Raw genomic sequence first — 48,002 nt, forward strand, 5'->3', positions numbered from 1 at the left:
CCGCCGCTCTTAGCGAGTGGCGTCAACTTTGTTCCGGATAGGTTCGCGGTTTCCGCGGCTAACTGAGACTGGTTCGAATTCGTCTGACAGCACCTTCCTAGATACTCCGGGTTCGCACAGTCACAAACAAAGCCGCCCACAAAGTGGACGGCCTTGAAATATCGACACAGGTCAGTTGGTCAGAGAAGCATTGCACTCACGCGCCGCTTCAATTGCCTTCTTGGTGCCAGCAAGGCTTAATTCGAAGGCAAAATTAGACTCTGGCATTACAATCATGGTTTCGCGCTCCATCACGTCTGTGACGAAGTCGGGATTGTTGGCAAGGAGATAACCTCCCTTGTACTCGTCCGCCAAATTAGGTGGCGCCGCTGTTGTATCGCCATAGTATAATTTGTTGTCCATGAGCAGCTCGACTTTATCATCCTTAAATTCGATGTCTGCCTTTGTAAAAACACCCATGTAGCCAAAATCTTTGTCTGGGGTCAGACCCATTTGAACAACGTTAGTATTCTCATCCACCCGTTCGATCAGGCAAGTATTTCGGCTCTTATCCACAAATATATTCCAGCCGGATTCCTCGCCATAGTTTACGAACTCTGCGTTGTCTTTTGGCAGAATATTTTTGTCCTTGGTATGTCCTACGGTTGCTCCGCATGCAAGAACGGCTGCGGCAACAAGGGTCTTAGTTGTCGTTTTCATAGAAACACTCCCATTATAATATTGAAGAATGAAGATATAAGAATAAACCGTAAACGCGAATCTTCAAACTAAAATGAATGGCTGCGTCCTTTCGAATGGTTTGAAAAGCAGGTGGTAATGAGGCCAACACGTGCACCATCGACCAAACCAGAAGTAGAAGGTCCGGTTGGTCGCTCTGCAAAATGGAAACTCATTATATCCCAATCCCCAAAAAAACCAGCATCGTTCGGAGGGAAACCAATGGAACAACGCGGGCGGTAGTTTTGGGGTGTTGGTGTTACGGTACTGATCGAAAGATGGATCAAAGTTCCCCGCGTCACCTCTATCTGGGATGATGGGCAACGCGGGGATTTAGTCTGACCATGGGACTAGCCAGACTAAGTCGAATTTGCGGTTGGCCGCAGATAGTCAGCTAAGTTAGCATGAACGCTAGTTCTGTGCGGCATCGTCCAAGTTCGTAGCCTACCAATTGCACAGTGCGGCCACGTTTTCTGACGCGGTCGTGTAAGCTGGAATAAACAAGAAATTCTCAAACACGCGAGAGCAAACTTTTTGGCGCGCGTAAAATTACTTGAAATGTTGTATTTTAGATTCAAGTATTCGAATGCGTGGCAAATTAGTATTACCTCTGTTGCTCGCACATTCGCCAGACTTGTCTGGTTGCCTCCTGGAGACGCAAGTGAGTGGTGTCACCAGGAGGCCTTTATTTTCGGCTTAATGGGTCTAATAGAGAAAGCTCTAAATTCGACGTGCACAGCAAATCTATGACCCCTCCGTGCAAATCTCAATTTCGTTCGCAAAACCGTGGTTCTGCCAAAATGAGCGGTTCTCTATATCGAAAGCGACCCTAAGATCTGTGGTTTTCATCACAGGGAAATATTCAAACATAAACATAATTCTAGATTTGTTGCGTCTGTGTGTGCTCTCTTCGACCGTTAAAGAAGTAGGGGACAGACAGATGAGACGAGCACTGAGAACGTTGACGATTTGGTCATTCATTTGGTTCACGGCATTAGCGAGTGTTTTTCCTGCCGGCGCGCAAGAGACTGAGGCCGACCAAGAGGCTTTGGAAGTCGAGAATGACGATCTCATAAATGCAGTCGCAGATGAGATGATTGCGGCCGACGATCTCGAGATCCTACTTGTTCCCTTAACTGCGGATGAGCTTTCCCAGGTTGCTGGTACTTGGCAGAGTTATGTGCGCTCCAGGCTCGAAGAAGTCGCGCAAGTAAACTTGCAACTTCGTTCGGCGAGCGGAACTCGGGAAGACAGCTTGCGGTCTCAGTTGTCCTCCTTGAACGATTCTGGATCAGACATTCTCGACAAGTATCGCCTGGTGCTCGAAGCATGGACCCTGAAAGGCGCAAAGGCGGAAGATCTAGAACCGCATACTGACTATATTCTCGCGTTGAAAACGGGAGCCCTAAAAACGACCGATCTTCAAACACTTTTTCAGAACGCTTGGGCGTGGTTGTTCTCGTGGGATGGGGGCGTCGGTCTGCTGATGGCCGGTCTGGGTGTTTTGTTGGCAGTTTGGGCCATGATGTTCATTGCTCGGATGGTGCGCCGGGTCACTGAACGGGGTCTGAACAAAATTCCAACTATCTCCAGAATGCTGAAACGCTTCATTGCCACCGCCGTATACTGGGCCGTTTTCGTCCTTGGCATACTCGTCGTTTTAGCTTTGTTCGGAGTTAACGTTACACCGCTTTTTGCCGTGCTCGGTGGTTTGTCGTTCATCCTAGGTTTTGCCTTGCAGGAAACGCTGGGAAACCTCGCAAGCGGTCTGATGATCATGGTCCTCAAGCCATTCGACACTGGCGACTATATCCAAGTGGGCGGTTCATCTGGGTTTGTGGATGAGATGTCGGTGGTTTCAACCAAGATCAGAACATTCGACAACCAGATTATTATAGTTCCCAACAGCAAAATTTGGGGGGATGTCATTACCAATGTAAGTGCATCCGAAGAACGTCGGGTCGATCTGGTCTTTGGTATCGCCTATTCGGACAACGCTGCCCAAGCAATTGAAGCGCTCAAAGACTTGGTTGCGCGTCACCAGCTTTGTCTGAAGACACCAGAACCAGAAATTTTCGTGGGTGAGTTGGGAGACAACTCCGTCAACATCTTTTGCCGTCCATGGTCCAAGTCTGATGACTATTGGACCGTTTATTGGGACCTGACCGGTCAAGCAAAAGAGCGGTTTGATAAAGAAGGCATATCAATACCGTTCCCGCAACGCGATGTGCATATTATTCCCGCAGAAGGAGCAAAATCATGAGGGCTCTTACGCTATGGTTACTGCCTCTTCTATTTTCCTGCACTGTTGCGCTTGCTCAGTCTAAAGAAATCCTCGCACCGGCTGAAGAGAGAGAGGATCCCGAGTTTATTGCGCCGGTGATAGTGGATGGCGAAGAATTGTTCGTGGTTCGCGGTTCAAGTGCGCTGCCCGCAACCGAACGAGCGAGAAAAATTGAGGAGCGGATCGCTCAAGTCGCCGATGCATCTGCGAAAGCTTCAGTTCAGCTTGAGATATCGGACGCCGAATTTGGGAAAATGATACGCGTTGACGGGCAGATGGTTACGATAACCACCCAAGCTGATGCTGAGCACGAACAAATGGCTATTGAAGTTCTAGCTGGGCTTCAGTCCGAAGCTATTGAGGCTGCAATCCTTCAATACCGAGATGCTCGGTCCAATGAGGGCAGAGTAGATAGTGCGATGGCTGCCTTTGCTTGGACAGCAGTCTTTGCCCTCACTTCTTATGCGTTTTTTGCGAAACGGCGAATGTTATTAGACTACTTTAGAAACATCTTGGAAAAGAGAGCTGAAGGTGTTGAGGAAGCCACGAAATCGCTCTTGAGAAGCAGGGCAATCGCGTCGATTATCGTCTATTCAATACACTTATTGATGTGGGTCCTGTTTCTATTCTTTTTCTACTACTACCTTTCATTGGTGCTGCTCTCCTTTGCCGAAACCCAGGGCATAGCCCAGATCCTCTTGAAGTATGTCAGCGAGCCGCTCATAACCGTCGTTTTGGCAATTGTTGAATATATCCCCAACTTGATCATGCTCGCAATCATCGCAGCTGTGACACGGTTGGGAATTCGAGGCCTCGATCTTTTTTTCGACAACGTCGAGAGCGGCGCTTTCCAACTGAAAGATTTTGAAGATCATTGGATTGCACCAACAAAAATGCTGTGCAGGGCTTTGCTGATTGTTATCGCGCTGGTGTTTGCCTACCCTTATATTCCCGGATCTGACTCTCGAGCCTTCCAAGGCCTGACTATCCTTGCCGGTATCATGGTATCGTTAGGGTCGAACACGGTCGTCTCGAACATGATGGCCGGTCTGTTTGTCATCTATAGACGCAGTACCAATGTCGGTGATCGAATTCAGGTTGGCGACAAGATTGGGGATGTAACCGAGATCAAACTGATGGAAACACTCATCAAGTCGATAAAGAACGAGATGATTAGCATTCCAAATGCACAGCTGCTCAACTCCGAAGTCGTAAACTATTCGCGCAAAGTGGATGGTCGAGGGCTGTTGGTTCACACGACAGTAGGGATCGGATACGAGGAGCCACCAAAGAAAATCAAAGCGATGCTGATAGAGGCAGCTCATCGTACTCAAGGGTTAAGAAAGAACCCTGAACCTTTTGTGCTTTGGACGCAGCTGGCTGACTACGCAATCAATTATGAGATCAACGCATACACTTCGCGCGGATCGAGCTTGCCTAAGATTTTGTCCGATTTGCGCGAAAACATTGTCGATGTGTTTAATGAAAACGGAACACAGATAATGACACCGTCGTACATTGCGGACCCGCCGGAACCCAAAGTTTCGACAGAAGAATGGGACGGCAAGCTTGCTCATCACGCTGAATAAACTGCATTCAGCTATAGGTTATCAGTGTCAGTGCTTAAGCTTCGTATTGTATAAATATGTCATTGAGTAGCCATGTCTCCGCAATCCACTGAGCAGACCATTAGGGGCTTGAAACGTTCGTTCAGGAATGGCAACCCAAAAGGAATCAGCGTCACGTGGGAAATGCCAAATGAAAAACCTTTTTCTAACGTGCTGCTTTGGAGCTATTTCTCTAGGATTTGCAGCATTACCTTCAGCCGCGCAGCCCCGGCTAGGTTGGGCGTATCAGGTTGATGGGCTTGCTGCGTTTCAAGGGGACGCGGATTTGAGTGACGGTGGCGAATTTTCTGCAAGCCGAGCATTTCTACGTGCTACCGCACTTTACAATCTGGAAGGAGGAAACTCCATTGGGCTTTCAACCAGCTTTGGCAAACTGGATTATAGCTTTAGTCAATCGAACAATCAGCCATGGGAGAACATCCGTGACTTGCGCGTTGCTGTTCCCATGCGATTTCGTGCGAGCGATACAGCAACAGTTTTTGTGTCACCACAGATCAGGTGGGATTATCAAAGTGGAGCTTCCGCATCTGATGGTAGGACCTACGGTGTTTTCGCGGGTATTGCTTGGCAACTTAGCGAGCGCCTGACGATAGGACCGGCCTTTGGCGCGTTCTCTCAATTTGACGATGGTGGTACAGATTTTTTTCCGGCCCTGCTGATCGATTGGGACCTGAATGATCGCTGGAACTTGAACACTGGCTCAGGGATTGGAGCGACACAAGGCCCCGGGTTGACGCTGAGCTACACGTTGACTGAGACCATAGATCTTTCCTTAACTGCACGATCGGAGAGAATTCGATTCAGGTTGGATGGGGAAGGTCTCGCGCCGGACGGGGTGGGCGAAGACAAGAGTGTCCCCGTCGTAATTTCCGTTGGATACAACCCAAATCCTGGAGTTTCATTGAGCGTATTTGCAGGCGCAGAATTTGACGGCCGCCTGACGCTAGATGATACGAATGGAGCAGAAATAAGTCGCCAGAGCTACGATACTGCACCATTGGTTGGACTGGCGTTCAGGGTCAGGTTCTGATCACATCATTGAGCCAGTTTGCCAATTGTGCGCGGAGTTATTATTGCGTCTGAGTTCGAACGTCCGCTTTGTCCGCATAGCAGCCGTTCGTCAGATCGGTCATTAGTTTGCTGCGTTCTCTTGCCTTGGGGTGAATTAGTGAGCTCAAACTCGAATGATCTCTTAGCGAGGTTTGGTAAATGGCTGGTCGTTCTCCGGCAGTCACGTCACTTGGTGTAATACGGAATGTTCTTCAACTACCGTTCACGGGCCGCACACAAAACTATTCGTTTAACCCTTCGCGTGCCAGCCGTTATCAACATAGGTAGCAGTTCCATTGATGAAACTTGCGTCATCTGAAGCAAGAAAGACCACGGTCCTGGCTACTTCTTCCGGGTAGCAAATTCGCCCTTGCGTTGCAGCCATTCCGCTCTCCTCCCATGCCTGCCCAGCGGCGTCGAGTTCGGCAATTTCCTTCAGCCCATGGGCTGTTTCAACAAATCCAGGACAGATCGCGTTGCAGCGTATTCCGGCGTCTCGATACTCGGTGGAGATCGTGCGGGATAATTGCAGGACGGCGGCTTTGGACATGCAGTAAACGGACTCCAGCGCGTAACCTAACTCGGCCGCGATCGACGAAGTGATGATTATCGAACCACCGCCATTGCCTGCCATCTCTTTGACGGCGCGTCTGCACACAAGAAAGGCTGATTTCACATTCAGGTCCATCAACCAGTCGTATTCTTCTTCCGATGTCTCATGCAGTGATTTTACAATGATCGAGCCTGCATGGTTGAACAGCACGTTATAAGGGCCAAACTCGGCCACGCAGGCTTCAAAGGCGGCATCGATCTCATCGGCTTTGGTGACGTCGCAGTGGAAGTGACCGGCTTTGCCGCCCTGATCGCGGATCACCTGAACCGTTTTCTGTCCTTCTTCATCGTTGATGTCAAAGATCGAAACAGTTGCCCCTTCTTGTGCGAACAATAGCGCAGTTGCGCGCCCCATGCCCAATGCTCCGCCGGTGATAACGGCGGTCTTTCCTTCCAATCTGGCGTGCTTAGCCATCAAACCCTACCTCCTTGTCAGATACACTCGCCACCGTCGATCACAAGCGCATGACCGGTCATGAAGGTTGACATGTCCGAGGCCAAAAACACGACCGCATCGGCGATTTCGCCGGATTGCGCCCACCGCCCCATGGGAATGCTATTGGCGATATAGCTTTCCAGCGCGGTCCGACCGCCCATCTGGATTTCAAAGCCAGCATTGAAGGGCGTGTCGACCCAACCGGGGCAAAGTGCATTGAACCGGACATTGTCCTTGGCATAGTCCGCAGCCATCTGGCGTACCATAGCCACAACTGCGTGCTTCGTGGTGGCATAAGCAATCATTTCGCGGTCGTACTGCACACCTGAATTGGACGACGTGATGATGACGCTGCCGCCGCCCTGGGAACGCATTTGCCCAACCACCGTCCGCGCCGCCACGAAATGCGACCGTACGTTCAACCGCCAGCTTTCATCCATGCCTTCGGGGCTCACCTGTTCCAGCGTACCCTCAACCTGAATGCCCGCGTGTGAATGCAGTATATCCAGTCGGCCAAACTTCTTGATTGTTTTACCAAGTGCGTCGACCACGGCGGTGTCATCCGTCATGTCCAGAGCAATACTTTCGGCGCTCCCACCGTTCTCTGCTATTGCTTGAGCGGTGGCCTCGGCCAGTTCACCGACAAGATCGGTTGCAACAACATGCGCTCCGCAGTCGGCCATGGACATGGCGCTTGCTTTTCCGATACCAGAACCCGCCCCGGTCACAAAGGCTATGCGCCCCGCAAGCGAGATCTTGTCAGTTTGTTTTTTCCTAAGCTTTACAGCTGTCATTTTTTCTTATCTCCCCTCCGTAGAAGGATTTGGGCTGTGACCAAAAGGACCAATGACGCCGCCAATACCATTGTGCCGATGGCGTTGATCTCTGGCGTGACCCCACGGCGGATTGACGAAAACACGTATATTGGAAGCGTTGTTTCGGACCCTGCGACAAAGAACGCGATAATGAAGTCGTCAAAGCTGAACGTAAAACTCAACAGGAATCCGGCCAAAATCGCGGGAAAAATCATAGGTAAAGTGACCTGTCTGAAAGTGCCGAATGGCGTGGCATAAAGGTCCGAAGATGCCTCGGTCAGGGTGGCGTCCATGCCGGAAAGCCTTGCGCGAACAATAATCACGACAAGGGCCATCGTGAACATGGTGTGCGCAGCAATCAGGGATCCCATACCCATGTTGAGCTTTGGTGGTTCGACCTCTTCGGGCCATATGGCCGCGATACCCGGGTTCACGAAGTCGAAAATAGTGACAAGGGCAATCAGCGTCGCGATGCCAATGACGATGCCGGGGATCATGATCGCCACGTAGATCAACCCGTCAAAGGCCGCGCGCATCGGCCCGCGGATACCCTGCAAACCTACGGCCGCCATTGTCCCGAACAATGAGGCAAGTGTAGCAGAAACAAGTGCAACGATAAGGCTTGTTTCCAGCGCGTCCATAACAAAAGGGTTGTTCAGCGCCTTGCCATACCATTGTGTGGATAAACCTTGCAACTGGCTGGCATGGCGCCCTGCATTGAAGCTGAACAGCGCAATGACCCCGATCGGGATATAGAGGAAGAGATAAACGCATAGAGCATAAAGTCGCATCCTACCCCCCTACATCAACGATACGTCTTCACGTTGGGTATTCAGCCGCGATATCAGCCGCATGTAGATCGTCACCGAGATCAACATGATGAATACCAACGTGGCCGCCACCGCCGAGCCATAAGCCCAGTTGCGTGATTGCAGGAACAGATCGACCAGTGCATTGCCCACGAAGAACACTTTACCGCCACCCAGCAGTGCAGGGATCAGGAACTCTCCCATCAAGAGTATGAACACCAGCAAACACCCCGTGGCAACGCCCGGTACCGACAGGGGCAGAGTGACCTGCAGGAAGGTTCGTGCCGGTGTTGCGCCGAGGTCCGAGGACGCTTCGAGCAGGCGCTTGTCCAGCCGGTCGAGGCTGACAAAGATCGGAAAGACCATAAGCGGCAGGTAGCCATAGATAATGCCGATCAGGACGGCAAAAGGAGTGTTAATGAGGCGCGGCTTCCCTATCCCAAAAAGGTCGATCAATTCCGGAATGCCGCGGCCACCTAAAAGAAAGATCCACGCGTAACTACGGATCAGGATCGAGGTCCAGAACGGAACGATCACCAGAACCAGAAGGATGGTTTTCCATTTCGGGTCCGCTTTGACAGCCAGGAAATAGGCAAGCGGATAGGCTATGAGCAAGGCGGCGATTGTGCCGACCGGAGCCAGCACCATTGTGTTTTTGAACGCGGTCCAGCGAGCCGGAAGATTGGCGTATTGCTCCAGCGTCAGGGCCGGAACATAGCCCCCTGCCGGTCCACGTTCACCGAAGCTGAAGATGAGAACAACCGTCAGCGGCACCACCAACATCACCAAGAACCATGTCCCGGCCGGGGCCAGCAAAAGCCAGTTGCGTGTTCTCGCAGTCATGTCGTTCTCGTCTCCGGCAGTCGATTTTTAGGCAGATTTGAACCGGGCCATCAGTTCGGCGCGATTGGGATCTGTCAGCGTCACGGCCGCGCCGAACTCAAGCGCGTCCAGAAGTTCCTGAGCTGGATAAAGGATTGGATCGTTCTGCAACTCCTCAGGCAGCATGGAAGTCGATTTCGCATCTGCCGTCGGATACCCGTGTGCCAGCACTTCCCTAACGTTCACTTCGGGATCCAACAGGTAGTTGATCAGAGCGTACGCTGCATCCATGTGAGGTGCGCCTTTCGGGATGGCGTAGTAGTCGCTCCACAACTCGCCACCTTCCTTGCCGAGTATATACATGATCTCAGGCATGTCGGTGTTCAGCTGTTTCCCATCCCCAGACCAAGCCATGGCAAGCGTCGCGTCGCCGCTGCGCATAGACGGTTGAATATCCGACGAAATCGCAAACAGGTGCGGCTTAGCTTCGATCAATAGCTTTTCGGCATCGGCCAGTTCTTTCTCGTCGACCGAATTGAAGGAATAGCCAAAGTACTTCAGCGCGTTGCCAATCGTCGTCAGCTGATAATCGTGCACGATCGTACCGCCCGACAGATCGCCCATTGTCAAATCAAAAAACTCTTTCCAAGTCGACGGCGTCGGCGCACCGTTGAGTTGATCGGTATTGGCGACAAACCCAGTCGAGCCCCAGTTTTTTGGGACAGCATAGAGCTTGCCATCGACCGAGCCTGCCTCGGCATAACGCGGGTCATAGGCCGACGGGTCGTAGTTAGGCAACCGCGACGTATCAAGCGGTTCGATAAGGTCTTCGCTGACATAGGTGGTGATGGTGTAATTGGTCGGCACGTACACGTCCCAGCCTGTCGCTCCAGCTTGAAGCTTGGCCAACATCTCTTCGTTCGAACCAAAAACGTTAACCTGAACATTGGCACCCGTGGCTTCGGTAAAGGCATCAAAGTTCGCGGTATCGTGGTAGTTCGGCCAGGTGGCCAGAACCACACGATCCCCAATGTCACCGGCAGCCCAGGCCGGAACTGGTCGCAGGCCGGGCACAGCCGAACCAAGCACAGCCGTCGCCGCCCCCAATCCCGTCACACCGAGAAAGTGTCGACGTGTAACCGAACCGCGCTTGTAGCGGTACAGCTCTTCCATGAATTTCTTCTTCGAGATGTGATCCGGTGATTTTGTCATGAGTATTCCCCTGTTGGCTGGATCCGTTAGGTTAGTCTCCTGAAAGGATGAGCGCTCCGCTGGCGTTCCATGACGCGTAAAGCTGTTCATCCACTTTGAACGATCCCTCGTTCAACTCTGACTGGCGAGGCGACAGCACCAGGAACTCTCCCAACGTGTCATGCCTGACCAGGTATTCGGTATGCTCTCCCAGAAAGATGCGGTTGAGGACTTTGACGGCGAGGTCCGTTTCCGCCTGAAAAGATCTGCTGAGGTGAATTTGTTCGGGCCTGACGCTAAGGCCGATAGCTTGCCCAACGTTCAGATCGAACGGGTTCTGCCCTGCAACGGTCTGGCCGGTCATTAACTGAACACCGGCTTGCTGGTTGCTTACGGCAGTAACAGTGGCTTCGAAAATGTTGGTTGTTCCAACAAACCCGGCCACATACCTGTTTGCCGGACGATCATAGAGATCCTGCGGGCTGCCTACCTGCTCGATCCGGCCATCGCGCATTATGCAGATCCTGTCGCTCATCGACAGCGCTTCTTCCTGATCGTGGGTGACCAGAACAAACGTAATGCCAAGACGGCGCTGGATATTCTGCAGTTCGATCTGCATTTCCTTGCGCAACTTTCTGTCCAGCGCTGCAAGAGGCTCATCAAGCAACAAAAGCTTGGGTTCGTTCACAATCGCACGGGCTAGGGCGACACGTTGCTGCTGACCACCGGACATTTCCCAGATCCGGCGCGCCTCGTACCCTTCGAGTCGTACAATTTCCAATGCTTTGCTGACCTTCTGCGCGATCGTAGCCTTGGGTAGCCTCGGGCGTCTTTGTTTCAGGCCATACCCGATGTTCTGGGCGACGGTCAGGTGCGGAAACAGAGCGTAATGCTGAAACACCATGTTGACCGGACGCAGATGAGCATCAAGCGAGTTTACGACCTCTCCGTCCAGCAAGACTTCGCCTTCGGACGGGCTTTCGAACCCCGCCAGCATTCGCAACGCTGTTGTCTTGCCACATCCGGACGGCCCCAGAAAGGACAGAAACTCTCCTTCTGCGATCTTCAGGTTGAGATCATTGGCCGCCAACACGTCCCCAAACCTTTTGGACACGCTGCGAAGTTCAGCGACAGTGCCTGTTGCCGGTTTGTCCGTTTGCTGGCTATATTCACCAATCGCCATTTTTTCGGGACATATCCTCATTTTTGAAATACCACTTGATTCACCCAAACGGTAAAAAGATTGTCGATTCTTGTATATATCACGAATGTGGTACTCTATTTTTAATAGGAGGCAGCCGTGACAGATTGGTTGACCGAAGCTGGCGCAATCATTGCTGCTATTGGAACAGAGGATTTTTCCCAAACCCTTTCAGATTCCCTTCAGGAAATCAGTGGGTTCGACTATACTGTCATTTTCGGTTATCTCGGATCAGCCCGCCCGATCGACCTATTTGACGATTTCCCAAAATCGAAACGGAAGATCATGGTCGAGGACTATCAGGAAGGTCCCTATCTTCTGGATCCGTTTTACCTTGCAAGTGCAAACTCGATTGATCCGGGTTTGTACCGGTTACGTGATCTGGCGCCTGATCGGTTCTATCAGGGTGAGTATTTTCGAAACTACTATGTTCAGACCGGCTTGGCTGAGGAAATTTGCTATGTTGTTGACCTTCCTGACGAGGCAACAGTCTGTGTTTCCTTGATGCGGGCAGATAAAGCATTTAGCGCCAAAGACTTCCGGGAGCTGGGAAAAGCATGGCCGGTGGTCAGTGAAGCCTGCAGGCACCACTGGAACAGTTTGGCTGGTGAGTTCGGACAGAACCCGGCAAACACGCGTCGCAAGGGGAGGGTGCTGAATGTGGAAGAGGCATTTGAAAAGTTTGATGAAGGTCTTCTGACGCCTCGCGAAAAGGAGGTTGTCGAATTTACCCTCAAGGGTCATTCTGCAGACGCTGTAGGCCGAATACTCAGTATTACTCCGGGAACGGTTCGTATCCACCGTCGGAACATATATTCCAAGCTTAGGATAAGGTCTCAGGGGGAATTGTTCTCAAGATTCATCGATGCCCTATTGGGACCGGAGCAAACTTAAAACTATGAGAAATCAGAATTTTGGCAATACTTAGAAACCGATCCGCCTTTACTAGGTGAACAGTTGGCTCTGCTCAGCTGCGAATGACAGGTTTGTCCGCATTGCAGACATTGGGCGTAATTAACTGAATGTCTGCACCGAGCCCAAGGCGACTGAAACGGTAAGCGATGCATTGGTCGCTGAGGGCCGGACAGCTGACCTTCGCTGCGCGGCGCACATACGACCGCTTTGCGGACAGCCTACTTCCCACGTCCACTATATCCCCGCCAAGGATTCGTTGAGTTCCGCACTACAGCCCAAGTTCTGCCAGGCGTTTTTCCTGACGCACGGTAAGGACTTCGATTTCGGTTATCGCCGCAGCGGTCAGACCTGCCCCCGGTTTGCGCAGCGTCGGATGGGCGATAATCCCCTGGCGAGCCAGAGAATACTTCCTGATAGCAAGCCCCATGCCGGGCTGTGATTCATACCGGATCATCGGCATGTAGGCATCAAAGATATCACGTGCGCGGTCAAGCTTGTCTGCGAGGAAGGCGTCAAGTACCTGGCGCATCATTTCGGGGTATCCAAATCCCGTCATCGCGCCATCCGCGCCGCGGATCATTTCTTCCAGCAGAAACATCCCGCCGTTCCCACACAGGATAGAAATGCGGCGCTCGCAAGCGTCGGACGCTTTTCGAAGCGCGCTAATCTTTTCCAAGCCGGGCCAATCTTCGTGTTTGAGCATAACGCAAGTCGGGCAATCTTCAACGATCCGAAGGATCACCGAAGGCGAAATTTGAACACCGGTCGCCAATGGAAAATCCTGCAGGACAAACGGGATATCGCCCAGCGCATCCGCGGCACTGTGGAAATAATTTGTAATTTGCGCATCTGTCTGGAGCCCCATTGGCGGGGCGACCATCACCCCGTCTGCACCGGCCTCCATTGCCTCGTTGCTCAGTGCCGTTATCGCCGCAAAGCCGGACGCCGACACCCCAACGATCACCGGCACCTGGCAACGTGAGGTGACGCGTCGAACGACCGCCACGGATTCCTCGGCGGACAGCTTGCCTGCCTCGCCCATCATGCCCAGGATTGTCAGGCCGTCGGCGCCCTTTTCGATATAGGCGTCGACCATCCGGTCGATACTGTCGAAATCCAGCGTGCCGTCCGGCAGAAACGGGGTGGCGGCGATGGTAAAGACGCCTTTTGCGGTTTCATCAAGCATGGTCGGTACTTTGTGGTTTGTGTGAAAGGTCCAATTGGATTTGTCCCAACGCCATGCTAACGGCGGCCTGGGTGGGTTCGACAACGGGCAGGCCGGTCGCCTCCTGTAGTGGTTCGCGATAGCTGGCCATTCCCGCGCATCCCATGATCAGGACGTTCGCGCCATCATCGTCGCGCAGTCGTCTACCAGTGGCAATCATCGCATCAAGGCTTGTGTGGGGGTTGGCAAGGTCCGCCACCCCAAGACCCAGGGCACGATCCCCTGCCAGCCGATCCAGCACGCCCATTGCGCCAAAGGCCCTGAGGTGGCGTGGTATAGAGTGCGGTAGAATGGCGATCACACCAAACCGTTGTCCGAGGGTCAGCGCCGTCACGACCGCCGCTTCCTGAATGCCGATTACCGGAAGGTCTGTCTGATCGCGGAGAGCATGTAACCCAGGATCGCCGAAACAGGCAATCACATATCCGGCGGCATCGGTTTGCGCGGCGGCAAGTTCCAGCATCGGCGCGATGGTTAAATCCGCCTGACGCTGGCTTTCGATGCCCGATGGACCCTCGGCCAGGGTCAGACAACGAATGGGGATGCCAAAGCTGCGCAGAGGGTTGATGGCCACGTCGATCCCGCCAGTGACCGTATGGGAGGAATTAGGGTTTATGACGATGAGTGTGCTCATGCGCCTTGCCGGATAGCTGACTGGATCTCGATTTGATAGCCCTCGGGGTCGTTGAACACGAACGCGCGAATGCCGATATCATCATTGACGAATAGCTTTGACAGTTTGTCCAGCCTCTTGGCGAGGGCGTAGTCATACCAGCCGTCCACATCCGGCACCCGAATGCATAGCTGCACGGGCTTGACTGCGGCCCACTTGTTCATGCCCTCGGCCTCATCCACCAGTCCGACATGGGCGCCGGGACAGATTTGATAGATCTTGCACCAACCTTGATCAATCGCCAGCGTCAAGCCTAAGACGTCCTCGTAAAACCGCATCGCGGCGGGCAAATCACGGTAGTAAAAGAATGTGATAGCCAGTTGATTGGCGGCGTCTGGTCTGCTCATGCGGGTGCGCCTTCTTGTTTGGTCGGTTGAGTAGCAAGGACAGGCCGGTCGATCCATTGCCCACTTCCTGGGATGCCGAAGAACTCACCGCTTTTCACAAGTGTTCGCCCGCGCAGGATGACCTGATCCGGCCAGCCGTTCACGCTGAAACCTTTCCAAGGGTTGTAACCAACATTGTCATGCAGATCATTCTCGCCATAAGTAACGGTCTTATCCGGGTCCCATATCACGATATCGGCATCCATGCCCTCTGCGATGCGGCCTTTTCTTTGCAGACCATAAAGCCGGGCAGGAGCGTGCGAGGTGAGTTCGGCAAAACCTTCAGGCCCGCCGCGCCCCTTGGACACCATAGCGTCGAACATCAGTGGGAGCCGCGTTTCCAGCCCTGGCAATCCGTTGGCGATCTGATGGAACCCTGCTTCAGGTCCAGCGGCCAGCTTGCCCGTTTCGTCAAAACGGTAGGGGGCGTGATCCGAAGACACCAAGGCCAGCGTCCCGTCCTGCAGGGAATGCCAAAGTGCCTCTTGATCCGTGACATTACGTTGTGGTGGCGAGCACATCCACTTGGCGCCGTCCAATCCGGGACGATCCAACACTTCTTCTGTCATGAATAGATAATGCGGGCAGGTTTCGGCCCATACGGGCGCACCCCGGTCCTTCGCGACGCGCACCGCCTTCGCGCCTTCGCTCGTCGAAATGTGAAACAGCATCACCGGTTGATCAAGGTATTCGGAAAAACGGCAAATCCGTTCAACCGCCTCGATTTCGGCCATTCTGGGACGGGACCGGGCGTGATCGCGCGGGGTGGTGTGACCAGCACTTATCAGCGCCTCTTTGGCCTGCGTTATGATCGCGTCATTTTCGGCATGAACGCAGACCAGCGCGCCTGCCTCGCGCGCCTGACGGAAGATTTTCAAGAGCTCGGCGTCATGCAGTTGGATATTGTACGTGGTGAACACTTTCAGCGACCGGTGGCCCGCACCGATCAGATCGGCGAAATCACGCTCGAACTTGGGAACCGAGATATCGGTCAGAGTGATATGAAAGGCATAGTCAATCATCGCGCCCCGCGCGGCGCGCGCCGCATAATCCGCGACCGTGTCGGCCAATACCTGACCGCTTGCTTGGGCGGCGAAGGAAATGACGCTGGTCGTTCCCCCTATTGCCGCTGACCTGGTCGCGGTTTCGAAAGTGTCCGCGTTCCATTGACCCATGCCAGACATCTGCTCGATATGCGCGTGCGGGTCGACACCGCCGGGCATCACCAGTTTGCCTTTGGCCGAGATGTGGGTCTTCGCGTCCAAAACTGGCTTTCCGACTGATACAATCTCACCATCCGCCACGGCCAAATCGCCCTCGATCACCCCGTCAGGAGTAACCAGTCGACCATCATGAATCACAAAGTCTATGCCGTGGGACATCTGTTCCTGCCATTTTACCAACGCCTAAGGGGTAGCATGCACCAAATCTCCAGGGCTACAAAGCGCCACAGACACTGCCAAAGCGCTTCCATAGGTGGCGGACGCGTGAGGCGGGCACGCCTGCGCGTGCCTATTTCTCACCAACCAGTTTGGCGCTACACAAAAGTTTTGCACATTGCGTGGTGGCATGAACTACGGGTGCCCTTTTGTGTTAGGGTTGCGGGAGTATCTCGTGTACAGGACATTCATAGCAAACCAGATTGAACCATCGCAGTGAACGGCAGCTATGACGGGCCGCGCTGCGGTGACGTTCACTCCAGTCCGATGGCAGCTAAGAGCCGGAGGCGCCAACTGGCCTTAATGTCGCAAAGGTCGGGAAAGTCCACACAGCAGACGTTCGCCCAAACTCTACGAGCGTCCTCCTCCAGTCCGAAGCCGACGTTCAACTGACCTTTGGTCGTTTACGTATTCTCCGTATAGCGAACTCGGCCAGAGCAATTAGCAAGGTGGTAAACACAATCGTCGAAGAGATAGACTTGCTCACCGACGCCAAACTTGCCGCTGTAACCAGTGCTTCGGGAACGCCAAGACCGGCATTTAGCATCCAGACAATCAACCCATTCTCAGCATAGTCCGCGATTGCGGCAAGATAAGCTACAGCGGCAACGGCTCGATACCATTGAGCAGTCGAGCCAAAGGATTGCGACAACCAATAAAGCGAGCTGGCGCTCGAAATCGCCAATAGAGCCGGGTACACCGTGTCCAGCGGAATTTGCATGGTAAGATAAACTCGTCGCCCTTCTTCTCCGAGCGCGGAAATGAGTGCCAAGGCATCAGCGTAGGAATAGCCGTTTGGTCGCATGTCGAATGCCCTAACCCCGGTGATCCGTTCAATATCTGCAAGCGAACCGAAGACCATAAGAAAGTAGACGAGCATTGCGGCGCACCAGAACAGCAGGATTCGTGAACCATGATGTGGGTAGGGAAGTGAGTTATTCATAGATTTTCTCCAACATTGACGATGCTGGACTATCAGTGCGCGGCCGGTTCAAGCATTATCATTTGATAACGTGAGTTAGGGGCGCATGGAGTGGAAATTCATCTGAAAACCATCGAAGAATTCATGATGGAACTCCCGGACAAAGATCGGGAGACACTGGTAAATGCATTCGAAATACGTAACTGGCCAATCGGAACTTATATATCGAGCCAAGGTGAGCGAGACGAGAATGAGTATTTCCTACTCAGAGGACGTGCGCGAAGCGTAGTCATCGATGCCGAGGGTACGGAGGTAACCTTGAACCTGTACGCCGCTCCAATGGTGATAACGCCCAACATGGCCAGAACGTCAGTTGGATGTTCGTTGGTGGATATTGAGATTTTGGATGACGCCGTTGCTGCGACAATGCCAGCTGCGTAGTTGATGGACCTAATGGTGAATTTCGAAGGCATACGCGAATGGGGTAACAACTTAATGCGCGAGGAGTTGACCCGCAAAGTCGGACGCGAGTGGTGCCTTGCAGCATTGAGCGCGCGGCAACGTTTAGAGTGGTTTCGAAAGGTACACCCGGGGTATGAAGCACTGTTTGCCCATTTCCACATTGCTTCATACCTGGGAATGACGCCCGTCACATTGAGCAGAGCTGGTAACAGGTGATTTCAGTCAAATATTCTTAGGCGAAGGCGGTCGTAGTTCGGAACCATTCACTTGCTAGGCAATGGAGGTTTTGTCCGCAAAGCGGTTGCTCATGCCGAGTACAGCGAATGAGCGCTGGGAGCTCTTAGTCGCCGTTCCGCCTTGCCGAGAATTTAAACCGAGGCAATACGTCGTGAAACGATCAAAAAATTCGAACTCTGCTTTGAAAGCCTATTGTGCTTTTGATCTGATCTTACGGTCACTGCGTATCAAAAATGTACATGTCGAGTTATTGCTGGGATGGCATTTTGATTGGCAGCAAGCGAAGCTTTGGTAGCAAAATGGGGGAAAAGTTAATCGCCCTTATTCTTGGCAGCGCTCCAGACGCAATGCGAGCGGTTACTTGGCCGAAACAAGACGAGTGCAAAATTGTCAGCATAAACAATGCATGGAGAATTCGGGATGACTGGGACTACAGTGTGTATCCTGATGACTTTCCCACACAGTATCGACCTGACCGGAAGAGTCACGCCCAGAGGCTGATTGACTCATCAATTTATGTCCCGGCAAACAATCAGTTTGGCGGCGTTGTATATGCTGGTGCGACAATGGCATTCACGGCTGGATATTGGGCTCTCAGCGCCCTGAAACCTACAGTCCTAGCCTACTTGGGCTGTGACATGGTCTACACGGGACGAAACACGCATTTCTATGGGCAAGGCAAACCTGATCCTCTTCGTGAAGACATTACTTTGCTGTCTTTGGAAGCCAAATCGGCAAGGCTTATGACGATCGCTGCCCAACAGCACTGCGCGTGCGTCAATCTCTCGGAAGAATTGGAAAGTCGTCTGCTTTTCCCAAGAGTTAGCCACACGGCGCTAAGCGGTGATTTACCGCTAACCAACTATAGCGCGGAACTTTCCCGCAAAGCCCTGAGCCTGGAAAACGAGGCTGGTTACTTGATCCAAGATGGTAAGTATTGGGAGCACTACGCCTCCATTAATCAAGACGTACTGGCGGAAATAGATCGACTGTGGCTGTCTGCTGTGGGAGTGTAATCGAGTCGTCAGTTGCCCTTTTGGCGAAGTGAATTTTGATTTTTCGATGTTAGCTTACGGAATGGGCAACTAGGCAGCCAGTCGGCGTCGCGCCCGCATTGGGCAGTTGTGTCCGCAATGCAGTCACTCACGAAATTTCGGCGAACGACCGTACCTAGCCCATTTTGACGGATGCTACGTTCCTCTGTAATGTCCGCTTCAGGTAACTGGAGCGCTCAGACATGTCGCAATTGCACCAGCCCCAAAAAGAAATTGAAGAGCTTTTTGGCAAATATCTGATTGCTTGGAATGGGCGTGATTTCCAAGGTGTCGCTCATTGCTTCTCCAAACCTGCGTTCTATGCACTACCGGATATGGACATAGCCATTTCAGACCATGATGCCTTTGTGGAACTGCTTCAAAAGGTTTTTGCTGGTTTGGAGGCGGATGGATTTAGCCACACGGTAGTAGGTGAGGTAACTGCCAGAGCGTGTGCTGAAAAAATGGCAATAGTCGATGTAAAATCATTGGCTCGTCTTAGAAAAGACGGATCGATAATCGAAGTGATAGATGGGCACTACGTTGCAAGACGATCCGGTGAAAACTGGAAGTTTACAGCTGCTGTTGTCTGCGCTCCTGGGTGGGAAGCCTAACTGGCAAGTTCGGTCAATTTGAAAAAGCGAATCTCGCAGGTGATTTTGTTTGCAGCCGCAAAGTCCGTTTACCTGTCGAAGTTTCCATTGAGCCAGACAATTGGACCTCGGAAATACGTTGTTCGTTAAGGATGCAGCGAATGTCTGCTTCGAGCCCAAAAAAGTCATTCAGCTAGGACGCGGCGAAGGTCCACTTTGAGCCCGGTCTTGTCAGAAGAACTTTGCTTGAGCGGGGCAGGGGGCTTTCGTAGCTTTTGCCCATGACCAATCCTGCCTCTTTCAAGTATTTCAAAACCAGTCCTGAGATCATCCGCCTTGCGGTTATGCTGTACATCCGCTTCCCGCTCTCGCTCCGGAATGTCGAAGATTTGTTGCACGAGCGAGGCATCGACGTGAGCCACGAAACCGTCCGATATTGGTGGAATAGGTTTGGCCCGATGCTTGCTGCCGAGATCAGACGTAAGCGTGTTCAGCAGTTACGCGCATTCTCCAAATGGAAGTGGCACTACCTCTGGCGGGCCGTTGGTCATGAAGGCGAGGTGCTGGAAGCCATTGTCACCAAACGCCGAAACAAAGCTGTAGCACTGAAATTCCTCAAGAAATTGATGAAGCGATACGGTAAAGCGGAAACCGTCGTCACGGATCGCTTCGCATCGTACCGGGCCGCTCTCAGAGAGCTTGGCGCGACCGAAAAACAACAGACGGGCAGGTGGCTCAACAACCGCGTCGAGAATTTGCACCTGCCATTTCGACGACGCGAACGCTCGATGCAGCGTTTCAGGCGCATGCGAAGTCTACAGAAGTTCGCCTCCGTCCATTCCTCTGTCTACAACCACTTCAACCAGGAAAGATCGCTAGTCAGTAGAGACACCTTCAAGCTGACCCGCGCCGCCGCTCTTAGCGAGTGGCGTCAGCTTTGTTCCGGATAGGTTCACGGTTTCTGCGGCAAACTGAGACTGGTTCGAATTAGTCTGACAGCACCGAGCCCAAAGTGCGGTTTGTCGCGACCCGCTTGAACGCCCAATTCGCACAACTTCGGTCAATCAGGAAAACTCCTTAAAAAAGTTGGACGCAACCGCATCTGGAGCGTTTTTTTTGATCCAAGGCCAAGTTTTCGACGTAACGAAGACAGACGAAGGAAGGTTAAAGTGCGCCAGAAGTTACTGTTAAGCTCAGCGTTTGCTTTAGGCGTCGGTATGATTGCTGGCGTTTTGTATCTGTCTTCCGAAGGCCCAGAGCAATCAGCGGAAACAGTTTCCTTTTCTGTACCGGGAATGCCCGGGATGACGATCCCAGTTGCGCGCGAGTTGGTGGGTGAGCTAACGCCAGCGTTGTTGCTGGTCGTTTACGACGCCTTCGGCAAAACCCAAGAAGACGCGATTTACGACTCTCTTGCGCAAGTGACCCACGGAGGCGCACTGGAATACCTTTACCTTGAGAGGGTCGGAGCGATGGCTGGCGGCGGGTTGGACGAGGCTGATCAGACAATTCACGAAATCAGCTTGCTGGAAAGCCGGGTTGAAAGCAGCTCGGCGACGCTTTCTGTTGATGCGACGTGGCAGGTCATCGGAACTGTTGGTCACACCGAGCACATGCATGTGCGCGGAAATACATACAGCGCGGACCTTTCAATTGAACCAATCAACGGAGCTTGGCGGATAACAGAATTTGAGTTGCGTGATGTCAATCGGGACACCGCCGGTGAAACGTTTTATGCCCAAGAAGGTGGTTGATGATCAGCATTAGAAATTTGGCCTTCGGATACCATTCGGGCGGGTTTCGACTAAAGGTTCCCGAATTGTCTTTGAGGGATGGGGAGCGTCTCTCGGTCATCGGTCCGAGCGGTAGCGGCAAGACAACACTTCTGAAATTGATTGCCGGGATTCTTTCCCCTGACAGCGGCCAGGTTGAGGTCTCAGGTATCGATATCAAAGGTATGAAAGACGCTGACCGCCGCCAGTTTCGAGCCAGTCACATCGGTTTTGTTTTTCAGGACTTTGCATTGCTCGAATATCTGTCTGCGCGGCAAAACATTTTGTACCCTTACCGAATAACGCCGGCATTGAGATTGGACGCCAAAGTTCGCACTCGAGTTGAAAGCCTGGCTGAAGCCTGCAATATTGGCGACAAACTGGACAGGCATCCCGCCGAGCTAAGCCAGGGCGAACAGCAACGCGTTGCGATTTGCCGTGCCTTGATCGCGCGACCAAAGCTGATCCTCTCGGATGAAGCGACGGGTAATCTTGACCCAGAAAGCAAAGGGCGAATCCTGAATCTATTGTTCGACCAAGCCGCCGAGGCGGGCGCAACAGTGCTTGCCGTTACGCATGATCACGAGCTATTGCCGCGTTTCGAACGAGTGATTGATTTTGCACAATTCCGCGAAGCGGCCGAAGTATGAATACCCTCTACCTCGCTTTCGCTTACATGCGCTTTTTTTGGGCTCGAAGTCTCATCCTTGTGGTGGCTGCTGCGCTGATCTTCTTTGTTCCTGTTGCGACACAGATACTGCTTGCGACGAGCCAAACGGCTCTCACATCGCGAGGAGAAGCGACCCCCTTGCTTCTCGGTAGCCGGGGGTCGCAATTGGATTTAACCATGGCCGCGATCTACTTTTCTGAGGAGCGACCTGATCCTATTGCGAACCGCGAAGTGGATAGTGTTTGGGACAGCGGTCTGGCATTACCGATCCCGATACACACGGTATTCTCTTCTGACGGGTTTAGGATCGTCGGTACGACGCTAGATTACTTTGATTTCCGCGATCTGAACTATGCGCAAGGGCGCGGTCTTTCACTATTGGGGGATGCCGTGATTGGTGCTGGCGTCGCCGCCACACTGGAGAAGGGCGTGGGCGATAGCTTGGTTTCGTCTCCGGAGAACCTGTTCGATCTGGACGGTGTTTATCCGTTGGAGATGCCGATCGTCGGTGTGCTCGAGCCTACAAGCACACCAGATGATCAGGTAATTTTTGTCGACATTAAAACGGCTTGGGTGATTGAGGGGATAGGGCATGGACATGAAGATGTCGTATCCGCAGCTGAAATTGCTGCCGGTACGGATGCTCTTGCCAATGCAGCAGTTGTACAATTTCAAAAAATAACACCCGAGAATATTGAGAGCTTTCATTTCCACGGATCGCAGGATGACTTTCCAGTAACAGCCGCGATCGTCGTTCCCAACGAGACACGCGCGGCGACGATCCTGAAAGGTCGCTATCTGGATGCCAAAGGTCCAACGCAGTTGGTCGAACCTGCTGATGTTGTCCAAGGGCTGGTTGAACGCATCTTTCGGGTCAAATCGCTTATGGACGTCGTGACTTTGATCGTCGCTATGGCTGCGCTTGCAGCCGTCGGCTTAGCAGTTTTTCTAAGTTTCCGACTTCGCGCGAAAGAAATCGCGACGGCCGTCCAACTTGGAGCACGTCGGGGCATGGTTTTGCGTCTTCTGACTGCTGAAACAGTGACACTGCTGGTCATTTCCGGGTGTATCGCGGCCGCCGGTGCCGCATTGGTGGCAAAAAATGCCGAGGCTTGGGTGGGTTGGCTGCTTGCGCTGGGCGTATGAGGAAGGGAGAACAATGAAGCAAATTCTTATGGCTGCCGTGTTGGTCGGTGTCGTGATCACACCGGCATCTGCGCATTACGGCATGATTGTCCCAAATGATCCAATGATCAGTCAGGAAGATGGGCGCACCGTTTCGTTGACGATGTCTTTCTCGCATCCATTCGAGATGGACGGCATGATGTTGGAAAAACCTGTGGCCTTTACGGTTACGCACGATGGTGAGGCAGCTGACCTACTTGGCGACCTGCAAGATGCCACAGTAATGGACAATCTGGGCTATAAGCTCGACTATCTCTTGGAACGCCCGGGAACCTATGTCTTCGCGATGGAGCCCAAACCGTATTGGGAGCCAGCCGAGGACGCCTTCATCATTCACTACACAAAAACTTACGTAACGGCTTACGGCGATGACGAAGGCTGGGATACCGAGCTTGGGCTTAAGACAGAGATTATTCCTTTGTCTAAACCGTTTGGACTTTGGGAGCGGAATGTCTTTCAGGGAATAGTGAAATTGGATGGTGAACCGGTGCCTTATGCCGAAGTTGAAGTGGAATTCTTCAACAATGCCGCCGGCGCAGCAGCGCCGGATGAACTGATGATCACCCAAACAATTAAGGCCGATGCTGACGGTGTGTTTACCTATGCAACACCATCCAACGGTTGGTGGGGATTTGCTGCGCTGAACACTGCTGATTACACGTTGCCCCAAGACGGCGTCGAAAAGGCCGTGGAACTGGGCGCTGTTATCTGGGTTCATTTTGAAAAGTGGACGGGCCAGTGAAACGGGCTTTTGGTGTGATTGCGCTGGTGGCTGGTATGCCTCTATCTGCCATCGCGCACCAACTTGTTGTGTTCGCATCAGTCGATTGCGAAACCATTACCGTTGAAGCCAAATTTTCGAACGGGAAGGTCGCACAAAAAGGCGATGTACGCATTTTTGATGGAGAAAACCTATTATTGATCACGCTGCCCCTTACTAGCGAGGGTACGGCACGCGTTTTTTTGAACAGCCTCAACCACTCCACAGGTTTGGTTGTTGAGGTCGATACAGGCGGCCACGACAATTATTGGATTATCACGCCAGAAGATATCTCACGAAGATGCGGGAGCTAGTGATGCAACTACTATTTAGACAATTCGCCTTTATCCTGCTTACTACGCTGATGGCTACCGCGATTGTGGCTCAAGAGCGGCCCAAGGTGGTCGCTGTGAATTACCCGCTTCAATACTTGGCACAGCGGCTTATGGGAGACTATGCAGATGTGGTATTTCCTGTGCCCGCAGATGTTGATCCGTCCTACTGGCGGCCTTCGATCAGTGATATCAGCATGATCCAGTCATCAGACCTGATCCTTCTGAACGGCGCAGGCTTTGCAACTTGGGCCGATCGAGTCACGTTACGCCGGTCCAGATTGGTAAACACATCTGCCGATATCGAAGATCAGTACATTGTCACCGAATCCGTTACCCACAGTCATGGTGAAGGAGGCGAGCACTCTCACGAAGCACTTGCCTCGTATCTTTGGCTTGACCCGTCCTTAGCACTTGCACAAGCTGAAGCGATCGCAAATGCCGTCATCCAGCGTGACCTCTTGCCCGCGTCAGAGGTCAAAGGCCGGCTCGAAGATTTGCGGGCAGAGCTCAGCAACTTAGACCAAAAAACCCGTTCCGCACTCCCTGACGCCTCGAATACAGGAATTATCGCAACCCACCCAAGGTACCAGTACCTTGGCCGCGCCTATGATCTTTCGATCGTATCGCTGGAGTGGGAGGCTGGCGCTGACCCAAGTGCTGCACAGCTTGTCGAGCTTCGCACACTCAAAGAGCAGACCAATGCGGACGTTATCATTTGGGAGGCTGAACCTCCGGCCTCCGCAATCGAAGCCGCGAACGCGATTGGATTAAAAAGCGTTGTTTTTCCCACGCTTGTTCAGCGGCCTAAAGATGAGTCGTTTGCAGATGCATATGAAAATGCGATTCTGATGCTGTCCAAAGCGATTCAAAATACCAGTAACTAACAAAAGCTTTGCGCGTTGAGTCACGGGAGATTGACCGAGAAGACCTCTCTACTTTGTTCTGGCCTGAGTGAGCGAGACAATACTGGCAAGAATTTTTTGGCGTGATTTTGACTCACGAATGACTTCACTGTGGGGCATCGACAAATGAAACAGCTGTTTGTTCCGAAGATGCGTGTCCAGAACGTCACCTGGGGTCAAAGACGGGTTGCCAGGTGTTAGAAACACGTGCGTGGTGACGTCAATCCGAGGGACACGAAACTCATTGATGGCCAGGTCGTAGACTAATGACACCGCGTCAATTTGGTCTTCACGGCTGTGTTTTGGGTCGGCCAAAGCATCTTTGAAATGAGGTAGTTGATGTTTTGCTCTTCTGCGATGTTTCAGAGTGCGAAATTGGTACCGCCACCTTTTATAAGTCTTGAAAAACAGAGGCTGGAGATCGGGATTCGACCCGAGCATTTTGTAGGGAGGGTCAAGAGCGATGAACCCGGCAACTCTGGCAGGGCCAAGTTGCCTGATGATTTCCATCGTTAACGCGCTTCCAGCGGAAAAACCACAGAAAACGATTGGGCGGTTTGGCAACTTATCGATGAAGGATGTGATCGCTTCTTTGGCCAATTCTTCCATCGATTGGTCAAAAGGAACCTTTCGACCTGGCAGGCGATGGCTCGGTACCAGGGCGACGGTGTGATCTGATGAGAGGCCTTGAACCACTTCACGATAAAAAGCCATGGGGCAGTGAATGAGAACAACAGGGGTTTCGGCTCCACCCTGATTCGAAAGCTGCACCGTTTTGATCTTCGGCTCTTCCAGTGTGTCTTTCTTCAACTCTTGAACACGCGCCGCAAGCTGCCGTACGGTTGGAAATGTGAATAAATCCGTCGGCTGGAATTCAATACCGCTCTCCTTCGCCTTGGCATAGATGGCGAGCGTCATGAGACTGTCGCCTCCCATATCAAAGAAATTCGCATCTCGATCGTCGCACGGCGTACCTATGACGTCAGAAAACAATTCAGAAATTTGTTTTTCTAGATCCCCGATCGGTTGGTTTAGCGTGTCGGAAGAGCGGTTGCCGCCAAGTTGCACGAGCAGTCTATTTGTATCAATCTTGCCATTTGGAAGGCGTGGAAATGTTTCTACAGCTTGAATGACCTTGGGTTGAAACGGAACTGGAAGAGAAGACGCCAGGTGGTCCTTCACCTTGGCAATCGAGAGGTTTTCGGGATCACATTCCAAAGCGAGGATGATCGCCGGGCCCCCTGGTTGATCCTGTACCAAAGCGGCAACCCGTGTCCGTCCGGTGACAGTGCGCGCCACGGCTTCGATCTCGGTCAATTCGATCCGATGTCCTCGAATTTTGACTTGCTTGTCCTTTCGACCAAGAAAGGTCAGGTTTCCGGACGCGTCAGAGATGCCAAGATCACCAGTGCGATATGCTCTTGGGCCTTCAGAACCGAGACGGAAGAAGCGCTCATTGGTTTGTTTTGCGTCGTTTAGGTAGCCTCGGGCGACGGTCGTTCCGGCAATCACGATTTCGCCAGCCGCACCAGGCTCAAGTTCACAATCGTCAATGTCAACGACACCGACCCAGCATCCTGGGATTGTGCGACCGATGGGGACCTTGCCAGACCCCTTGTATTCGGCGGTATCAAAAGACGTACACCAAACCGTACTTTCGGTGGGACCATATTCGTTGACCAAGCGACATTGAGGAAGTTGGGCAGAACACAGTTCGATCAAGTCAGGTGTCAGTGGTTCACCTGCGGCGATCAGCATATTCAAACTTAGTAAGTCGCGGCCGGGAACGACCGTCAATAAACCTTGTGCAAGGCTTGGCAAACACAGCGTATGGGTGATCTCGTGGCGCGTTATCAATGCGCCCAGTTTGGCTGGCTCTTGTTCGATGCGGGTTGGCGCAATCACAAGGTGCCCACCTGTCGTAAGTGTCCAATATATACCTGCAACCGAACTGTCGAAAGCCAACGACGATAAAAGTAGGTATGCTTTGGGCGGATTGCCATGCACGTCATCGCGGGCCGCCGTTGAATGCGCTAGCCCCTCATGCGTGATCTCGACGCCCTTGGGTATGTTCTGAGACCCCGATGTGAACATGACATAAGCGATTTCCCCGACCTCAACCTCTTTGGTGGTGATCGACGGGTTGTCTGCCTCCAAAAGGATCAAGTGTCCTGACGATTTCGGTAAGCGATCACTGAATTCAGCGGTGGTAACGACAAACTTGGGTTGAGCCGCGTCAAACACCTGAGCAATGCGTTTGGACGGGTAATTCAAGTCCAATGGAATATAGGCCGCACCGGACATCATAACGCCCAAAAACGCCGCGATGGCGTCTGCTCCTCTGGCCGTTGCCACAGGGATGATGTCGTTTTTTGACACTCCTTGTGCTTTGAGTGCACCCGCGATTGTCCGAGCTATGTCAGACAGTTCGGCATAGCTCAGAGATCGGTTGCCATCTGATACAGCGTGCGCATCTGGCGTTTTGTGAGCTTGATGCAGAAACCTCTGGACAACATCTTTTTGGCTGTAGGCAGTTTGAGGATCGATTTGAGGCCTCGCGGGGCGACGAATGCTTCTAATTGTTCCTTCGGGATTTTCAACCATTGAAGCCAGAATACCCCGATAGGAAGCAACATAGTCCTCTACCGTCTTCTGAGACATTCGCGCCGGATCATAGTAGACTTGCGCGTTGAATTGACCGTGCGGCGTCACCAATAGGGCCAAAGGGTAGTTGCTGTACTGAATGGTTGTAAGACCGGTGAGATGGATTTCCCCAAACTCCATACTCTCTATGGAGACACCCTCATTGACAAAGAGGCAATCGAATAAGGGTGTGCCAGCCGGTAGTGGTGCACATGCTTGGACCTCTGCGAGTGACGCAAACTCGTTTTTTCGATGTTCGATCTGATCCCGAGCGTGATTTTGCAAAAACGCCTCAATACTCAGCGAGGGATCTATCTTCACGCGCGTAGGCAGCGTGTTTACGAAGGAGCCAACCGCATTGGCAATCGACGGGATTTCAGGTGGGCGTCCAGCCATCGTTGTTCCAAAAACAACATCGTCACGCTGTAGGATTCGTCGAAGGGTCAAGGCCCAAGCAGACGACAGAACGGTGTTTGTCGTTACCTTCAGACCTTTTGCCAGATCTTCGACTTGTTCCAGCAGGTCGGTGCCCAGAGTCTGAGAATATGAATGCTGTTCTTCGAGGCCATCCGTGTCCCTTCCTGCTGGCAAGAGGCCCGGTTCATCCAATTCAGCTAAGTACTCTGTCCAAAAGTCTTGGTTCGTGAGGTGTTTCTGTTTTCGCAACCAAACTAGGTAGGATTTGAAGCTGGGCGGCTTCTCCGCTGTGCGTGTTTCATTTTGATAGTGGTCAAATACCTCACTAAACATCGGTTTAGTGGACCAACCGTCGCTTACCAGGTGATGGATCGTCCAAACCAAACGCCAAGAATTCTCAGCAGTTCTAATCAAAGTCGCTGCCATTAATGGCGGAGCAGTCAGGTTGAATTCCCTGACCTGTTCCGAGTCAACCAGTTCTGACAAACGTGTTTTGATATCTGAAGCGTCGCGCCAATCCAATTCTGTCCAAGGTAAGGAAACGGCGTCTTGAATGACCTGGACAGGCTGTTTGACCCCTTCCCACACAAAGCCAGCCCGCAGGGCGTCGCGTGTATCAATGACCGATTGCATCGCGCGCCTTAGGCGATTTGGCTCCACAGGGCCATTTAACGCGCAGGAGATCACGGCAACATATTGTCCCTTCAGCCGACTGCCACCGGAAACTTGAAACAGCATTCCCTTCTGTGCCGCTGTCAATGGCAGAATGTCCGCTATTCCTTTGGGATGCTCCATCTCAACCCAAAGCCCGCGTGATGTTTGCCAATTCGTCATCGTCTAAGTCGATCAGCGCAGGCTCCTCTTCGTCTTGCAGAACCTCGGTCGCTAAACCATCCGCAAAAGCCGCTAAAGTCTTGAGTGTCCGATACTCGAACAACGCTGTCGCCGGCAGTGCGATGCCTTTTTCATTCGCCTTCATGGCAATCTCAATGGCCGCCAGACTATCCACGCCGAGGTCGAAGAAATCGTTGTTTGTACCAATTTTGCTTGTTTTTAAAGCGTCGCACATAATTTTAGACAGGCTGACCTCCATGGGAGTTTCAGGTGTCAAAAATTTCTGCGCGAAACCTCGCTTTGATATCGCAGTCGGTAATTTGCCATGATCGACCTTTCCATTCGCCGTAAGGGGAATGTCTTTCAGGACAACGATTTGGTCCGGCATCATTTCGCGCTGCAGCTTCGTCTGTAGCAAATTCCAGATGCCCTGCTCTGTGGCCGAGTCGCTCGCGACATAAGCGACCAGGCGCGGTTCGCGTTCGATCGGCTCGTCGAACCCGATCTGATCCAATATTTCTGTGACTTGCTGTTGGTCAATATCGTCCTCAAGTTCCGCAATCGCCTGCTCACGCGTTTTGTGTCCCATGCGCACATCCCAGGAATAGGGCAGCGCATAGTTATGATACCCTTCACGCGATTTGTGCAGATGAATACCAACATCGTTGATGAGGCAATTCGTTGATCTTCCCGTATCGCTCGGTCGTACCCAAGCTGTTTGCGTCTCCAAAAATGAATACACATCAGAGACGGGCACATCGATGTAGCGATAAATGTCCAGGACTTCGGTTTGTTTCAGAAACTGCCCGTCTTTGAGATCGTCTGTCTCAAGCAATCTCGACAGTTCATCATCTTCAGCGTGGTAGATTTTTCTGGCCGTGTTTACCATCTGTTCGAGTTGTGCGCATGTAGGGCGCGCGTTCTTGAACAGGTCAGGCGTCAGCCGAGTTTCGAAGAATTGCCCACGGGACAGTCCGGTGACGACCAATGGCGCGCCTTCTGAAAGTGCTGTTCTGAAAGCCAAAGTATAAAGGGCCTTGAAGCAACCCTGACATACGTTGGAGTAATGTTTGAGACTGTCTACAAAGATCTGGTTCATCTTGTCGGTGCTTAGGTACCGATGATCCCACCCCAAATCTGCTGTGACGCGTTGAATATTGGCTTTTGCCTGATCCGCGATAAAGCCGTTGTCGAGTGTCACCGCAAGAACGCGAGATGTATAATCGGCAAGCCGGAAGGCCGCATACGTGCTGTCTTTGCCGCCGCTAAGCAGCATTACGGCGTCGTAGTTTCCCTTGGCTTTCTCAGAGGCCGCTGAAATGAGTTGGGCAAGCTCAGGTTCGCTTCGAAAATACGCGTTCGCACGGTTTTTGTAGTCTTCGAACTCGGCGCACACGCCACACAAATCGTCCTCAGCAAAGGATGATCCCGGAACGTTTTCTTCAAGGCCGCATTTGCGGCAGAGTTTTGCCGCCTTGATCACGGAATTTCTTGATTCAAAGCCGATATAGACCGCACCCACATCGGGATGCTGGCGTATGGCATGTTCAATTTCGGCTACTTCCAGCCGGACTCCACCGCGTTTGATCTGTTGGTCGGCGCGTCCCAAATACTCAAGCCTGCCATCCTGATAGATGCGGCCAAGATCGCCGGTTCGATATATCCAACCTTGTTTACCAAAAGGATCTTGGACGAACTTCTCATCCGAAATCGCATGAGAACTTATGTAGCCCTGGGCCAAACGCCCGCTAAGGACGATCTCTCCGACGATGCCGAAGGGGCAGATGTTCAGGGCATCGTTGCGGACACTGATTGCAATGCCAGCGGCAGGTTGTCCGATCTGCACAGATGCATCCGTGTCGGTTTTGCGATCAAATTCATGCAGCATTGCGCCTATGACAGCTTCAGTTGGTCCGTATTCGTTACAAATCCTAATCGCAGGAGACAGGACATCTTGCGCTTTTCGGCATAGCTGCGACGTTAGGTTCTCTCCGCCCAAGACCAGCGTTTCAATTGTCTGGACGGGTTGGCCCGCTTTGCAGACCAGGGACAGGTGGGACGGAGTGAGCTTTACTGTGGTCACCCGGTCGTCCGCAAACACGTCCAAAACGGCTAGGTCAGGGTCTGATGTTTCTGGATAAATCCTGATCGATCCGCCCGTAATCATCGGAACAAAAAGGGATGTAAGGGTTAGATCAAAGGAGATCGAAGAAAAGAACGGGTAGTGGGCGGGGCCTCCATCGCCAAACGCACTGGCCGCCCAATGTGCATAGCGCGAAAGGTTCCTATGATCGACCGCAACACCCTTCGGTGTTCCAGTCGAACCAGAAGTAAACAGCACATATGCAGTTTGTGATGCCTCGGCCTTAGATTGTATGAACGTAGCTTCACCAATGCTTTCGGACACAGAAAGGCTCTTGCACGAGAATGCGCGGTGATCTTCGGAAGTTACAAAAATTGCTGACGCATCACATCCCGATATGATCTGTTCTGCCCGCGCGAACGGGACATTTGCGGCAATTGGAACAAAACTACACCCGGATTTCAGTATCCCGAGAACAGCCAATACAAAATCGATCGATCTTGGCATGTGAACTGCGATCCGTGATCCGGTCGAGATTCCGAGCCTATGAATTTGAGAAGCAATCTGATTGCTGCGTTCGTCCACTTCCACATAGCTGATAGATGTGTCCGCCGTGGAAATTGCCGTCCTATCAGCGGATATTGCAACGTGACGCGAAAACGCGTCCAGAACTGTCGGGGGGATGTCCTGATCTTCGGCGGCGCCAAACACAATCGATCGGTCTTCTGGGTTGGATGCGATATCAATCGCATTTATTTTTTCGTTTGGCGCTCGCACAAGTGTCTTCAAAAAACAGGCGAGATGCACGGCAACATTGTCACCAGTTACAACGTCGAGAATCTCGTTGTGAACGTCCAAGAATAGGTTGGGCTCACCATTTCCTGCAAAATCTGTGACGTGTAAACGCATGGCATGGGCTGCGTCGTGCGCACCGCTGTGGAGCCATTGAACCGAGGCTGGTTGACCGGCAAAACTCTCGAATTTAGCACGAATGAAATTCAGAACCGCGCTGATATCGCTTGTGTTTTTAGTTGCTACAGCACCCGGGCGCGCTTCTCGCAGGAACGACCCTAGGCCTGTTTTGACCTTGCCGTGGAGTGCCTCCAGAGAGTCTTTGGGATCGATCTCAACCGGAAATGGAAGAGTTTCGACAAACAGACCAAGAGTTTTACGATCAGTGTCTGACAAACGATTATGCGATGGCAATCCAATCGTTATCAGCTCATCGCCTGTAACCCTATGTAGGAATGCGAAGTAAGCGGTGAGATGCAGGGCCAAACGCGACAGCTCTGGTGTAAACAAGCGGAATTCAGGTTTTCCGATGCAGTGCTCGATATCCGTAAGTGTGTCCTGATCGATTGGAAGAGATAGTCTTGTAGAAAATGACTCCCGCGTTGGGCTACTGCCGTAAGGTGGCGAGGAGGCAGTGCGCGATGCAGTCTGAGTCACCGATGGCTCAAGCTTCGTAAACGCGGCGCTTTCGAAGTAATCTGGGGAAGGAGGAATTTCGCCAGTCAGGTTCTGTGACAGTGCTGAGTAATGCTGTGACACCAGGTCAAACAGGACCGCGCCGGATTGAGCGTCACATATGATATGGTGCTGACAAACGCCCCAAACCCAGTGGTCCTCAGCCAGCTTGACCAATTGGTTGCGCATGGAGCATTGCTCGAGGTCAAAGGGTTTTTGAACCCAGTCCGCCATCTGTGCTACGAGGCGTTCCTTTGGGTTTTCTTTCGAACTGTAGTCCAGAACACTCAGTGCATCATCAATTGCCTCGCCAATTGATTGGACGGGTTCGCCGCCACTGTCGCGGTACACTGTCCTGAGGACTGGGTTATCCCTAATTGTTGCCAGAAGCGCGGCCCGAAACACCTCTGGTCGGACCGCAAAGTGTAAATCAATCCGCCAAGCCATGTTGTAGATTGGAAGGTCAGAATGAAGTTTGTGCCCCCTCCAAAAGCGTTTTTGACTTTCTGACAAATCGAACGTCATGACCGTCCACCTATCCCGAGTTTTTACTTTGTGTTTCGGCATATTGGATGATCGTTTCGATCGTCGCGAAATTCTCGATCGTCACATCCTGAAACGGCACCTGAATTTCATACGTCTCTTCAAGAAAGGCGACCAGCGACATAACACCCAATGAGTCAATCATGCCGCTCAGCAGAAGATCCTGTTGGTCGGTGACTTCACGCCCGCCAAGTAAAGTGGACTGAATGTAAGTGCGAGTTGCGCCGTTTGGCGTATTAGGCTGCGTATTTTGCATTGGCGCGCTCTGTCAGGTTGGTACGATCAATTTTTCCGGTTGAAGTGCGGGGCAATACGTTCAACCAGTCAATTGACTGAGGGACAGCATACTGTGGCAAAACAGATCGAATGTCGGCCTGAACGTCCTGCAAGTTTTGTTCTTTCTCGCCGGTTACAAACGCATGGATCATTTGATTAACGACAACGACTGCAGCCTCGTTCACCTTCGAACTGTTCATCAAAGCTAGCTCGATCTCATCCAGCTCAACCCGGAAACCCCGAATTTTGACCTGCCTGTCTTTCCTGCCTACCAGAACAAACCGACCTTTCTGGTCGCGGGTTACAATGTCTCCTGTACGGTAGAACCGTCTGGCAGTGCCGTTGCGATCCGGCAAATCAACAAAAGCTGCGTTTGTTTTCTTGGTGTCTTGCCAATACTCCCGCATGACCTGATCGGACGAAATCAAAAGCTCTCCTTCATCGGTCTCAAGTTGCGCTTCGCCGATCCGAGCGGTTACGCCTGCGTCTGCGAAACCAATTGGCAAAGCGCTGATGCCGTCCAGCTCTGAGTGAGAAAACTCGGCAGTTATGCAATGGTTCGTTTCTGTCGGGCCGTATGCGTTAAGGAAAGTCGCGTTCGGCGTGTGCTTTGCGAATTCCTTGAGCGTCGCAGGAGGCATCATTTCGCCCGCGAACATTACGACCCGTAAGGCCGAAAGGTCCTTTTCTCCTAGCTTCCCGCGCTCCACCATTTGGGTCAGAGCGAAGGGGACAGAGTACCAAACTGTTATCCCGCTTTGCTCGGTCAATTGCGCAAGACTTGCCGGAAACTTCGCATGCATTTCTGGAATGACAACCGTGCAACCTCCAGCCAGGGCAGTGCTGAAAATGTCAAAAATCGACATATCAAAATGCAGTGGCGTGTGATTGCTGACGCGATCTGTCGCCTGCAAATTGCAGAGTTCTTTTGCCATTTGCGCATACGCCAAACCGCTTCTGTGCGTGTGAACTATCCCTTTGGGCGCGCCAGTTGATCCCGATGTCATCAATATGTAGGCGGGGTCGTTTGTTCGGCGCCTTGCACTTTGCGCAATTGTTGTCCCGCTTGGTGCTAGCTCTGATAGTTCTTGGTCCAGGCCCAATACTTGGAATGCGGCGAACTGATCCCCAAAGCCTGACATTCTTTCGCTGTCGGTGATTACAACCCTTGGAGCGACTGTGTGGGTCTGTGCAAGCGCTCGCTCTGATGGTGCCGCTGGATCAATAGGCACGTAAACCGCGCCGACGCGAAGGATAGCATAGATTGCGGCAACGGCGTTCAACGACTTCGGCGCACAAATTACGACACGATCGCCGTTCTCTACTCCTGCCGCCGTTAGATGATCGGCGATTTGGTTGGCTTTGGCGTTTAGTCCCGAGTAGCTGAGTTTGTCTCCCAAATATTCGACTGCGTCACTCTGCGGAGTCGTTTCGCCGAAGTGCTTCAGCATGTCGTCAAGGAAGGCTGGTTTGGTCATCCAAATGTACCCCCAGCGCTTGCCGTACCAGGACTTGAGAAGGACCCGAACGAGTGTCCAAAGAACCAAAGTAGGGCAAGTACGATTGCCAAAACAGATCCACCCTTTAGCCCAACCAAGCGATAGGCCGTCAGTTTTCGAAGTTCGAAAAAGACTGGGAAAAGCAATAGGATAAGCGCTAACTGTCCAATTTCGATGCCAAAATTGAAAGATCCCAACCCAAGAGCGATGCGCGCGGGCTCAAGGCCAAGCTGGTCAAGGGCATTGGCGAACCCAAATCCGTGCACGATGCCAAACAAAGCCACCAGTTTCCACGAAGCGGCCTCAATGCGCGCGGTTAGATTGCCCGCAGCAACAACAGCAATCGATAAGAAGATGCCGGCGATAACCAGCATGTTGGGAAGGGTGACGCCAGTCAGTGTCGCTATCCACAAAGTTGCCGTGTGTGCGATTGTAAAGGCAGTAACAATTTTGGCGGTTTCTCTAACACCATCGCCCAGACTCTCGGCGGGAAGCCATTGTCCGCTATCCGACCGCATGACTGCGCCTAGTAGCAATGGGACGAGAAACAGGACATGGCCCCAACCCAGCAGCATTTGCCAAACACCAAACTTAAAGAATGTACGCGCAATGTCCTTCGTAGGTTCATCGTTTAGGTAAAGCTCTTTCTCGCCGTCTCCAGCAGAAAAGATCAGCGAAACATAAGCTTCATTCTCGTCCATTGCGTTACGCGTGTTGCTGCCGATCAGGGCAAAACCGCGATGCGTTGGATCGACGTCTTCGAACATTCCCCGGTACGATAGAACTATCGTTACAGGTGTCGTTTCGACGCCCAAGACGTCAAAGTAAAACTGCGCATAGGTTCGGCCTTTCGTTCCAAAGAACGAAATACTGTTGAACTCGAGTTCGAGTGGTTGGCCGTCGTGCGAGACTTTGAGACGATCTTGAAAGTAGTCGATAAACTCTTCCTTTTGATCAACAATCTGCGTCTTTGTCAGCTTGCTTTCCACTGACTTCGACTTCTGCTTGATGCGGGTGAGATCGTGTAACGTAATCTCAACTCGGCCGCTTAACGTGCGCTCAGTAACATCGAAATAGATGTAGCTTTCGTTGAAGCGGTGCGCATGAGCAACCGAGCTCCAAGCTAAAAGCAAAAAAAGCCCAAGCTTCGCAAGATAACCCCGCCAAATCAATGGCAACAAGAAAACTGAGGTCGGGTTTGGGCGGCCCATCGGACTAGACTTCATTGCTTTCTCCGCCCGTTTTGAAAGGTTGGCGGCGTTGGGCAAGCTCCAATTTTGCGATGATCTGGCGCTGGATATCCGAAGTTCCTGAGTACGTAATTCCTCCAGCTGCATCACTCAAATCTGCGCCTGCTCTTGAGCCTTTCAGATACCCAGAGCCACCGAAGGTCCGCATTGCATCGAGGCTAGAGGCAAGAAAAGCCTCGGAAATATGAAGGTTGGTCATCGCGGCAAATTGGGTCAGCGGCTCACCGCGATCATACAGTTCCGCGGCGCGTTCCAACATGAGCTTGCAAGTCTCTAAACGCACCCTCATCTCGGCCAAACGGTTCGAGATCGACTGATACTCGGAAATTGGTTGACCGAAGACTTGTCTCTCAGCTGCGAAATCGACGCACTCTGCCAATTGACGCGACATGGCGCCCACCTGAGAAGCCAAAATGAAACTTCGTTCCCAATCCAGAACTGTTTGAATGATCGACGCTCCGGCGCCTTCGGGACCAATCCGGCGAGAAGTGGGAACCCAACAGTCCTCAAAAGACAGATGCCCCATCGGAGTCGAATTGAGCCCCAATTTGTCGGTACTGTGCCCCCTAACAAAGCCGCGATCGTTGGCGTGAACGAGAAAGACAGATAACCCCCAACGTCCTTTTCCCGGCGCAGTGGAGGCAAACACGATAGCGATGTCGCAAATCGGGCCCATGCCAACAAAACACTTTTTGCCGCTTAGTAGGTAACCGCTGTCTGCTTGTTCTGCCCTGGTCTCAAGTGACAGAGCGTCGGATCCCGCATTTTCTTCGGTCAAAGCGAACGCGCCAATCGTTTTACCAGCCATCATCGAAGGAAGGTACGTGTCCTTCTGCTCTTCCGAACCAAATTCTGAAATCAGCTGTTGGATAGTCCAGATATGTGAGTTAACACCCAGCGCCAAACCATTGTCCCGGCACCCTTTGCCGAATGACATCATAATCTTTAAGAGTTCCGAGGCTGACTTGGAAGTGTCAACGTCCGAATTAGGCTGAAGCAGTCGAAATAAGTCGAAGGCAGCGATTTTCTTCCAAACCAGACGCAGGTTCTGGTCGTCAATGTCTGGAAGGGAACTGGCAAATTTCTGGAAATTGCAATCGCCGTCCGTCAATGTTGCTAGTCTTTTTCGTGCCACGAGCTTCATTCATACGCTATGAGTACCCGTATTACGGCGTTTGGCGCGGATCGGATCACAAAATTCGGCAAGGTATCTGTATTTTTTGTTGGCTTTCTGCGGTTTACGATACCTTCTACTAAAGTATGTATCAGGGATTTCACGTCTCTTTAATAAACAGCGCGCTCAAATATGAACCTAGGTCGAAGCTATCTCTCTCGACCCGGCAAGCCTGCTGTGTTTTTTCGCAGTTTTTGGCAATGTTTGGGTTATCCAACAGAGCAACAATGTCGGCCTCAATTTGCTTGGTTGAGTCTTTCGTTCGCCTTGCACGGCCTAATCCATGAAATACAACCCGGGCGGCACTGCCTTTTTGATCGTTAACATGGGGGAAGACCAACATCGGAGTTCCCGCTTCAACTGCCTCAACCAAACTGCTGGTACCGCCATGGAAGATAAACAGGTCAGAATGTTCCAATACCTCTTGCTGAGGCACCCATTCTAGGATTTCCACATTCCGTGGTACATTCTGGCGCGCCATAGCATTCCAGTGCTTTCCGGCCGCACACAAAAAGCGCCACTCCTGATGACGACTAGCGATATCCCATAATTTTGGAACTAAGCGCGCATCCGGGGACATCATGGAGCCGAAACCAACATAAATCCGTTTTTGCACACCTGACGCGTCGCAGAACTCAGCAATGCGGTGCTCGTCAAAGTCGCGAGTGACGCGCTCTGCCATGATCGTCGGACCAAGATATGTCATGTCTTCGTAAGTCTTTGTCGGCAGGTCCAGAGCGCGCGGCAAGAACAGTGCGGTGGGAATTCTATATGACCAAGGCATCTGCCAGCACGCGAACCGGCGCAAAGACCTGATGGGCACATTCAGCCTATGCGCAAGTTCAATCAGTGCCGCTGGATGATCTGCGCCTTGGTCGCGTCGCTGATTCCGCCGGATTTTTGACGCCTTTCCGAAAAGGTGCTGCGCCCAAAGAAACGCGACGCCGATTTTGCTACCCAGAATGCCCTGCCCGGGAAAGGAACGTTTGTGCAGTGGCGGTGCTTGAATACTCGGGGGCGATAAGTACATGCTGCTGTATTGAATGACCGGCTTGCCGACTGACAATGCGACGATGATATGGGCGTGCATCTCGCAATCGATGAAGATCAGGTCTGGATTGATGACATTCAACTCGTCTTTTAAAGTATCCACTCCTAGCGCCGAAATCGCAGCATTTAGCCGCTTATTCTTTTCTGCCGAACTGACGTGCTTTTGTTTGGTTGCCGGCAGGAGAGGTGACCGCGTATCAATTTTTGGGTTTGGGATTGTGTGATGTTCGAGCCCTGCAAATGACAGTAGACCTGCTGCTTTGGTGGGGGCGAAGACTCGGATTTCATAGCCTATGCTTTGCGCTTTCTTGGCAAATTCAATCGCACTGCAGAGTGGGCTGTAAATACCACTCGCGATGATTGCGATGCTTGGGGACATGGGCGTTCTTTGTCCTTGTTCTACAAAAAGTTTTAGCGAGCGCGTACCAATTCTCTGCCCTTCAGTGTGCACAGCCGTTACCGCTATTGTGCGTAGCAGTTTGAGTTTCGCCAGCTAAAACTGTTTTGGACAAGATCAATAAGCCAAGTTAGTTCCTTGTTAGACCGACTTTGCTTGAGCGGGGGTAGGGGTGTTGCGTAGCTTTTGCCCATGACCAAACCTGCCTCTTTCACGTACTTCAAAACCAGTCCCGAGATCATCCGCCTTGCAGTGATGCTGTACATCCGTTTCCCTCTTTCACTTCGGAATGTCGAAGATCTGCTGCACGAACGCGGGATCGACGTGAGCCACGAAACTATCCGATATTGGTGGAACAGGTTCGGCCCAATGTTTGCTTGTGAGATTAGACGCAAACGGGTCCGGCAACTTCGTGCATTCTCGAAATGGAAGTGTCACGTCGACGAGGCTTTCGTGAAGGTAAATGGCAAGCGACATTATCTGTGGCGGGCTGTTGATCACGAAGGCGAGGTGCTGGAAGCCGTTGTCACCAAACGCCGAAACAAAGCTGCAGCACTGAAATTCCTCAGGAAATTAATGAAGCGGCACGGCAAAGCTGAAGAAGTAGTCACAGATCGCTTCGCATCCTACAAGGCTGCGCTCAGAGAAATGGGTGCGTTGGAAAAGCAAATGACGGGCAGATGGCTCAACAACCGCGTTGAGAATTCTCATCTGCCGTTCCGACGAAGAGAACGCGCCATGCAGCGTTTCAGGCGTATGCGAAGTTTGCAGAAATTCGCCTCCGTCCATTCCTCTGTCTGTAACCACTTCAACCAGGAAAGATCGCTCGCCAGCCGAGACACCTTCAAGCTGACACGATCCGCCGCTCTTGCCGAGTGGCGCGAACTTGGCGCGGGATAAAGGACAGCCTCACTGGCCTAACAGAGACGAGTTAGAATTCGTCTGACAGCACCCATTCGCTGCGCTCGAGGCCAAGGTCTGCTTTGCTGCGCAATGCCAACAATCGTCGCGGCCTAAAAGAAGTTATCTAAGCACTGATATAATCGATGCTTAGCATTTCAAGCTGTATGCGAAACGGCGCCTCCACAAACGGTCACAGCAATGCGCGCATTTGCTAATTGGTTTTCCTCAATCGAAAACAGGTCCTGTTCGAGAATGGCAATGTCGGCCAGATATCCCGACTTCAGACGACCCTTTTGATCCTCGTTGAACTCCAGCCACGCATTGTCATGCGAATAAGCGGAAAGCGTGGCCATAAGGCTTTGACGGTTGTCCTGCCAGGGCGATGGCAGCTCATTGCAGCTTACCGCTCCGGCAATCGTCATCATTGTGTCGACGGGAACGACTGGCCAATCCGTCGAGAAACAAATCTTGGCGCCACTCTCGCGTATTTTGTTCCACGCGAACGCAAAAGGGATTTGCTCGGTTGTCAGAATGTCTCCGGCCGAATAGGGAGAAAACAATCCTCCTGCGGGTGAATGCAATGGTTGAAGAGAGGCAACGACGTCGAGGGCTGCCAGACGGGGCAGATCCAAAGGGTCTATCACCTCGATATGCTCGATCCGGTGTCTGGAATCCCGTGCGCCGTTGGCATTGCGCGCTGCCTCGTAACCGTCCAGCGTGCGCCGAACGGCACCGTCGCCAATTGCGTGCGTGCTGAGTTGCAACCCCATTGCATCAGCGCGAATGCAGGCTTCGTTAAAGTGTTCGGCACTGAATACGGCATCGCCGAGGCTTTCCGGCTTGCCCGGATACGGCGCGAGCATCAGTGCTGTGTAGCTGTCCAGCACGCCATCCATAAACATCTTTACGCGCCCTGACCAAACCATATCCGACGCAAAGCGACGGCGCATTTCATCGGCCTCTTCCAACCGATCCAGAGGGTCGGTGTTCTTGAGGTGCATGGGCACCTGAACACGGATCGGAAGGCTCCCCTCGGCCTCAAGTTCACTCAGCAGCTCAAGTTGATAGAAGTTGCCGTCCATATTGTGCAACCCCGTGATCCCGTGGGATGCGCAGTGCTTCAGGCCACGCAGTATGACTTCCTTGTCAAAGGCGCGTTCCTCTGGTGTTGCGGGTGGCAAGGGGTCCGCTCCTGTAACATACCCCAGAAGATCGCGCCCTCCCAATTGCGACAGGCGCAGGACAGAGCCAAAAGCACCGGTTTCGTTCAGTTGACCTTGTGCGGTACCATCCCCAGCCATCACGATTTCCGAACCGGGGGGAACGCCGCCGCCGTGAAGAATGCCCGCCTTTTCCAAGGCAATTGTGTTTGCCCAGACGGTGTGGTGGTCGGCCGACATTAACGCAACCGGGCGCTCGGACAGGATGCGATCCAGATCTTGCCGTGTCGTTGTGACGCCGGGGCCAAGAATTTCGTAGTTGGCGGCGACCCCCATAAGCAAAGGTTCGTCGGGGTGCTCGGCCGCAAAGGCTCGCAATGCGTTTGTCAGAGCATCCGCGCCTGTCGTTTCGCGCAGGTCCAACATGCCCAACTCGGCCGCTCCACCGAAAAGGTGGACATGGCTATCAATAAAGCCAGGCATGACGGTGCCGCCCGCAGCGTCGATGATTTTGGTTCCATTCCCAGCCAGAGTACGGATGTCGTCGGTGTTTCCAACAGCCACAATTATGCCGCCCTGAATTGCCAGGGCCGAAGCCTTCGGCGTGGCGTCGTCAAAGGTCAGGAGAGAACCGTTGAGGATGATCAGATCAGGTGTTGGCGACATGCGGCCTCTTGTGTCTGTGATGGTTTGAACTACTCAAGCGCGCGAATGATTGCCTCGCAGGCACGCACGGCATCGTGGCTAAAGGACTGGATCAGATAGTCGGGCCAGCTGGAAAGCTTGACGATAACCACGTCCGCGGTCAGGTCAATGAAGATCAGTTGACCAAAAACTCCGCGCGCCATGAACACACCGCGCCTCGGGTCATGAACCCACCAGAACCTTCGGTATGCCCCTTGAGGGGACAGCACGTCATACGGGTCACCGTGCTTTGAAGGGTCCGCTCCCGAACAAATCCCCGAAACCCAGCTTTCCGGCACTACTTGTCGGTCACCGACCTTGCCACCATCTGCCATCATGCGGCCAAAGCGGGCATAGTCCCGAAGAGTTGCGTTGAACCCGCCGTCAGCGAGTGCTGTCTTGGCGTCGTCTACGGTGAAAAAGCCCGAATGCACGCAGCCAATCTCTTGCCAGATCCGGTTGGACAAGAGCGAAGCAAGGTCTTCGCCGCTCACACGTTCCAAGGCCCAGGCGATGACGTCCGTCTCAATCGAGCGGTAAGAGAAAGCCTGCCCATGGGGTCTTTCCCGGGGCAAAGTTAGAATAACATCCCGAATGGTAGGTTTGATTTCTCCCTTGCGAACCGGGCGCCAGCCCGACGCCACATCAACGCGTGTCATGTCACTATCCGGAAAGCCATAATCCTCGGTAAAGCGCACCCCGGATTGCATATCGAGCGCCTGATCCACAGTGCATCCGGCATAGCCGGTCCCAGCAAGTTCCGGTACGATATTGTCAAGCGGCTCCGAGAGGTCCAGCTTGCCTTCACCGTGAAGCACACCGGCCAGAGAGCCGATCAGGGATTTGGAGACAGATTGCCCCAAATGTGCGGTGTCCGGAGTAAAGTCGTTGGCATATATCTCGGTTAAAAGCCGGTTGCCTTTCAGCACTAGGAAGCCATCCGTGTAGCTCTCAGTCAGCCAGTTCTCGACCGATAGTTGGCGGTCGTCAAAGGTCTGAAACTCCGTATCCAGCAGGTCACGGGGCGCCTGTATCAGTTCCCGGGCATTCGAGCCCGGACGAACATCGACCGTCGGAAACAGACTACGCATGTTCTGGAAGGTCCAGCGGTTGAACGGGGCGAGATCCCAGTTCTCGAGAGACGGGCGTTTCTCAGGCGGGGGCGGGAAACCCTGCATGATGCCGATCTCACGCGCTGTTTTGGGCCTCGTGCCGGATTTGCTGTTTTGCATTTTCCATGCTCCCGCAAGGCGACCCAAACAGGGGCCGCAGTCAGGTTAATAAAACTTTGGAAAGGGTCGGCCCGACCAGAGATGGGCCGACACAGTTGACTTTTAAGTTTATTGCTTAAGGCGGGTCCAAACCTTGTTGTACAGGTCCACAACGTCTTGGTCGCAAGGCTTCACAAAGTCGGGTACCGGTGCCCCTGCAGGCATCACGATTTCAGGCGCGTCGAGCATCTCGGCATCCATGAATGCCTCGGAACCTTTGATCCCGTTGGCATAACGCGCAAAGTTCGAGGTCATTGCAGCGTTTTCCGGGTCCATCATGAAGTTCACGAAGAGCTTTGCGTTGTCCATGTTGGGCGCGTCGGCAAGAACCGCGACGTTATCCATCCATCCGGTGAACCCCTCCTTTGGATAGGCGTACTGCAATGTCGGGCGATCCGCCCGGGCGCGCATGGCCGCGCCGTTCCAGCTTTGCGACAGGTCCACATCTTTCGACGTCAGCTTTTCGATCACCGCATAATCCATGGTGCGCCAGTCACCCTTGGCAGTTTCGAGCAGTGCCATCAGCTCTTTCATCTGATCGGGATTGGAGTTGCAGCGCGGATAGCCTAGGTAGCGTAGGCCGGCGTTGATCACATCATTCATGTCATTCAGCATGTTGATACGGCCCTTAAGCTCTTCGGGCGTATCGAAGATCAGGCCAAGCGTGTCTATGTCACCGCTGTAGACCGCGCTGTCGACCGTAAAGCTGGTCGTACCCCACTGATATGGGACCGAATACTTGCGACCCGGATCCCAGTACACATCGACCCAGTTCGGGTCCATGTTCTTGAAGTTGTCCATTTCGGAAGCGTTGATCTCGGCCAGTAAGCCTTCGCCTACCATGATCGCGATCATGTAGTCGCCAGGAACAACAACATCATAGCCAGTGTTGCCCTCTTTGACCTTGGCCAGCATGGTTTCATTGCTGTCATAGCTGTCCAGCGTTACCTCAATATCGTATTGGGCTTCGAATTTCTCGATCATCTCGGGGTTGGTGTAGTTCCCCCAGTTGTAGATGTTCAGTTTGCCTTCGGCATGCGCTCCTGCCGCGCTGAGCGCCAGGGCCGAGATGGCTGCGGCTTTGAGAAGAGTGTATTTCATTTGGTCCTCCGTTGAGATTGTTGGCGTCCCGCAGCAGCGCGGGCTTCTTGTTATTTTCGTTTGCGTTGCAGAAAGAAGGTCAGGGCGACCATGGCTATGGTCACTCCGATCAGGATGGTCGAAACGGCGTTGACCTCTGGCGTTACGCCGCGACGGATTTGGCCCAGAATATAGATGGGCAAGGTGGTTTCACCCGGTCCGGCCACCAGAAGCGTGATGATGACGTCGTCAAGAGAGACTACAAAGGCCAGCATCGCCCCCGCCATAACACCGGGCATCAAAAGAGGCAGCGTCACATAGCGGAATGTCTGCCAGGGCGTCGCGTACAAATCGGCGGCGGCAGCTTCGTAAGTCACTGACAAATCTGACAAACGTGCGCGGATCGGCATGTAAGCAAAGGGCACGCAGAAAACTGTGTGGGCGAGGATCAGCCAGCCGATCCCGGTAACACCCGTGAGCTGGCGCAGGATCGAAAAGAAGGCCAGCGTTGCAATCGCCGTAACGATCTCGGGGATCATCAGGGGCTGGTTTATGAGTGCAATAGCCGCAGAGCGGCCGCGATAAACATCGCCGCGCGTTGTCGCCAGTGCAGCCATTGTGGCAATGATGGTGGAAAACACGGTCGCGGTGAGAGCGACCTGTACCGAGATCATTGCCGACCGTCGGATGTCATCGTTTTCCAAGGCCGCCGCGTACCAGCGCAAGCTGAACTCGGTCCAGCGCACAACAGAGCGGCTATCGTTGAACGAGAACACGACCAGGACGGCAATCGGTGCGTAGAGGAACAACAGAACCAGCCAGGACATGCCGGTGAACAGGGGTTGCCGGCGTAGTTCGCGCGCGTCTGTCGACGGCCGGAAGAGTGACGACAGTTTAGCCATGTCCACTCTCCTTCGAAGCACCTGCCCGCAAGCTGACAAGAAGCGCGATTAACACGACTGCCATCAGGATCAGTGCAGCAGCGGCGCCAAAGGGCCAGTTGCGGCCCGAGCCGAACTGCAGGGCAATCAGGTTGCCGATCATCAGTTTCTTGCCACCGCCGAGTAATTCCGGCGTGATGTAGGCCCCAAGCGCCGGGATCAGCACTAGAACGCAGCCCGCGACAATGCCCGGACGGGTAATCGGTATAATGATGTGGCGGAACACCTGCGTGCGTGTGGCATAGAGATCATGCCCTGCCTCAAGCAGCGAAAAGTCGAACTTCTCCAGCGAGGCATAGATCGGGAGGATCATGAAAGGCAGGTAGCTGTAGACCAGCCCGGCCAGTACCGCGCCATCGGTGTACAACATCTCGATCGGCTCGCTGATCAGGCCGAGGTTCTTCAGCGTCAGGTTCACAAAACCCTCGTCCCGTACGATCAGAAGCATCGAGTACGTACGGATCAACAGGTTCGTCCAAAACGGCAGAGTGATGGCGAACAGCCAGAAATTGCGTTGTTCCTGCGGACGGGCCGCAATGAAGTAAGCAACAGGAAACCCAAGGATCAGAGTTCCAATCATAGTGGTGATGGCAAGACCAAAGGAACGCCCGAAGATCTGAAGATAGGCGCTGTTAAAGGTCAGCGTGTCATCAAAAATATCCCGCTCGAACAGGAACTGCACATAGGCGTCGTAAGAGAACGTCCATTCAACGCCGCCATAGGTCCCGGGTTCAAGGAACGAGTAAACCAGAGCGATAGAGAGAGGGAACAGCCCAAAGATACCGATAATCCCGAGCGCCGGGGCCAGCAGGAAAAGCCGCGTTCTGCGTCTTTGACGCGCGCGCTCGGCCTGCGCCGCAAGCAATCTCGACGTGGCGTCCGGCTGCGGGATATGTGCAACGCCGGCCATTAGTCTTCCAGCACATGCAGCATGGAGGTGTCACATTCGAGCCCGACGCGCGATCCGACGGGGCGCGGAGTGGAAACCTGGACGTGAACACTGACACCATCTTCCAACCGCACAAGCATTTGCGACCCGGCCCCGAAATAGGTGCTGTCCACGACCTCGCCACGCAATAGCGCTGTTTCGGCACACTCCTCGACCACACGGATCGTTTCGGGGCGCAGAGCGACATGTACCGGGCCCGGTTCGAGCAAGGTGCTAGCAGTGTGAATCGTGAGTGGTTTGCCTTCGCCAAACCGGATTTTTGCCACGTCTCCGTCAAAGCCAAGCAACGTAGCGTTTACGATGTTGGTGTCCCCGATAAAATCCGCGACGAACCTGCTTTTCGGGGCTGTGTAAATCTCTTCCGGTGTGCCGACCTGACGTACCGAACCTGCCGACATCACAGCGATCCGGTCCGACATCGCCAGTGCTTCCCCTTGGTCATGCGTGACAAAAACAAACGTAATGCCTGTCTCATGCTGCAGTCGCTTCAACTCGCTCTGCATTCCTTTGCGAAGTTTCAGGTCCAGAGCAGAAAGGGGTTCGTCCAGCAGCAGAACCTTTGGGCGCGGCGCCAGAGCGCGCGCCAAAGCCACGCGTTGCTGCTGCCCGCCTGACAATTGATCAACCCGGCGCGTTGCAAACTCGCCCAGCTGCACCAGGTCCAGCATCTCGGTGATGGCGCTGTCGATCTCGGCTTTCGGCCTTTTCAGCATCTCAAGGCCAAACCCGACATTGCGGGCCACACTCATGTGCGGAAACAGGGCGTAGTTCTGAAACACCGTGTTCACGGGCCGATTGTTGGGTGCCAGATGGCCAATCGACTCACTGTCCAACGCTATTTCGCCTTCGCTTGGAAGCTCGAACCCGGCGATCAGCCGCAGTAGTGTCGTCTTGCCACAACCTGACGGGCCCAAAAGCGTGAAAAAGCTTCCTTCGGGAATGGTCAGCGACACGTCCCCCAGAGCCGTCACGGCCGCCTGACCTTCGCCAAAGCGTTTTGTCACATTCTTTACGTCGATCATGGTCTGATCCGGACACCTGCACTTGTTGATTTGTAGAATCAGCTTAGAGCCGGGAGACTTACCCTGTGAATACCCCCAAAGGGCGGTGTGATTTGTACCCCCAAAGGGGTACGACTAATCGTTTGCCGAATGCAGAAACATTGAAAACAGGGCAGACTGGGAAGATATGCGCAGCTTTCTATAGATGTTCTTGCGATGCACTTTGATCGTCGCCGGGGAAACATCCAGCAAAAGCGCAATGGACCGCGTCGAGTGCCCGCGCAAAAGGAACTGCACGACCTCGATCTCCCGCTGTGTCAAACCTTTGCAAACCTTGTCGATGACCCCTTCGAAATCGACCTCGCTTTCGTCGATTCGGCCTGACGAGGGGTTGCGATGGAAGTGCTGCTCGCAAAGCGCCGATATGATCGGGTGCAGGTCTGTCAACCGTTCGACATCCCGCCGCGTGAACCGGGTTTTTCCCTCGGAAGGACCGAGAGAAAGAAACAAGGTGCCGTTTGCTATTGCTACGAACACCCCGATCTCGTCCGTCAGAAACAAGGATTTGTAGTAGATCCGAAAGTAGTCGGAATTGGCAAACCTGTCCGGTGTAACGTCTCTTAGTACCATCACTGGTTCGTGGCGTTCACCAATGAAACAAACAACAAACGGGTCCAGCAGCCAGGCGCGATCAAGCCATCGGTCGACAACAACCGAGCGACGTTCCGAACGCACATTGTCATAGACATGTTCAGGCGCTTTTCCCGGGTTCAAAAGGCTGACAAACGCGCCCTTGAACGAAGCTGCCTCGCGCATGAGGTTCAACAATTCCGGCATAAAATTAGATGTGCCTACAGCCCTGATCGCCCCGGCGACTTCTTCCGCGTAAGTTGGCTTTTCGGACTTTCCCAAGTATCCCACCTGGCTAAAGGGCGTTTCCTGCTCAATGTGGCTAGCCCGATTTAACTTGGCAACCTTTTCGCGCAGCTATCAGCCGGGAGAGGCGTTTTTTCGCATAGACTTGCTGAATCGGTCTTGTCAGGAGAACTTTGCTTGAGTGGGGCAGGGGGCTTTCGTAGCTTTTACCCATGACCAATCCTGCCTCTTTCAAGTATTTCAAAACCAGTCCCGAGATCATCCGCCTTGCAGTGATGCTGTACATCCGTTTCCCTCTTTCACTTCGGAATGTCGAAGATCTGCTGCACGAACGCGGGATCGACGTGAGCCACGAAACTGTCCGGTATCGGTGGAATAGGTTTGGCCCGATGTTTGCTGCTGAGATCAGACGTAAGCGTGTTCAGCAGC

General features: G+C 53.0%; 41 protein-coding genes and 1 pseudogene. 16 read left to right on the forward strand and 26 right to left on the reverse strand.

Annotation, left to right across the window (positions count from 1 at the left end; genetic code table 11):
• Positions 1–171: 171 nt before the first annotated feature.
• Positions 172–699, reverse strand: coding sequence for a hypothetical protein (locus ACR0MQ_RS21115; protein WP_480610614.1), 528 nt, complete (start codon positions 697–699; stop codon positions 172–174).
• A gap of 1,066 nt (positions 700–1,765) precedes the next feature.
• On the opposite strand from ACR0MQ_RS21115, the gene ACR0MQ_RS21120 reads away from it, so the two are divergent.
• The 3 genes from ACR0MQ_RS21120 to ACR0MQ_RS21130 all read left to right on the forward strand — a co-directional run bounded on the left by ACR0MQ_RS21120 (position 1,766) and on the right by ACR0MQ_RS21130 (position 5,659).
• On the forward strand, positions 1,766–2,980 hold the full coding sequence (locus tag ACR0MQ_RS21120; RefSeq protein ID WP_480610617.1) for a mechanosensitive ion channel family protein: 1,215 nt from the start codon (positions 1,766–1,768) through the stop codon (positions 2,978–2,980).
• Positions 2,977–4,590: a mechanosensitive ion channel family protein gene (locus ACR0MQ_RS21125; protein WP_480610620.1), complete on the forward strand. Its 1,614-nt coding sequence runs from the start codon at positions 2,977–2,979 to the stop codon at positions 4,588–4,590. The genes ACR0MQ_RS21120 and ACR0MQ_RS21125 overlap by 4 nt, the downstream gene beginning before the upstream one ends.
• 169 nt (positions 4,591–4,759) lie before the next feature.
• Positions 4,760–5,659: a hypothetical protein gene (locus ACR0MQ_RS21130; protein ID WP_480610622.1), complete on the forward strand. Its 900-nt coding sequence runs from the start codon at positions 4,760–4,762 to the stop codon at positions 5,657–5,659.
• 270 nt (positions 5,660–5,929) lie between these two features.
• Here the strand turns inward: ACR0MQ_RS21130 and ACR0MQ_RS21135 are convergent, their stop codons facing one another.
• Genes ACR0MQ_RS21135 through ACR0MQ_RS21160 form a run of 6 tightly spaced genes read right to left on the reverse strand, consistent with a single transcriptional unit; the run spans position 5,930 to position 11,547 of the window.
• Positions 5,930–6,706, reverse strand: coding sequence for an SDR family oxidoreductase (locus ACR0MQ_RS21135; protein WP_170776140.1), 777 nt, complete (start codon positions 6,704–6,706; stop codon positions 5,930–5,932).
• A 17-nt stretch (positions 6,707–6,723) separates the two neighbouring features.
• Complete coding sequence (locus ACR0MQ_RS21140; RefSeq protein WP_170776144.1) at positions 6,724–7,482, reverse strand: SDR family oxidoreductase; 759 nt, start codon at positions 7,480–7,482, stop codon at positions 6,724–6,726.
• Between the two features lie 35 nt (positions 7,483–7,517).
• Complete coding sequence (locus ACR0MQ_RS21145; RefSeq protein ID WP_170776138.1) at positions 7,518–8,333, reverse strand: ABC transporter permease; 816 nt, start codon at positions 8,331–8,333, stop codon at positions 7,518–7,520.
• 9 nt (positions 8,334–8,342) lie between these two features.
• Positions 8,343–9,194, reverse strand: coding sequence for an ABC transporter permease (locus ACR0MQ_RS21150; RefSeq protein WP_170477870.1), 852 nt, complete (start codon positions 9,192–9,194; stop codon positions 8,343–8,345).
• A 27-nt stretch (positions 9,195–9,221) separates the two neighbouring features.
• Positions 9,222–10,385: an extracellular solute-binding protein gene (locus tag ACR0MQ_RS21155; protein ID WP_170776136.1), complete on the reverse strand. Its 1,164-nt coding sequence runs from the start codon at positions 10,383–10,385 to the stop codon at positions 9,222–9,224.
• Positions 10,386–10,416: 31 nt separating this feature from the next.
• Positions 10,417–11,547 (reverse strand): ABC transporter ATP-binding protein, encoded by a 1,131-nt coding sequence (locus ACR0MQ_RS21160; protein WP_170477876.1) that lies wholly within the window; start codon positions 11,545–11,547, stop codon positions 10,417–10,419.
• Positions 11,548–11,664: 117 nt separating this feature from the next.
• On the opposite strand from ACR0MQ_RS21160, the gene ACR0MQ_RS21165 reads away from it, so the two are divergent.
• Complete coding sequence (locus ACR0MQ_RS21165) at positions 11,665–12,459, forward strand: helix-turn-helix transcriptional regulator (protein WP_170477879.1); 795 nt, start codon at positions 11,665–11,667, stop codon at positions 12,457–12,459.
• Between the two features lie 289 nt (positions 12,460–12,748).
• Here the strand turns inward: ACR0MQ_RS21165 and ACR0MQ_RS21170 are convergent, their stop codons facing one another.
• The 5 genes from ACR0MQ_RS21170 to ACR0MQ_RS21190 form a co-directional block, all read right to left on the reverse strand.
• Positions 12,749–13,666, reverse strand: a complete 918-nt coding sequence (locus ACR0MQ_RS21170) for a dihydrodipicolinate synthase family protein (RefSeq protein ID WP_170776134.1) — start codon at positions 13,664–13,666, stop codon at positions 12,749–12,751.
• On the reverse strand, positions 13,659–14,339 hold the full coding sequence (locus tag ACR0MQ_RS21175) for an aspartate/glutamate racemase family protein (RefSeq protein WP_170776132.1): 681 nt from the start codon (positions 14,337–14,339) through the stop codon (positions 13,659–13,661). The genes ACR0MQ_RS21170 and ACR0MQ_RS21175 overlap by 8 nt, the downstream gene beginning before the upstream one ends.
• The gene (locus ACR0MQ_RS21180) at positions 14,336–14,725 is read right to left on the reverse strand and encodes a VOC family protein (protein ID WP_170776130.1); all 390 of its coding nucleotides are present in this window, start codon (positions 14,723–14,725) and stop codon (positions 14,336–14,338) included. The genes ACR0MQ_RS21175 and ACR0MQ_RS21180 overlap by 4 nt, the downstream gene beginning before the upstream one ends.
• Positions 14,722–16,146 (reverse strand): dihydropyrimidinase, encoded by a 1,425-nt coding sequence (gene hydA / locus ACR0MQ_RS21185; RefSeq protein WP_170477892.1) that lies wholly within the window; start codon positions 16,144–16,146, stop codon positions 14,722–14,724. The genes ACR0MQ_RS21180 and hydA overlap by 4 nt, the downstream gene beginning before the upstream one ends.
• 442 nt (positions 16,147–16,588) lie before the next feature.
• The gene (locus ACR0MQ_RS21190) at positions 16,589–17,146 is read right to left on the reverse strand and encodes a hypothetical protein (RefSeq protein ID WP_170477896.1); all 558 of its coding nucleotides are present in this window, start codon (positions 17,144–17,146) and stop codon (positions 16,589–16,591) included.
• Between the two features lie 90 nt (positions 17,147–17,236).
• On the opposite strand from ACR0MQ_RS21190, the gene ACR0MQ_RS21195 reads away from it, so the two are divergent.
• The 10 genes from ACR0MQ_RS21195 to ACR0MQ_RS21240 all read left to right on the forward strand — a co-directional run bounded on the left by ACR0MQ_RS21195 (position 17,237) and on the right by ACR0MQ_RS21240 (position 25,057).
• Positions 17,237–17,566 (forward strand): Crp/Fnr family transcriptional regulator, encoded by a 330-nt coding sequence (locus tag ACR0MQ_RS21195; protein WP_480610630.1) that lies wholly within the window; start codon positions 17,237–17,239, stop codon positions 17,564–17,566.
• A 524-nt stretch (positions 17,567–18,090) separates the two neighbouring features.
• Positions 18,091–18,840, forward strand: coding sequence for a hypothetical protein (locus ACR0MQ_RS21200; RefSeq protein ID WP_480610633.1), 750 nt, complete (start codon positions 18,091–18,093; stop codon positions 18,838–18,840).
• 221 nt (positions 18,841–19,061) lie between these two features.
• Positions 19,062–19,472: a DUF6841 family protein gene (locus tag ACR0MQ_RS21205; RefSeq protein WP_170776125.1), complete on the forward strand. Its 411-nt coding sequence runs from the start codon at positions 19,062–19,064 to the stop codon at positions 19,470–19,472.
• 260 nt (positions 19,473–19,732) lie between these two features.
• On the forward strand, positions 19,733–20,401 hold the full coding sequence (locus tag ACR0MQ_RS21210) for an IS6 family transposase (RefSeq protein WP_480610636.1): 669 nt from the start codon (positions 19,733–19,735) through the stop codon (positions 20,399–20,401).
• A gap of 219 nt (positions 20,402–20,620) precedes the next feature.
• Positions 20,621–21,205 carry a hypothetical protein gene (locus tag ACR0MQ_RS21215; RefSeq protein ID WP_170776123.1) on the forward strand — a complete coding sequence of 195 codons (585 nt, stop codon included), beginning with the start codon at positions 20,621–20,623 and terminating at the stop codon, positions 21,203–21,205.
• Entirely contained in the window at positions 21,205–21,873 is a 669-nt protein-coding gene (locus tag ACR0MQ_RS21220) for an ABC transporter ATP-binding protein (RefSeq protein WP_170477910.1), read from the forward strand. The genes ACR0MQ_RS21215 and ACR0MQ_RS21220 overlap by 1 nt, the downstream gene beginning before the upstream one ends.
• 197 nt (positions 21,874–22,070) lie before the next feature.
• A complete protein-coding gene (locus tag ACR0MQ_RS21225; RefSeq protein WP_480610639.1) occupies positions 22,071–23,039 on the forward strand; it encodes an ABC transporter permease in 969 nt (322 codons plus the stop codon).
• Between the two features lie 13 nt (positions 23,040–23,052).
• A complete protein-coding gene (locus ACR0MQ_RS21230) occupies positions 23,053–23,820 on the forward strand; it encodes a DUF4198 domain-containing protein (RefSeq protein ID WP_170776119.1) in 768 nt (255 codons plus the stop codon).
• Positions 23,817–24,152, forward strand: coding sequence for a hypothetical protein (locus ACR0MQ_RS21235; protein WP_170776117.1), 336 nt, complete (start codon positions 23,817–23,819; stop codon positions 24,150–24,152). The genes ACR0MQ_RS21230 and ACR0MQ_RS21235 overlap by 4 nt, the downstream gene beginning before the upstream one ends.
• Positions 24,153–24,154: 2 nt before the next feature.
• Positions 24,155–25,057 carry a metal ABC transporter substrate-binding protein gene (locus ACR0MQ_RS21240; protein ID WP_480610644.1) on the forward strand — a complete coding sequence of 301 codons (903 nt, stop codon included), beginning with the start codon at positions 24,155–24,157 and terminating at the stop codon, positions 25,055–25,057.
• Between the two features lie 48 nt (positions 25,058–25,105).
• On the opposite strand, the gene ACR0MQ_RS21245 is transcribed toward ACR0MQ_RS21240, so the two are convergent.
• From ACR0MQ_RS21245 to ACR0MQ_RS21275, 7 genes are all read right to left on the reverse strand, one after another.
• Positions 25,106–28,969 (reverse strand): non-ribosomal peptide synthetase, encoded by a 3,864-nt coding sequence (locus tag ACR0MQ_RS21245; protein ID WP_480610647.1) that lies wholly within the window; start codon positions 28,967–28,969, stop codon positions 25,106–25,108.
• Complete coding sequence (locus ACR0MQ_RS21250) at positions 28,932–33,044, reverse strand: amino acid adenylation domain-containing protein (protein WP_480610650.1); 4,113 nt, start codon at positions 33,042–33,044, stop codon at positions 28,932–28,934. Before ACR0MQ_RS21250 ends, ACR0MQ_RS21245 begins: the two co-directional genes overlap by 38 nt.
• A gap of 10 nt (positions 33,045–33,054) precedes the next feature.
• Positions 33,055–33,318, reverse strand: a complete 264-nt coding sequence (locus tag ACR0MQ_RS21255; protein ID WP_480610653.1) for an acyl carrier protein — start codon at positions 33,316–33,318, stop codon at positions 33,055–33,057.
• Entirely contained in the window at positions 33,299–34,816 is a 1,518-nt protein-coding gene (locus tag ACR0MQ_RS21260; protein WP_170776111.1) for an amino acid adenylation domain-containing protein, read from the reverse strand. Before ACR0MQ_RS21260 ends, ACR0MQ_RS21255 begins: the two co-directional genes overlap by 20 nt.
• Positions 34,813–36,063 (reverse strand): HupE/UreJ family protein, encoded by a 1,251-nt coding sequence (locus ACR0MQ_RS21265; RefSeq protein WP_480610656.1) that lies wholly within the window; start codon positions 36,061–36,063, stop codon positions 34,813–34,815. The genes ACR0MQ_RS21260 and ACR0MQ_RS21265 overlap by 4 nt, the downstream gene beginning before the upstream one ends.
• Positions 36,053–37,231 carry an acyl-CoA dehydrogenase family protein gene (locus ACR0MQ_RS21270; protein WP_480610659.1) on the reverse strand — a complete coding sequence of 393 codons (1,179 nt, stop codon included), beginning with the start codon at positions 37,229–37,231 and terminating at the stop codon, positions 36,053–36,055. Before ACR0MQ_RS21270 ends, ACR0MQ_RS21265 begins: the two co-directional genes overlap by 11 nt.
• Before the next feature lie 130 nt (positions 37,232–37,361).
• Positions 37,362–38,690, reverse strand: a complete 1,329-nt coding sequence (locus ACR0MQ_RS21275; protein ID WP_170776109.1) for a glycosyltransferase — start codon at positions 38,688–38,690, stop codon at positions 37,362–37,364.
• Between the two features lie 210 nt (positions 38,691–38,900).
• On the opposite strand from ACR0MQ_RS21275, the gene ACR0MQ_RS21280 reads away from it, so the two are divergent.
• Positions 38,901–39,608, forward strand: a complete 708-nt coding sequence (locus ACR0MQ_RS21280) for an IS6 family transposase (protein WP_480610662.1) — start codon at positions 38,901–38,903, stop codon at positions 39,606–39,608.
• Between the two features lie 158 nt (positions 39,609–39,766).
• Here the strand turns inward: ACR0MQ_RS21280 and ACR0MQ_RS21285 are convergent, their stop codons facing one another.
• From ACR0MQ_RS21285 to ACR0MQ_RS21315, 7 genes are all read right to left on the reverse strand, one after another.
• A complete protein-coding gene (locus ACR0MQ_RS21285) occupies positions 39,767–41,437 on the reverse strand; it encodes an amidohydrolase (RefSeq protein WP_170776107.1) in 1,671 nt (556 codons plus the stop codon).
• A 29-nt stretch (positions 41,438–41,466) separates the two neighbouring features.
• The gene (locus ACR0MQ_RS21290) at positions 41,467–42,687 is read right to left on the reverse strand and encodes a serine hydrolase domain-containing protein (RefSeq protein WP_170776106.1); all 1,221 of its coding nucleotides are present in this window, start codon (positions 42,685–42,687) and stop codon (positions 41,467–41,469) included.
• A 108-nt stretch (positions 42,688–42,795) separates the two neighbouring features.
• The gene (locus ACR0MQ_RS21295) at positions 42,796–43,827 is read right to left on the reverse strand and encodes an extracellular solute-binding protein (protein WP_170776105.1); all 1,032 of its coding nucleotides are present in this window, start codon (positions 43,825–43,827) and stop codon (positions 42,796–42,798) included.
• A 50-nt stretch (positions 43,828–43,877) separates the two neighbouring features.
• Positions 43,878–44,708, reverse strand: a complete 831-nt coding sequence (locus ACR0MQ_RS21300; protein ID WP_480610665.1) for an ABC transporter permease — start codon at positions 44,706–44,708, stop codon at positions 43,878–43,880.
• Positions 44,701–45,657 carry an ABC transporter permease gene (locus ACR0MQ_RS21305; RefSeq protein ID WP_480610668.1) on the reverse strand — a complete coding sequence of 319 codons (957 nt, stop codon included), beginning with the start codon at positions 45,655–45,657 and terminating at the stop codon, positions 44,701–44,703. Before ACR0MQ_RS21305 ends, ACR0MQ_RS21300 begins: the two co-directional genes overlap by 8 nt.
• Positions 45,657–46,718, reverse strand: coding sequence for an ABC transporter ATP-binding protein (locus ACR0MQ_RS21310; protein WP_170776103.1), 1,062 nt, complete (start codon positions 46,716–46,718; stop codon positions 45,657–45,659). Before ACR0MQ_RS21310 ends, ACR0MQ_RS21305 begins: the two co-directional genes overlap by 1 nt.
• A 114-nt stretch (positions 46,719–46,832) precedes the next feature.
• Positions 46,833–47,609: a helix-turn-helix domain-containing protein gene (locus ACR0MQ_RS21315; RefSeq protein ID WP_170477973.1), complete on the reverse strand. Its 777-nt coding sequence runs from the start codon at positions 47,607–47,609 to the stop codon at positions 46,833–46,835.
• Positions 47,610–47,785: 176 nt separating this feature from the next.
• Between ACR0MQ_RS21315 and ACR0MQ_RS21320 the strand changes: the two are divergent.
• Positions 47,786–48,002, forward strand: a pseudogene (locus tag ACR0MQ_RS21320) (IS6 family transposase); the annotation flags it as partial.

Source organism: Ruegeria sp. AN6, assembly GCF_056540425.1.

What these genes read in the sequence shown, in the direction of transcription:
- ACR0MQ_RS21115 (WP_480610614.1), bottom strand. Translation starts at nt 699, where the DNA reads ATGAAAACGACAACTAAGACCCTTGTTGCCGCAGCCGTTCTTGCATGC.
- ACR0MQ_RS21125 (WP_480610620.1), top strand. Translation starts at nt 2,977, where the DNA reads ATGAGGGCTCTTACGCTATGGTTACTGCCTCTTCTATTTTCCTGCACT.
- ACR0MQ_RS21130 (WP_480610622.1), top strand. Translation starts at nt 4,760, where the DNA reads ATGAAAAACCTTTTTCTAACGTGCTGCTTTGGAGCTATTTCTCTAGGA.
- ACR0MQ_RS21135 (WP_170776140.1), bottom strand. Translation starts at nt 6,706, where the DNA reads ATGGCTAAGCACGCCAGATTGGAAGGAAAGACCGCCGTTATCACCGGC.
- ACR0MQ_RS21145 (WP_170776138.1), bottom strand. Translation starts at nt 8,333, where the DNA reads ATGCGACTTTATGCTCTATGCGTTTATCTCTTCCTCTATATCCCGATC.
- ACR0MQ_RS21150 (WP_170477870.1), bottom strand. Translation starts at nt 9,194, where the DNA reads ATGACTGCGAGAACACGCAACTGGCTTTTGCTGGCCCCGGCCGGGACA.
- ACR0MQ_RS21155 (WP_170776136.1), bottom strand. Translation starts at nt 10,385, where the DNA reads ATGACAAAATCACCGGATCACATCTCGAAGAAGAAATTCATGGAAGAG.
- ACR0MQ_RS21160 (WP_170477876.1), bottom strand. Translation starts at nt 11,547, where the DNA reads ATGGCGATTGGTGAATATAGCCAGCAAACGGACAAACCGGCAACAGGC.
- ACR0MQ_RS21170 (WP_170776134.1), bottom strand. Translation starts at nt 13,666, where the DNA reads ATGCTTGATGAAACCGCAAAAGGCGTCTTTACCATCGCCGCCACCCCG.
- ACR0MQ_RS21175 (WP_170776132.1), bottom strand. Translation starts at nt 14,339, where the DNA reads ATGAGCACACTCATCGTCATAAACCCTAATTCCTCCCATACGGTCACT.
- ACR0MQ_RS21180 (WP_170776130.1), bottom strand. Translation starts at nt 14,725, where the DNA reads ATGAGCAGACCAGACGCCGCCAATCAACTGGCTATCACATTCTTTTAC.
- hydA (WP_170477892.1), bottom strand. Translation starts at nt 16,146, where the DNA reads ATGTCCCACGGCATAGACTTTGTGATTCATGATGGTCGACTGGTTACT.
- ACR0MQ_RS21190 (WP_170477896.1), bottom strand. Translation starts at nt 17,146, where the DNA reads ATGAATAACTCACTTCCCTACCCACATCATGGTTCACGAATCCTGCTG.
- ACR0MQ_RS21205 (WP_170776125.1), top strand. Translation starts at nt 19,062, where the DNA reads ATGTCGCAATTGCACCAGCCCCAAAAAGAAATTGAAGAGCTTTTTGGC.
- ACR0MQ_RS21210 (WP_480610636.1), top strand. Translation starts at nt 19,733, where the DNA reads ATGACCAATCCTGCCTCTTTCAAGTATTTCAAAACCAGTCCTGAGATC.
- ACR0MQ_RS21220 (WP_170477910.1), top strand. Translation starts at nt 21,205, where the DNA reads ATGATCAGCATTAGAAATTTGGCCTTCGGATACCATTCGGGCGGGTTT.
- ACR0MQ_RS21225 (WP_480610639.1), top strand. Translation starts at nt 22,071, where the DNA reads ATGGCCGCGATCTACTTTTCTGAGGAGCGACCTGATCCTATTGCGAAC.
- ACR0MQ_RS21230 (WP_170776119.1), top strand. Translation starts at nt 23,053, where the DNA reads ATGAAGCAAATTCTTATGGCTGCCGTGTTGGTCGGTGTCGTGATCACA.
- ACR0MQ_RS21240 (WP_480610644.1), top strand. Translation starts at nt 24,155, where the DNA reads ATGCAACTACTATTTAGACAATTCGCCTTTATCCTGCTTACTACGCTG.
- ACR0MQ_RS21245 (WP_480610647.1), bottom strand. Translation starts at nt 28,969, where the DNA reads ATGACGAATTGGCAAACATCACGCGGGCTTTGGGTTGAGATGGAGCAT.
- ACR0MQ_RS21250 (WP_480610650.1), bottom strand. Translation starts at nt 33,044, where the DNA reads ATGACGTTCGATTTGTCAGAAAGTCAAAAACGCTTTTGGAGGGGGCAC.
- ACR0MQ_RS21255 (WP_480610653.1), bottom strand. Translation starts at nt 33,318, where the DNA reads ATGCAAAATACGCAGCCTAATACGCCAAACGGCGCAACTCGCACTTAC.
- ACR0MQ_RS21260 (WP_170776111.1), bottom strand. Translation starts at nt 34,816, where the DNA reads ATGACCAAACCAGCCTTCCTTGACGACATGCTGAAGCACTTCGGCGAA.
- ACR0MQ_RS21265 (WP_480610656.1), bottom strand. Translation starts at nt 36,063, where the DNA reads ATGAAGTCTAGTCCGATGGGCCGCCCAAACCCGACCTCAGTTTTCTTG.
- ACR0MQ_RS21270 (WP_480610659.1), bottom strand. Translation starts at nt 37,231, where the DNA reads ATGAAGCTCGTGGCACGAAAAAGACTAGCAACATTGACGGACGGCGAT.
- ACR0MQ_RS21275 (WP_170776109.1), bottom strand. Translation starts at nt 38,690, where the DNA reads ATGTCCCCAAGCATCGCAATCATCGCGAGTGGTATTTACAGCCCACTC.
- ACR0MQ_RS21280 (WP_480610662.1), top strand. Translation starts at nt 38,901, where the DNA reads ATGACCAAACCTGCCTCTTTCACGTACTTCAAAACCAGTCCCGAGATC.
- ACR0MQ_RS21285 (WP_170776107.1), bottom strand. Translation starts at nt 41,437, where the DNA reads ATGTCGCCAACACCTGATCTGATCATCCTCAACGGTTCTCTCCTGACC.
- ACR0MQ_RS21290 (WP_170776106.1), bottom strand. Translation starts at nt 42,687, where the DNA reads ATGCAAAACAGCAAATCCGGCACGAGGCCCAAAACAGCGCGTGAGATC.
- ACR0MQ_RS21295 (WP_170776105.1), bottom strand. Translation starts at nt 43,827, where the DNA reads ATGAAATACACTCTTCTCAAAGCCGCAGCCATCTCGGCCCTGGCGCTC.
- ACR0MQ_RS21300 (WP_480610665.1), bottom strand. Translation starts at nt 44,708, where the DNA reads ATGGCTAAACTGTCGTCACTCTTCCGGCCGTCGACAGACGCGCGCGAA.
- ACR0MQ_RS21305 (WP_480610668.1), bottom strand. Translation starts at nt 45,657, where the DNA reads ATGGCCGGCGTTGCACATATCCCGCAGCCGGACGCCACGTCGAGATTG.
- ACR0MQ_RS21310 (WP_170776103.1), bottom strand. Translation starts at nt 46,718, where the DNA reads ATGATCGACGTAAAGAATGTGACAAAACGCTTTGGCGAAGGTCAGGCG.